Source organism: Telluria antibiotica, assembly GCF_011682055.1.
Classification (GTDB): Bacteria; Pseudomonadota; Gammaproteobacteria; order Burkholderiales; family Burkholderiaceae_D; genus Telluria; species Telluria antibiotica.
In genome coordinates, this window is record NZ_JAAQOM010000010.1 from 53,332 (window position 1) to 109,185 (window position 55,854).

Genomic DNA, 55,854 nt, shown 5'->3' on the forward strand with positions numbered 1-55,854 from the left:
GTTCGGCGCCTGGACCGTCACGTTGAAACTGCAGCCCGTCATCGTCACGTTGCACCTGCTGTTCGGCCTCACGCTGCTGGCGCTGGCCGTCTGGCTCGGCGGCCGCGAAGACAAGTTGATCGCGCCGCCGGCCCCGGCCGCGTCCGTGGAGGCGCTGCGCCGCCTGCGTCCGCTCGCGTGGCTGGCGGGCGCCGTGCTGCTCGTGCAACTGGCGCTGGGCGGGTGGGTGAGTACCAATTACGCGACACTGGCGTGCAGCGATTTCCCGCTTTGTAATGGACAAATTGTCCCAGAGATGGATTGGCAACATGGCTTCACGTTGTGGCGCGAACTGGGCAAGACGGCCGCCGGGCATTACCTGCCATTTGGCGCGCTGACCGCGATCCACTGGGTGCACCGGAACTTCGCGCTCGTCGTCGTGCTCGTGCTGGGCGCGACGGCGTGGCGCGCATGGCGCTTGCCGGGCCTGCACGGCACGGCGCGCAACCTGGCGCTCGTGCTTGCCGCCCAGGCAATGACGGGCATCGCGACGGTGTACCTGCGCTTCCCGTTGCCCATCGCCGTGCTGCACAACGCGGGGGCGGCAGGACTCGTCCTGCTGGTGACCATGTTAAACTACAAGATACAGTATCAACTCGAGCTGGCGCTGCGCAGTCCACGACGTGAGGCGGCGACGTCCGCGAGCCACCCATGATTACGCAAACCGCCATCCACAAACCGCCCAGCCGCGTGGCCCAGTACTGGTCGCTGACCAAGCCGCGCGTCACCCAGCTGGCCGTTTTCTGCGCCGTGATCGGCATGTTCCTCGCCACCGACGGTTTCCCCGGCTGGCACGTGCTCGTCTGGGGCACGATCGGCATCTGGCTGCTGGCCGGCGCCGCATTCGCCGTCAACTGCCTGATCGAGGCGGAAGTCGACGCCCGCATGGCCCGCACGGCACGCCGCGCCACGGCGATGGGCGAGCTGTCGCCCACGCAGGTGCTGATCTTTTCCGCCATCATCGGCGGCGCCGGCATGGGCATCCTGTACACGATGGTCAATCCGCTGACGATGTGGCTCACGTTCGTCACGTTCGTCGGCTATGCCCTCATCTACACCGTGCTGCTGAAGCCGAACACGCCGCAGAACATCGTCATCGGCGGCCTGTCCGGCGCGATGCCGCCCGCCCTCGGCTGGGCCGCCGTCGCGGGCGAGGTGCCGATGCAGGCATGGCTGCTCGTCCTCATCATCTTCGTCTGGACCCCGCCGCATTTCTGGGCCTTGGCCATGTACCGCCGCGACGACTACGTCCGTTCCGGCCTGCCCATGCTGCCCGTCACGCACGGCATGCAGTACACGGGGCAGCAGGTATGGCTGTACTCCGTCGCGCTCGCCGCGTGCACCTTGTTCCCGTACGCCGTCGGCATGAGCGGCGTCGTGTACCTCGCGGCCGCCGTCGTGCTGAACGCGATCTTCCTGCGCTACGGCTGGATGATCCACAAGCACTACAGCGACCAGGTCGCGCGCAAGGCCTTCGCCTGGTCCATCGTGTACCTGTCGCTGCTGTTCGCCGCGCTGCTCGTCGACCACTACGTGAAACACTACCTGCCATTCTGATGATGAAAAAACTGCTGCCCGCGCTCGTCGCCGCCTGCGCATTGACCGTCTCCCTCGCCGCATGCGACAAACTGCCGGGCAAGCAGAAAGAGGCCTTCCAGAACACGGACGTCACGGGCCTCGACTACGCGAAAGGCTTCGCGCTGACCGACCACACGGGCAAGCCGCGCACCCTGGCCGACTTCAAGGGCAAGGTCGTCGTCGTCTTCTTCGGCTACACGCAATGCCCGGACGTGTGCCCGACGACGATGGCGGAAATGGCGTCCGTCATGCAGAAACTGGGGCCGCTCGCCGACCAGGTGCAGGTGCTGTTCATTACCCTCGACCCCGAGCGCGACACACAGCAACTGCTGTCCCAGTACGTGCCCGCATTCGACAAGCGCTTCATCGGCCTGCGCGGCACGCCTGACCAGACGGCGAAGACGGCCAAGGATTTCAAGGTGTTCTACTCGAAGGTGCCGGGCACGGAGCCGGGCAGCTACACGATCGACCACACGGCCGGCAGCTACGTCTTCGACCGCGACGGCCGCCTGCGCCTGTTCATCCGCCACGGCCAGGGCGCTGACCCGATCGTGCACGACCTGCGCCAGCTGCTCTCCTGATGGACACGCGGCCAGGCAGGAATCATGCGCGCGCCGGCGCCGTCATCCTGCTGACCGTCGGCTGCCTGTACGTCCTGCAACCGTTCCTGGCCGCGATCCTGTTCGCGGCGGCCGTCGTCATCTCGTCCTGGCCCTTGTACCAGAAGCTGCTGCGGCGCCTGCGCGGCCGGCGCACGGCCGCCGCGCTGACGATGACCTTGTCGCTCACGCTGCTCGTGATCATCCCGCTGGCGCTCGTCGCCTACAACCTCGCGGACAACGTCGCATCGTCGTTCGACCAGATCCGCGCCGCGCTGGACCAGGGCGAGCTGCTGCCCCCCGCGTGGGTGCGCGACATCCCGCTCGTCGGGGACCAGCTGGACAACTACCTGCGCCAGCTCGTCGCCAGCCGCGAACGCATGATGGAACTGGCGCGGCGCATGGTCGAACCGGCACGCCACGCGCTGCTGTCCGGCGGGATGATGCTGGGCGCCGGCGTCGCGCAGATGAGCCTCGCCGCATTCGTCAGTTTCTTCTTCTACCGCGACGGCGCGGCATTGATGAACGTGATCGCCGCCGCCATGCGCCGCATCATGGGTGACGACGCGCCGGACGTCATGGACATCGTCGGCCAGACCGTGCGCGGCGTGATGTACGGCCTGCTCGGTACGGCGCTGGCGCAGGCGCTCGTCGCGGCCGCCGGTTTCGCCATCGCGCACGTGCCCGCGGTGGCGCTGCTGTCGGTGCTCGTGTTCGTGTCGTCGTTGATTCCCGTCGGCCCGCCCATCGTGTGGGGCGGCGCGGCGCTGTGGCTGTTCGCGCAGGGCGAGACGGGGTGGGGCATCTTCATGCTCGTGTGGGGCTTCTTCCTGATCAGCGGCGTCGACAACGTCGTGCGTCCGATGCTGATCAGCCGCGGCTCCAGCCTGCCGTTCCTGCTCACGCTGCTGGGCGTACTGGGCGGCGTGATCGCATTCGGCTTCGTCGGCATGTTCATCGGGCCCACGTTGCTGGCCGTCGGCTATTCGCTGATGAGTGGCTGGACGCACACGCGCGATCCGATCGTGAAGCAGGGCGCCGACGGCGCCTGATCCGACGCCGGCACGGCGGTCGCACATGGATAGTTTTGAATAGATTCCGTGTGGAAATGCTTTGATGTATTTCATTAATCAGGCTAGTGATTAATGGACTATTAGCACGTGCATCGTCCTTACATAATTGTTTCCGCTCATAAAGTCACTCAGCCCTCGTCCTCGACGACGGGAACAGGCTGGGACCTTCCAAGACTAAAAACGGAGACAACGATGCAATTGAAAAAAACGCTGGCCCTGACCTTGGGCCTGCTGTTCTCGCTGGGCGCGAACGCCGAAACCTATCGCTGGGACAACGTCGCAATGGGCGGCGCTGGTTATGTCATTGGTGTCATCCCAAGCAAGGTCGAGCGCGGCGTGGTCTATGCCCGCACCGACGTGGGCGGTTCCTACCGCTGGGACACCCAGAACAGCCGCTGGATCCCGCTGACGGACTGGATCAGCGAAGCGGATACCGGCCTGATGGGCGTAGAGTCGATCGCGGTCGACCCGCGCAACCCGGGCACCGTCTACATGCTGGCAGGGACCAGCTACTTCAGCAACGGCAAGACCGTGATCATGCGCTCGACCGACTATGGCCAGCATTTCGACCTGGTCGACGTGACGTCCCAGTTCAAGGCCCACGGCAATGGCATGGGCCGCCAGAATGGCGAAAAACTGCAGGTCGACCCGGGTTCGAGCAACGTCCTGTTCGTCGGTACCCGCGACAACGGCCTGTTCAAGAGCGTCGATTCGGGCAAGACGTGGACCCACGTGGCCGGACTGACCGTGGGCTCGACGGCGAACGGCAACGGCATCAGCTTCGTGCTGCTCGATCCGACCAGCGTCAGCGGCGGCACGGCCAAGCGCATCTACGTCGGCGTGTCGCGTTACGGTTCGGCCGGACCGAGCCTGTACATGAGCAAGGACGGCGGCGTCACCTTCGCCCCGGTCGCGGGCGCGCCGACGAGCCTGATGCCGCAGCGCGCGGCAATCACGTCCAAGGGACGCCTGTACCTGACCTATGCCAACGGCGCCGGACCGCACGGCCTGAACGACAGCGAACCGATGACCACGGGCCAGGTCTGGGAATACAACACCATCCTCGGCGTGTGGACGAACGTCACGCCGGCCGGCATGACCAACGCGTTCGCCGGCATCAGCGTGGACCCGAACAATCCGAAACACCTGATCACGTCGACCACCAACATGTACCGGCTGCAGCAACAGCAGCCGGCCACCTACGGCGACCACATCTTCACGTCCTACGACGCGGGCCGCTCCTGGGTCGACCTGATGCAACGCGGCTTCGAGATCGACCCGAACGGCATCGACTGGGTCAAGTACTCGTCGATCCACTGGGCCGGCGACGTCGAGTTCGACCCCTTCGATTCGAAGAGCGCATGGGTGATCTCGGGTAACGGCGTGTTCAAGACGAGCGACATCGATGCATCGCTGAGCACCTGGAAGTTCGACGTGCACGGCATCGAAGAGAGCGTCCCGACCGCCGTCGAGAGCATTCCGGGCGGCCCGCTGGTGTCGACCATCGGCGACTACGACGGCTTCGTCCACACCGATCCGGCCCAGTACGGCATCCGCCATAATCCGGGCGGTGGCACGAACACCGGCCTCGCCGTTGCGGCGCAGGCACCGCAAGTGATGGCGCGGGCCGCCTGGGACAAGATCTACGTCTCGACGAATATGGGCGCGAGCTGGCAAGCGGCGCCGTCCATGAACGGCAACTTCGGCAGGGTGGCCCTGTCGGCCGACGGCTTCGTGCTGCTGCACAGCCCGGCAGGCTCGACCACGACATACCGTTCGACCGACTTCGGCACCAACTGGACGCCGGTGGCCGGCCTGTCCGTGAAGGACGCCTATCCGGTCGCCGACAAGGTCAACCCGGCCAAGTTCTACGTCTACGACCGGGCGAGCGGCCAGATGCTGGTCAGCACCGATGGCGGCGTGTCGTTCACCGCGAAAGCCAGCCTGGCGGTGGGCGGCAACAGCCTGGTGCGCGCCACGCCCGGCATCGAGGGCGACGTGTGGGCCTGCCTGGACTCCAAAGGCCTGTCCCATTCGGTCGACTCGGGCGTCACCTTCACGAGCGTGGGCGGCATCAGCTCCTGCGGCGCCGTCGGCCTGGGCAAGGAAGCGCCCGGCGCAAACTATCCGACCCTCTACATGTGGGGCACGGTGGGGGCGTCGCGTGGCCTGTTGCGGTCGATCGACAAGGGCGCGCACTGGGATCGCGTCAACGACGATGCCCACCAGTACGGCGGCGCGATCCAGGGCTGGGTCAACGGCGACATGAACACCTACGGCACGGTCTACATGAGCACCAACAGCCGCGGCATCGCCTACGGCAAGATCGATGCGAACGGCGACGTGCAAGTGGTGCCGCAAGTGCCGGTCAAGCCGGCGCCCACCGCCCTGTGCACGTACCAACTCTCCGGCAGCTGGTGGGGCGGTGGCATCGCCACTGTCTCGATCACCAACCAGGGTACGGAAACGCTGCATGGCTGGCAGGTCTCCTGGACCTACACCGACGGCACGTATGTGGCGGGCAACGCGTGGAACGGCGTCGTGACGGGCACCGCGCCGACGTTCACCGGTTCGGATGGCGGTGGCTGGAACAAGGACATCGCTCCGGGCGGGACGGCCTCGTTCGGTTTCGTCTTCGGCGGCCAGGACGCGATGAACGTGAATATGCCGCAAGTGACCGGCGACATCTGCAAATAACGCACCCTGACACAGCAAAGGACAACATCATGAAAAAGACTCTGTTCGCCCTGATCGCCAGCGCCAGCCTGATGCTGGCCGGCGCCGCCAACGCCGGTGTCATCGGTTTCGAGGACGTCGTGATAACGGACGGCGACCCCACCAGCCTGAGCGATCTCAATCCGTACGCCGGCCTGACCTTCGGCGACGATTGGTTCGCCGGCGACAACACCGTCGGCTACGGTAACGCCGCCCACGGCGGCACGCATTTCGCCGTGAACGGCTTCAGCGACGACGGCGCCACCATCAGCAGCGCCACGCCGTTCAATTTCGCCGGCGCGTGGTTCGCGGCGCCGGTCGGCCCCGCCGACAAGGCGTCGTGGGTCGCCATTTCCGCCTATGACGCCGGCAATAACCTGATCGGCACGACGGGGCACGTCGCGATCGGCGACGCCTACGTGTGGGCGGCCGCGGCGTTCAACAACGTGTCGTCGCTGACCATCACGCGCGACACCGGCTGGTACGTCATGGACGACTTCACCACCGTCGCTTCCGTGCCGCCCGCCGGCCAGGTGCCCGAACCGGCGAATCCGCTGCTGCTGGGCGCCGGCGCGTTCGCCCTGGTGCTGGGCCGCGCACGCCGCCGCAAGGCGTCCGGCTCGGCGGCATGACGCCGGCCCGTCCGCCACGCTTGCCTTGCCGGGCAAGACGTGGCGGCGGCCGAGGGCGCGCGCCTGACGTCTCAGACCGGCAGCGCGCGCCGGTTCCACAGATGGCCGCTAAGCAGCGCGAGCACGCCGAGCCCCGCCCACGCGAGACTCGATGCGGCCGTCGCAGTGCCGTGGAAGCCGACCACGTCGGCCCACGCGCCGCGGCTCACGTTGGCGCTCACGTACAGGACGAGCAGGAACAGCGCGAGGAACGTGCGCGACGTGCCGCTCGTGCGGCCCAGCATGGTCGCGAACGCGGCCAGCGCGAACACGCCGGACAGCAAGGCGGCCGCGCGCACCGGGTCCGTCACCGCGACGTGCAGTATGGCGACGCCTGTGAACATCAGCCCGAGCACGACGCTCGCGGCGAACTGGCGCCAGTAGCGCCGCGCCGACCCGCCCGGGACGGCCGCACTCATGCCAGCAGGCGGCGGATGCGGCCCGCGTCGCGCACGCCCTTCAGTGCGGCGAAGTGGCGCATGAATTCGAGCGCCGTCACGTTGCGGTAGACGTCGAAGTCCTGCGGCAGGTAGCCCAGGCGGTTGCGCAGCGCATCGGGCCGCGCCACGACGTCGCCGCCGTCGAACAGGATCCGGCCGCCGCTCGGTCGCGTGAGCGTGGCGAGGCGCAGTGACGCGTCGGCGACGGCCGTGACGTTCTTGCCGAAGGTCTTGGTGACGTTGTGCAGCTCCAGCATGGCGGCATCCGGCGAGTGGCGATGCGGCCACTCTAGACCCGCGCGGATCAGCGTGTGCCGGCCGTGCGACGGAATGCGTGTTCGGTGGTACGAGCGGTGGCGTACGTGGCGCTCCAGCGCGCGCGCAGGCGCATGAACGGCGTCTCCACGCAGCGGTAGAGGAGCCAGCCGCCGGCGATGCCCGCGGCCATGACGGCCACGATGGTCACGGGCGCGCCCGTGTCGACGTGCAGACGTTCCAGCTGCGGCCGCAAGACCATGAACACGGGCTTGTGCACGAGGTAGACGGCGTACGACCACAGCGCCAGCGACGCGGCGCCCGGCACGTGGATCCTGTTCAGCACGCAGTGCGGCGCGAGGGATGCGCACACGAGCAGGCTGAAACTCAGCGCCACCAGCGAGAAGCCGAACGTCGAGGTGACCCACGTCGTCGGCCAGTCGAGGTGGATGCACGTGAGGATGCCGATGCTCGCCGCGAGGCCGGCGGCGCACAGCGCGTTCGCGTGGCGCAGCAGGCGCGCGAACGCCTGCGGGTGGAAGTTGCGCAGCAGCGCGATGGCGACGCCGGGCAGCAGTTCGTCGGCGCGGCAGAAGCTCGAATAATAGACCTCGGCCGAGAACGCGTCGTGGCCGTCCAACAGGAACGCCGCGGCGCGCGTGGCCATGCCGCCCGCGATGGCGCCGACCAGCAAGGTCCACGCGAGCCTCAGGGGAAAGCCGCTGCGGGCCAGCGCCAGCACGGCGAGGGGCAGCAGCAGGTAGAACTGCTCCTCGATGCACAGCGACCAGGAATGCGAGAACGTCTGGCCGTAGGCGAGCCCGAAGTTCTGCGTGAACGTCAGGAACCGCCACGCCGCGGGCGCGGTCGGCCCGCCCAGCGCCGGCCCCGGGAACAGCCAGTACACGGCCAGCACGACGTAGTAATTCGGCAGCGTGCGCAGCAGGCGCCGCACGAAGAACGCCTTCAACGACAAGTCTTCGCCGCGCGCCGCGGGCGCCAGCAACTGGTTGCCGATGAGGTAGCCGCTCAGCACGAAGAACAGGTCGACGCCGGCCCAGCCGGCCTGGCCCACGGCGCCGAACGTGGGCGCGCGGTTGACGAAGCCGGCGTAATGCGTCATCAGGACGAGCAGGATGGCGGCAGCGCGCAGCAGGTCAAGGCCGCGCAGGCGTGGAGTGGTGACGGGTTCGGTCATGCGATGTGGGCCGGGTTGCCTGGTTCGGTAGCCGGCACGCCGTTGCGGCGCGCGAGCGCCTCCGTCAGCGCCGGCATGTAGGTGCGGCTCGCGCGCAGCAGCGTGCCGTCGCGCAGGCGCAGCAGCGCGTCGCGGTTGGTCAGCGCGCGCAGTTCGGCGATGCGGTCCAGGCGCACGATGGACGAGCGGTGCACGCGCTGGAACACGCTTGGGTCGAGGCGCAGCGCCAGCGCCTGCAGGCGTTCGCGCACGAGGTAGGTTCGGCTGCCGACGTGCAGGGTGGCGTAGTCGCCGTCGGCCTCGATGCGTTCCACGTCGGTCGCCTCGACGAGCACGGTGCGGGTGCCGACGCGGACGGAGAAGGTGCGCGTCCACGCCGCCGCCGCGGGCCGCGCCGCGTCGGGGCGGCGGTACGGCAAGGCGAGGCGGGCGCGGTCCAGCGCTTCGTCCAGGCGGTCGTCGTCGACGGGTTTCAGCAGGTAGTCGAGCGCGGCCAGGTCGAACGCGCGCACGGCGAAGTTGTCGTGCGCGGTGAGCAGGATTGCGAGCGGCCGCTCGGCGCGGGGCAGGGCGGCCAGCATGTCGAGGCCGTTCCGGCCCGGCATCTCGACGTCGACGAACACGAGGTCCGGACGGACGGCGGCAAGGCCGGCAGCGGCCGTGATGCTGTCGCCGTATTCCGCGACGAGTGCGATGTCCGCATGGCGCGCGAGCCGCGCCTTCACGGCGAGCCGCGCCAGCGGTTCGTCGTCGACGAGCGCGACGCGGATCATGCGGCCTCCCGCAGCGGCAGCACGAGGGCCACGTGGAAGCGGCCGTCGGCGCGCCAGCCCGCGTCGACGCGCTGGGCATCGCCGTACAGGTGGCGCAGGCGCTCCGCCACGTTGGGCAGGCCGATGCCGCGGCCTGGCGCCGCCGGCTGCGCGCCGTCGTTGTGCACGTCGACGCGCAGCGCGGCGCCGTGGCGCGCGATGCGGATGTCGATGCGGCCGGGCGCACCGAGCGGCGCGATGCCGTGGCGGACCGCGTTCTCCACGATCGGCTGCAGCATCAGGTAGGGGACGGCGGCATCGAGCAGGTCGGGGCCCGCGTGCATCGTCAGCTGCAGGCGGTCGCCGAGGCGCGCCTTCTCGATGTCCAGGTACGTTTCCGTGAGCGCCAGTTCCTCGGCCAGCGAGTGCTCGTGGCGACCGTCGTGCGCGAGCGTGGCGCGCAGGAATTCGGATACGCTGGCGAGCATGCGGTTCGCGTCGCGGTTCGCACCGGCCGCGACGAGCGCCGACACGGCGTTCAGCGTGTTGAACAGGAAGTGCGGATTGACTTGCAGCCGCAGCGCGCGCAGCTCGGCGTTGCGCGCGTCCGCGAGCGCCTGCGCGAGGCGCAGCCGGGTGCGCTGCAGCGACACGTAGTACACGGCCACCGCGTGCATGGCGCAGAACGCGATCAGCGCGAGCCAGCAGCTGTCCAGGCCCCGCACCAGGTCGCCCCAGTGGTAGCCCTGCTCCAGCCCGAGCGCGATCGCCAGACGCTGGCCCAGCAAGCTGTTCACGACGGACATCGCATACGTCACGGCCAGCAGCACGAGGGCCATCGCCCACCACGCGCGGCCCTGGCGCCACAGGGCGCGCTGCATCAGCGTCAGCGGCACGGTCCAGACGGCGCAGGCGACGAAGAAGAGGATGCGGAATTCGGTCGCGTGGCCATGGCCGAGTGCCGGCAGGCCGAGGATGACCATGCAGGCGAACACCGGCAGGGCGGCGAACACGGGGATGGCCAGCGGGATGTCGTCTTTCACGGGAGGCTCGTGCGCGAGGAAGCGGTCATTCTAGCCTGCGTCAGTGTCCGATGGAATACAGCATCGCGTTGATTTTCCAGCCGTCGTCCGTACGCACGAGCTGCCACGTCTCGCTGCCGCGGTTCGTGACCTTGCCTTCTTCGAGGAACTCGAAGTCGAACCACACCGACGCGACGGTGCCGTTCGTGTCGATGCGCACGTCGTGGAAGCGTTCCTCGATCGGTTTGGTGGAGCGCTGGACGAAGCCGGCGAAGTCCTGCCACGTCGACGGCATCGTCCGCGGCGCGGCCGGGTTGCGGGATTTCGCGGCGGCGTACGTCGTTTCGTCCAGCGCGGATCGCCAGGCGCCGCCTTCGGGCATGAACAGCGACCCGAGGGTCTTGCCGTCGTGGGCGACGATGGCGGTCTGGAATTGCTGCACGACCTGGCGGATGGCGGCGACGTCGGCGTCGGTGGTGACATTGGCCGCGTGGCCCGGCGTGCCGAAGGAGGCTGCGAGGCAGGCGGCGAGGATGAGCGAGAGAGCAGCGCGCATGATGAATTCCGAAGTGGTGGAGACGCCACGATAGCGGCGCCCGCCACGCCCGGTCGAGCGGGTTGCGCCGGACCGTGCACGCCACGCCGCGAACCGGTGGCGCCAGGTTGCGGCGGCGTCGCTCGGCAGGCCGCCGCCACCCGCATGGCCAGGTGCGCGACACCATGACAACGGCGACGAGTGTCGTCAACCTTGCGCGGCCGCGAGCTGCGCATCCGCTTCCGCGGCCCGGCGCGCGGCCGGACGCGAACTGACGCGGTCGATGTACGCCATGACCTCGGGCAGTTCCGGCACGAGCTTGAACATCGTCATCCAGCCGAGGGCCGTGCCCCACAGGACGTCGGCCGCGGAAAAGCGCTCGCCCAGCAGGTAAGGGCCTGCGCGCAGCTGGCGCGTCAGCGTGGCCAGCATCGTGTCGAAGTCGCCGTAGGGGCACATCATCGGCGGCGCCGGCTCGCGCTTCATCGCGACGTCGTTGATCGCCGGTTCGAACGACGAGCCGTAGAACGCGAGCCAGCGCAGGTAGGGGCCGCGCAGCGGGTCGCCCGGCGCCGGCGCGAGGCCCGCATCGGGAAACAGGTCGGCGAGGTGGATGAAGATCGCGGGCTGTTCGGTGACGAGGGCGTCGTCGTGCACGATGGCGGGCACCTTGCCCATCGGGTTGACGGCCAGGTAGGCCGGCGCGCGCTGCTCGTTCTTCTTGAGGTTCAGCACGTGCAGGTCGTAGGGCGCGCCCAGCTCCTCGAGCAGGATGCGGGTGGCGCCGGAGCGCGAATTCGGGGCGTGGAAGAAGGTCAGGTTCATGGCGTCCTCGTGATGGCGGTGAATTGCCAGCTTAGGCGCCGTCACGACCGCGGTCTTGGAAAAACGCGAATGCTAGAATCGCGGGATTCTCACGACTGCGACGAGATCGATGAGCAATCTGCATACCGTTACGGACCGCGCCAAGGGTGTGGTCGCACCGGCGCTTGCCGGCCGGATGTTCCGCCTCGGCCGCTACCTGCCGCCGCCCGACCTGGCGCCGTTCCTCGACCATTACTGGGTCGTCGAGTGGGACTTGCGGGGCCGTCCCGCGCACACGCAGCGCACCTTGCCTTACCCTTGCGTGCACGTTGTGTTCGACCGCGCCCGCACGGGCATCTGGGGACTCACGACGGGCCCGTTCGATTATGAATTGAAGGATGCGGGCAAGGTATGCGGCCTGCGTTTCCGGCCCGGCGCTTTCCGCGCCTTCCTCGGCCGGCCGCTGCACACGATCACGGACAAGGTGCTGCCGCTGTCCGCCGTCTTCCCGTGGGACGAGATGGCCGCGCAGGACGCCGTGCTGGACACGCCCGACGACACGGCGATGGTCGACGCGGCGAACGCGCTGCTGCGCACCGTCCTGCCGGCGCCCGACCCGCAGGTGGACAAGATCGCCGCCATCCTGCGCGCGGTCGAAGGTACGCCCGGCCTGACGCACGTCGAGGCGCTGGCTGGCGTGGCCGGCATGGGCGTGCGCAGCCTGCAGGCGCTGTTCGGCGAGTACGTGGGCGTGAGCCCGAAATGGGTGATCCGGCGCTTCCGCCTGCACGAGGCGGCGGACCAGTTGGCGACCGGTGCCGACGTCGACCTGGCCACGCTGGCGCAAGGCCTCGGCTATTTCGACCAGGCCCATTTCACATCGGACTTCCGCCGGCTGGTGGGCAAGTCGCCCGGGCGGTATCGCGAGGAAGCGCGGCGCACTGCTGGCGCGTGACGCGCCGCAAGATGATCGACCGACAACGGATGGCGGGCGCAGCGCCTGGCTGCGCTGGCGCAACTGTCAACACTTTGTTGGTTCTGCGCAATTCACGTGACATTTTCCGGTGGGAAAATTATTTCCGGTGGTAAAATCCGGTTACTACGGGAAAATAATTTTTTGTCGGTATTTCTACCATTGACTCGAGATTACAAATTGAAATCTAAATCCAGCCGCGCAGTAATGTTGACCGCCATCCTCGGTACCGTGGGCACGTTGTCCGCCTGCGGCGGAGGCGGCGGCATGGGTGAACCGGTATCGACGACGGCATCCACGACGTCGACCGCATCGTCCATGCCGTCGGTACCCACGGCGACGCCGCCGTCCACGACGCCCACGACGACCGAATCCACGCCGCCTGCGACGGTGACCACGGCGCCCGCACCCGCACCCGTGCCGGCACCTGCACCGACGCCGACGACCGCCGACATCGCGTCCAGCCTTCCTCCGCCCCCGATCGCGGCGACGCTGCTCGGGCAGGAAAGCTATTCGCCGGCAACGCAGTACTCGTCCAACTTTTGCCAGGACGGCCAGTACCCGACGCAATGGAATTGGAACCCGGCGTCGATCGTGACGCAGGCCGCGCCGGCGACGTCCGGCACGCCGAAGATCGTGCAGGTGCGCGACGGTGTGCCCATCGCGACCTATACCGCGCTGGGCGGCGACCCGGCCACGCGTTCCAAGCCCAACAGCGAAAATGGCACCGACACGAGCGTCGGTCCATTCCGCCGGGCGCCTTACCTCCAATGGAAGAGCGGCGACACGTTCCTCGTCTACCCGGCGGTCTATAGCGGCAAGGACATGCAGATCTACATCGGCCCGAACTTCGCCAACGATGCGGACTTCAAAGCCGGCAAATACGTGGTGCCGAGCAACATCACGATCCGCGGCGTTACGGTCGACGGCAAGCGTCCGGTGATCGTCAATCCGCCGACGGGCGCTTCGAACTCGACCTACGGACAGGGCCTCATCTACATCGACGGTGCGTACGATGCGGACAAGAAGGTCACGGCGTGGGCGAGCAACATCACGATCGAAAATCTCGACATCGTCGATTCGCCGACCGGCGGCAGGCTCGGCAAGGCGGCGATCTACGTCAACGCGGCCAAGGACCTGACGTTGCGTAATGTCCGCATCGCCGGCTTCAAGCAGCACAGCGCCAACGGTATTTTCTCGACCGGTAACACGGCGGGCTCGATCGTGTTCGAAAACGTCGAACTCGACAGCAACGGCGGCGGCGGCGGCCCCGAGCACAATGCGTACATCAACGGCAGCACCACCGATCCGACGTTCACCTTCCGCGTGACGGGTTCGTGGAGCCACGATTCGTACTACGGCCACGAGCTGAAATCGCGTGCGCAGCGGACGATCATCGAAGGCTCGTACCTGACCGGCCACCGTGCCGCGACGGGCGAGCTGGGCGAGTCGTACCTGCTCGACGTCCCCGATGGTGGCGAACTGACCGTGCGTAACACGATCTTCGTGAAGAATTTCTCCGGCAATGGCTCGAATGGCGCATCGTTGACGTTCGGCGTGGAGTCGGCCCTGGCCACGCGCAGCTGGGGGCTCACCGTCGAACACAATACGTTCGTGGCGATGTCGCGCTATTACGACGACGCGAAGCACAAGCCGTATCCCTTGTACGTCAGCAGCAAGGCGCTGGGTGACAAGAAGATCGATTCGAATGTGTACGTCGGCTATTGCACGGGCGACGTGACGCGCGATGCGCCCGGCACGAATGCGGTGACCCTGAACTTCAACGACATCGACCTGAGCTATCGTCCGCGCCTGCCGCGCTTGACCGGTGACCTGAGCATCATCGGCACCAAGTCGTACTGGCACACGGCACAATCGGCGACGCGCAAGACCAACGCCGTCGGCGCACGCGACTGATCAAGCCCGGTCAGTCGAGGTCATCCTCGTCGGCCCCGCGTTCCAGCTGTGGAATCACTTTCACGAGCAGGATGCGGGGCCCGTTCGTTTTCTTGACGACGACGTCGAACTGAGGGAATTCGATGCGCTGGCCCTGCTTGGGGATGTCGCCCAGCTTCGCCATCAACAGCCCGCCGACGGACTCCACCTCGTCCAGTCCCATCTCTTCGTTATTGATGTCGATGCCGAGCACGCGCTCCAGCGACACGATGGGCAGGCTCGCCTTGCCGATATAAGTGCCATCGCCCTGCGGCAGCCAGTCGTTCTCGTTGAGGCGGAATTCGTCGCGGATCTCGCCGACGATCGCGCCCAGCAGGTTGTCCAGCGTGATGAAGCCGACGGGGCGCTTGCCCTTTTCGCCGATCAGTGCGAAGTGCGGGGCGCCGCCGCGGAACCGGCGGAACAGTTCGATCGCGGGCGTGCGCGCGGAGATCAGGTCGACGGGGCGCAGGTACTCCGTCAGGTCGTCGACGTCCTTGCCGGACTGCTCGGCGAAGAACAAGTCCTTCAGGTGGATCACGCCCAGCACTTCCTCGCCGTCCTCGTCGAAATACGGGTAGCGCGAGAAGCGGTTGCGGCGCATCGTGTCGAGGTTCTGTTCCAGCGTCCGGCTCGCGTACAGCGCGCTCACCTCGTTAATGGGCCGCATCAGGTCCGACACCGTGTGCTGGGAAAACTCCAGCGACTGCGCGAGGATGTGGCGCTCGTCGTGCGTGAAGCGTTCGCCCGGCGCGCCCGTGTTGGTGCGCAGGATGATCTTCAATTCGTCGTTCGAATAATGCGTCTCGTGGCTGCCCACGCCCGACAGGCCGGCGATGCGCAGCACGAGGTTCGCGCTTTCGTTCAGCACCCAGATCGCCGGGTACATCGCCCAGTAAAAGCCGTAGAGCGGCAAGGCGCTCCACAAGCCGACGGCTTCCGGCACGCGGATCGCGAGCGACTTCGGCGCCAGCTCGCCCACGACGATGTGCAGGAACGAGATCACGCTGAACGCGACGACGAACGACACGCCGTGGATGATTTGCGCGCTCGTGATGCCGAGCAGCGCAAACACGGGCTCCATCAGCTTCGCGAACGCGGGTTCGCCCACCCAGCCCAGGCCCAGCGACGCCAGCGTGATGCCCAGCTGGCAGGCGGAGAGATAGGCGTCCAGCTGGCTGTGGACCTTGAACAGGATGCGTCCGCGCAGGCCGCCCGTCTTGGCGATGGCGCGCACGCGCGTCTTGCGCAGGGTGACGATGCCGAATTCGGCCGCCACGAAGAAGCCGTTCAGCGCCACCAGCAGCAGCGCGAGAACGACGAGCAGTACGTTTTGCATAAATAGTAAATTTGTTCAGAAGGCAAAGCCGGGACCATTGTAACGGTCAGGCCGCGGCGCCGCCTTTTTGCGACCCCGCCAGGATGGCCTCGACCGCCGGATGCATGATCTTGCGGTCGCTCGAAATCATGTAGAACTGTTCGCGCACGGTCGGCACGAGGCCCACCTGCACGGCGCCGAACTGCTCGGCCACGTCGTCCGCCAGCGCGGCCGGCGCGAAGAACAGGCCCAGGCCGCGCCGGCCGAACGTGTTGAGGAGGGCGTTGTCCTCGAACTCCCCGACGACGTCCGGCCGGACGTGATGCTGCACGAACCATTCGTCGATCTTGCCGCGCAGGGCATTATTACGTGCCGGCAGCAGGAACGGCGCGCTGTTCAGATTCTGCGGAAAGCCCGCGCCGGCGCCGCCGTAGCGCTGCGCGAGCGCGGGCGCGCCCACGACGACCATCTCGCTGTCGAACAGCTGGTGGCTGAACACCTTCAACGTCGCGCCGGCGCGCACTTCGCGGTCCGTCAGCACGACGTCCAGCTTGTGCAGCGCCAGGTCGGCCAACAGCGCCTCGAACTGGTCCTCGTAGCACACGATGCGCACGGGCCGCTCCATCCGCGTGGCCGCTTCCAGCATGCGGTAGGCCGACAGCTTCGGCAGCGAATCCGAGATGCCCACGGTGAGGCGCGTGCGGCCGCTGTCGAATTCGTTCAGCGCTTCCTGCATCTGCTCGCCCAGCAGGAAGATCTGGTCGGCATAGCCCAGCGCCAAGCGGCCCGCTTCCGTCAGCACGAGGCGCCGGCCCTGCTGCGCGAACAAGGTCTTGCCCAGCGATTGTTCCAGCAACGTCAGTTGCGAACTGACCGTCTGCACGGCGAGACCGAGACGTTCGGCAGCCCGCGTGATACCCCCTTCGTTGGCCACGACCCAGAAGTAGTACAGGTGACGGAAATTGATGTCGGTTTTCATTATTGAGTGAATAACGCAGGTTTTTCCGAAGTGATTCTCTCGTTATCTTCGCTTTTTCATTCGGATCATCGCCTCTACACTGCGCCTTGTCAACAACATACATCCCAGAAGGGAGATGAGAATGAAACATTTCAGGATGTCGTTCATCGTGACGGCGTTGTGCCTGGTGGGCTCCGCGTGGTGGGGCTACTCGCATGCCGGCCTGGCCGGCGCGCTGACGGCAGTGGGTATCGCCGCGATCCTCGCGGTGATGGAAGTCTCGCTGTCGTTCGACAACGCGGTGGTCAACGCCTCCGTGCTGAAGACCTGGGACCCGTTCTGGAAAAAGCTGTTCCTGGGCGTGGGCATCATCATCGCCGTCTTCGGCATGCGCCTGCTGTTCCCGCTCGTGATCGTCGCGGTGGCGGCCGACCTGGGCCTGATGGACGTGTGGAACATGGCGTTGCAGGACCCGAAGCAGTACTCGATGCACCTGACGAACCACCACGCCGAAGTGGCGGCGTTCGGCGGCATGTTCCTGCTGCTGGTCTTCCTGAACTTCCTGTTCGATGACGAGAAGGAGCACCACTGGCTCGGCCACTTCGAAGAAAAGCTCGGATCGCTCGGCAAGGTGTCGTCGATCTCCGTGATGATCGCGATCGGCGCGCTGATGGGCAGCCTGACGCTGGTGCCGGAAGCGCAGAAGATGGTCGTGCTGATGTCGGGCCTGTGGGGCATCCTGATCTACGTCGGCGTGGACGTGCTGTCGAACATGCTCGAGAAATCGGAAGAGGGCGGCGGCGACGTGGGCGAGATGGTCAAGCGCGGCGGTATCGGCGGCTTCCTGTACCTGGAAGTGCTGGATGCATCGTTCAGCTTCGACGGCGTGATCGGCGCCTTTGCCATCACCAACGACGTCGTGATCATCATGCTGGGCCTCGCGATCGGTGCGATGTTCGTGCGTTCGCTGACGGTGTACCTCGTGGAGAAGGGCACGCTCGACCAGTTCGTGTACCTGGAACACGGTGCTCACTACGCGATCGGTATCCTCGCGCTGATCATGCTGGCCAGTATGAAGTTCCACGTGCCGGAGCTCGTGACGGGCCTCGCGGGTGTCGCCTTCATCGGTGCCTCGGTGTGGTCGTCGATCCGGTATCGCAAGAAGCAGGAAGCGTTGGGTGTGCACACGAAGGAATTGGCGCACGCGGAGTGATGCATGACGGTGGGCACGGGGTGCCCATCCTACGGCAATCGTATAGACGGTGTGGAACGGAACGTAGGGTGGGCTCCCCGAGCCCACCATGCGAACCGATAACGTGAAACTCGGTGGGCACGGGGTGCCCACCCTACATGGAGAACCATCATGGCAATCAGCTTGCAAAAAGGCGGCAACGTCAACCTGTCGAAAGAAGCACCGGGCCTGGCCAAACTGAAACTGGGCCTCGGCTGGGACCTGCGCAGCACGGACGGCGCGGCGTTCGACCTGGACGGTGTCGTGTTCCTGCTGAACCAGGCCGGCAAGGTGCGTTCCGACGCCGACTTCATCTTCTACAACAACCTGCGCTCCGCCGACGGTGCCGTCGTGCACTCGGGCGACAACCGCACGGGCGCCGGTGACGGCGACGACGAGACGGTGACGATCGACCTCGCCAAGGTCCCGGCCGACGTCGACCGCGTCGTGCTCGCGGTGACGATCCACGAGGGCGACACGCGTCGCCAGAATTTCGGCCAGGTGAGCCGCGCGTTCATCCGCTGCATCAACGGCGCGAACGACAGCGAGATCGCCCGCTACGACCTGTCCGAAGACGGTTCGACCGAATCCGCGATGATTTTCGGCGAGGTGTATCGTAACGGCGCCGACTGGAAGTTCCGCGCGGTGGGCCAGGGCTTCAACGGCGGCCTCGGCCCCCTTGCCAAGAATTATGGCGTGAGCGTCTGACCAACGTGCCGTCCTGAAAGGAAGCCAAATGCCAGTGTTTACCGTGACCGGGGACGTCGATCCCTTCCTGCATGTGTCGCTCAAGCGCGGCGAGACCATCTACTGCGAATCGGATGCGATGGTCATGATGGAATCGACGCTCGACCTGAAGGGCAAGATGAAAGGGGGCCTGGGCAGCGCGCTGATGCGCACCTTCGCCAACGGCGAGTCGTTCTTCCAGCAGCACATCGAGGCGGCACGCGGCGATGGCGATTGCCTGCTGTCGCCCACGCTCCCCGGTGCGATGCAGATCGTCGACTGCGGCCCGAACCAGTACATCATCAGCGATGGCGCGTTCGTCGCGGCCGCATCCGGCGTCGACCTGCGCGTGCGCACGCAGAGCCTGGGCAATGCGCTGTTCGCCCAGAGCGGCGGCTTCTTCGTGACGGAGACGGCGGGCAGCGGCCAGGTCGTCGTGTCCGGCTTCGGCTCGATGAGCGTACTGGAAGTGGAACCGGGCAAGGACGCGATCATCGACAACTCGCACGTCGTCGCCTGGGACAGCACCTTGCACTACGAGATCTCGATCACGACCGGCACCAGCGGTGGCTTCCTGGGCAATTTGATCAACAGCCAGACCAGCGGCGAAGGCATCGTCCTGCGCTTCTCCGGTCGCGGCAAGATTTACGTCTGTTCGCGCAACCGCGCCGCGTTCAAAGCGTGGACGCAGGCGCCTGCGCGCTGACGCATGAAAGGAGTCTGAAAAATGGCAGTGAATCTGCAGAAGGGCCAGAAGATCTCGCTTGAGAAGGAAGCCGGCGGCGCCCTGTCGCGCGTAACGATGGGCCTCGGCTGGGACGTGGCGAAGAAGGGCGGCTTCTTCGGCTTCGGCGCGAAGAGCGACGCGATCGACCTCGACGCGTCCGTCGTGATGTTCGACGACACGAACCGTCCCGTCGACGTGGTCTGGTTCCGTCAACTGAAAAGCCGCGACGGCAGCATCACGCACACGGGCGACAACCGCACGGGCGCGGGCGATGGCGACGACGAGCAGATCGTCGTCGACCTGCGCACGGTGCCGCCTAACGTGAGGTCGCTCGTCTTCACCGTCAACAGCTTCACGGGCCAGAATTTCTCGACGGTGCAGAACGCGTTCTGCCGGATCTTCGATACGAACAATGGCAAGGAGATCGCACGCTACGACCTGTCCGTGCAGGGTTCGCACACGGCCCAGATCATGGCCAAGCTGTACCGCCACAATGGCGAGTGGAAGATGCATGCGATCGGCGAGAACGGCACCGGCCGCACGTTCGACGACCTCATGCCGCTGATCGTCCCGCACCTGTAATCGTTGTTTGTTCTCTCCGCGGACCCGTCTCCGTCCGCGGCTTCCCACGTGGGCGGCTTGGCGCCCACGCCTTTTAACGGCTCCCTCGGGAGCCGTCTTTTTTGGTATTGACGACGATCAGCCGGCAGCCGTGGCCACGCGCGTAGATTGTGCTTCCTTCTCATCCATCCATGGAGGACACATGAAGCGCTACCACATCACGCTTGGCGCGAGGACGACTGCAGGAGGCACCGTGATCGGCGCGTCGAGCCTCTCGTCGATCGATGGCGCGCGCATGGCACTGGAGGGCGACAAGGTCAGTTGTCCGCAGTGTCACAGCGACGGCGTGATCGTCTGCGCCGGCCCCCGGCTCCCCGACGACTGGGAGGGCAGGCGGTACGCATTGCAGGATGATCTTTGCGCGTGCAAGTGCGTCCCCGCGCCGCGTCTGGTCGCGACCCAGACATTGAGATGCCAGCATGTAGAAAGTCCTTGACCCTGGCGGTTTTTCGTCCTACTGTATTACTCAATTAATACAGTAGACGCCATGCCAACCCATCCCGCCTCCCTGTTTTCGATCGCGACCGGATCGCCGGAACCGATCTACCGCCAGCTCGTCGAGCAGGTCCGGCGCCTGTCGGCCAGCGGCCAGCTCCGGCCCGGCGACGAGATGCCGTCCGTGCGCGAGATCGCCCAGGCGCTCACGTTGAATCCGATGACCGTGTCGAAGGCCTACGGCCTGCTGGAAATGGAAGGCGTGCTGGCGCGCCGGCGCGGGCTCGGCATGGTGGTGGCCGAGTCGGCTGCGCCGGCCGCGAAAGCCGACATCGTCGGCCTGCTCCGTCCCACGCTCGAGCGCGCGGCCACGGAGGCGCGCCAGCTCGAACTCGATTCGGACACCGTCCTCTCCCTGTTCGCAACCATTCTGAAGGAAACAAAATGAGTGCCCCCATCGTTCGCATGTCTTCGGTCAGCAAGCATTTCGGCAGCCAGCGGGTGCTCGCGGGGCTGGACTGGCAGATCGCGCCCGGCCAGGTGGTCGGCCTGCTGGGCCGCAACGGCGCCGGCAAGTCCACGCTGCTCGAGTGCATGCTCGGGCTGCGCGAGGCCGACGCCGGCGGCGTGTCGCTGTTCGACGAGGACGTGGCCGCGCTGTCGGAGGACGCGCGCGGCCGCATCGGCTACGTCCCGCAGCGGACCGACCTGTTCGACTGGCTGACGCCCGTGCAGATGTTCGACTACTTCCGCGCCATGTATCCGCGCTGGAATGCGGCCAAGGTCGAGGGCCTGCTGTCGCGCTGGGGCTTCGGGCCCGACCTGCGCAACAAGCCGATCAAGCGGCTGTCCGGCGGCGAGCAGCAGAGACTGGCCATCATCCGCGCGCTGGCGCACGATCCGGTCCTGCTGATCCTGGACGAACCCGTGTCCGCACTGGACCCCGTCGGCCGGCGCGAATTCCTGCGCGAGCTGGTCGACCAGGTGATCGAGCGCGGCACGACCGTCGTGTTCTCGACGCACATCCTGTCCGACCTGGAGCGCGTCGCGTTCGACCTCGCGTTCCTGAAGGATGGCCGCATCGCGCTGCAGGGCCAGACGGACGCGCTGCTGGAAGGCGCGCGCCGTATCGTCGTGCCGGCCGCCACCTTGTCGGTCGCACCGCTGGCGGGAGAAGTGCGCCGGCGCCACGAGGGCGCGATGACGAGCGTGATCGTGCAGGCGCCCGGCGACGACGTCGCGCGTCTCGCGCGCGAGCCGGGCGTGCGCGTGGAACCGCTCAGCCTGGAAGACCTGTTCATCGAGGTGACGCAATGAACGCCGCGCTGTACGACTATCGGATGATCTGGCGCGCGGCCGCGGCGCAGCGCGAGCCGGGCGGGGTGCGCGCCGTGTGCGCGATCGCCGGCGTCGTCGTCGCCTGCGGCCTCATCGTGGCCATTCTCGGCGACCTGCAGGCCCTGCAAGCGCTGCGCTTCATCATCGCCGCCGCCTTCATGGCGCTGGCGTTCATCTGGACATTCCTGTTCGTGCCCGGTTCGATCCGCATGAATTCGCCCATCAACGCGTGGCTGCTGCCGCGCCAGCGTCGCCGCCTGCGGCAGATGACGGCAGCGTACTGGTTCGTCGCCACGCTCGGTATCGCGTACGGCCTCGGCAACTGGCACGTGCTGCCGCTCGTCGCGTTCGCCACGCTGGGGATGGCGCTGCTGATGGCGGGGAACAAATACGTGCCTTACCTGATGATGTTGGGCGGGAACGGGCCGTGGCTTGTGCAGGTCATGCTGCCGCCGGCGTGGGCGGCGCCGATGACCGGCAACGCTGCCCTCTGGACACTGGACGTCCTGCTCCTGCCCGCTGCGGTGTGGGGCCTACGCTGGCTGTATCCTGCCGGCGGCGACGCCTATTTCGGACGGCGTGACGATCAGCTCAAGCGCGTGAACCAGTTCGCCTTGCGCACACAGGACAAGCAGCCCACGGCGCAAGGCATGGTCGGGCAAGGCAATCTCTCGTTCTACCGTGTCGCACTGCGCTGCGATCGGCGCCGCGCCGACCCGGCCACCATGCTGATGCATGCGCTGGGCCCGACGGCACACTGGACTGCCTGGATCGGCGCCATCGCCGTCATGCTGCTCATCGCCGTCGGTGCGAATGTCGCGCTGGGCCGGTGGCAAGGCGCCGCCGTGCAAGCGTTCGTCGGCCAGATCGCCATCGTCGCTCCCGGCGCGCTGGCGTTGATCGTCTTGTTCAGCACGGCCCAGTACGGCCAGCAACTGCGCCGCACGCGAGGCGAGCAGGCCTTGCTGCGCCTGACGCCACTGGCCGGCGATGCCGCGTTGCTGAACCAGCGCCTCGCCACACGCATGCTGCGTCAGGCGCTCTCGATCTGGGTCTTGTTGACCGTGGCCATCGCCGCCGTCGTGCTGCCGTTCGCCACCGGCCCGGATGCGCTGCTGCGCCAACTCGTCCTGTGCTGCGTGGCCGGCCAGGCGGCAATGATGGGTCTGCTGAGCGATTATGCGAGCGAACGTGGCGGCTGGAACCCGGCGCTGGCATTGCGTGCTGCCGCCTACGTCGCCGCCCAGGCGCTCGTGGCCATGGGCCTCGCCAACGTGACCGGCACGACGGTGTGGCCATGGCTCATCGCGATCTCGCCTGCCATCTGCGCCGTGCAATTGCGGCTCGACTGGAAGCGCATGCTGGCCGCGCCACCCGCGTTCCCGGCGGGGCGGATGGCGTGATCAGGGCGCGGGTTCAGTGCCCGCGCTTCTGCACGAGCGCCGTGCCGATGCCGTGGCGGTGGCCTTCGCTGACGGCCGTCACGGTGCCGTCCGGGTTGAACACGATGGCGTTGGCGGCGCCGATTTCTTCGGGGTTCGCTTCCCACTTGTGGCCGAACTGTTCCAGCGCCTGGGCTTGCGGGGTGCCCGTAAAACCCGGTTCGACGGCCGTCTCCTTGGCGTTGCGCTGCGACAGCCGCGGCGCGTCGATGGCCTGGTCCATCGGCATGCCGAGATCGACGTAGTTGACGATCGTCTGCAGCACCGTCGTGATGATCGTGGCGCCGCCCGGGCTGCCGATGGTGAACGCGGGCTTGCCGTCCTTGAACGCGATCGTCGGCGCCATGCTACTGCGCGGGCGCTTGCCCGCTTCCGGGATGTTGGGTGCGGGGCCCGTGAAGTCGAAGTCCGTCATCTCGTTATTCAGCAGGAAGCCGTAGCCCGGCACGACGATGCCGCTGCCGCCCCATGATTCGATCGTGAACGTGTAGGCGACGACGTTGCCCCATTTGTCCGACACCGTCAGGTGCGTCGTGTGCGTGCCTTCGCGCATGATCAGGTCCTGCTGCGGGCGCAGCGGGAAGCTGCGGTCGTTCTCGTACAGGAAGGCGTCGCCGGCGGGGACGACGCCGGCCGCGCGGTCGGGGCGGATCAGCGAGCGGCGCTGCGCCGCGAACTGCTTCGACAGCATGCCTTCGATGGGCGCGTCGACATATTCCGGGTCGCCGACATAGGCGTTGCGGTCGGCGAACGCAAGGCGGCTCGCTTCCAGGTACAGGTGCTCCGCGTTCGCGCGCGGCATGGACTTCAGGTCGAAGCCTTCGAGGATGTTCAGCGCCTCGGCCACCGTCACGCCGCCGCTGCTGGGCGGCGGCATGCCGTACACGTCGTAGCCGCGGTACGTGGAGCGGATCGGCTGGCGGATGCGCACCTCGTAGTTCGCGAGGTCGGCGAGGCTCATCGTGCCGGGGCGGACCTGGCTGCCGGCCGTGACGGGCGGCCGGTTGACGGCGGCGACGACGGCCTGCGCCAGCGGGCCTTCGTAAAACGTTTTATATCCTTTCGCCGCGAGCTCGCGGTAGGCCTTGGCGAGGTCCGGGTTCTTGACGATCGTCCCCGTCGGCAGCGCCTTGCCGTTCTTCAGGTACAGGCGGCTCGTCGTCTCGAACATGCCGAACTTCTTTTCGTTCCCGACGATCAGGCCGTGCATCGTCTCGCTGACGGGGAAGCCCTTCGTCGCGACCTGGATCGCGGGCGCCAGCACCTGCTTGAACGACATCGTGCCGTAACGCTCCAGCGCCTCGTGCCAGCCGCGCACGGTGCCCGGCACGCCGACGGACGCGCCGCTGGCGACGGCCGTGTCGAAATCGATCGCCTTGCCGTTGTCCTGGAAGACGGTCGGGCTGAACGACGCGGGGGCCGTCTCGCGGTGGTCGATCGTGATCACGCGCTTGTCCTTCGCGAGATACACGACCATGAAGCCGCCGCCGCCGATGCCGCAGCTGAACGGATCGGTGACGCCCAGCGTGGCCGCCGCCGCGACGGCCGCGTCGACGGCGTTGCCGCCCTTGTCGAGGATGGCGATCGCGGCGGCCGACGCCTTTTCGCTGATCGTGGCGACGGCGCCCCCTGTCCCCGTGGCGACGGGCGTCTTGGCGAGGGCGAGCGGCGGCGCGAGGACGATCGAGAGGATCAGTCCGCAAGTGAGGGCTTTGACGGAAGTGGTCATGGCTGGCGCAGGAAGTGGATGTGGGTGGCGGCGCTCATCGGGGCGGGGCCGTGATCTTGAGCGTGACGGGAATGATGTCGCCCGGCCGCATCGTGCCGGCCGCGCGTGCGGGCGGGATCGCGGACGTGTCGAGGGCGATGCGGGCGCCGTGCAGCGACGGCGGCGTGGCCGTCGGCTGGTCGGGGCCAAGCGTGAATTCCTCGGCGCCGTCCGGGCCGTGGACGACGAAGCGGAAGATCAGCCGTCCGGCCCACACGCAGCGGGTGTTCGCGGGGCAGCGGCTGTCGCTGTAGCTGTCGTACGTGAGGACGAGGCCATGCGCCAGGGCGACGCTCTGCTCAGGGCGGAGCGGATACACGGCGTCCTGCGGCGGCGCGGCGGCACAGCCCGCGAACAGGGAAAACGACGCCGCCACGAGGGTGGCGGCCAGAGCGGCAAGCGGGCGCGGCGGCGTCATGAAGCGTCCTTTGTTTGCGAACAGCCAATCATAACAAAACCGCCCGTCGGGGCCGGTGCGATTCGGCCAGTGCGGCCGTTCAATCGATCGGATAGCGGCGGAAGACGGGCAGCGCTTCCGCGCGCGCGGTCCACGCGGCCAGGCGCGGGAAGGCATCGCCCGCGACGATCTGCGGCACCATCAGCCGGACGAACGACCACGTGACGGCGGCGCTGACGGCGGCCTGGTCGAGGGCGTCGACGTCGAATGCGTCCGCCTCGGCCTCGAGCAACTTCAATGCGGCGAGCAATTGTTCCTGCACGCGGTCGAGCCAGGGCTGGTGTATTTTTTCCGCCGGACGCAGGTTGTGCTCGTAGACGATCTGCGCCGTCTTTTCGCACGCGGCCAGCGCGGGGCCGATCGCGCGCAGCGCACGCGCACGCGCGGCCGGGGCGGCGGGCAGCAGGGAGCGGCCCGTCAGCGCGTCGCCGTATTCGAGCATCAGCGTGGAATCGATGAGGAACGAGCCGTCGTCCAGCACGAGCGTCGGCGCCTTGACCGTCGGGTTGATGGCCGCGAATTCGTCGAAGTTGCGGAAGACCGACAGCGCCTTGTGTTCGAACGGGATGTCCTGCAGGTCGAACGTGATGGCCACGCGGCGGACGAAGGGCGAATCGAGCATGCCGATGAGTTGCATGGAACCTCCTGTGTTGGGTGGTCTTCCATTCTATTGGCTTTCGGGCAACCTTGCCGACCATGCATCAGGACTTGACGACAGCCCGCCTTCGCCGGATAGTTGAAATCGTTTTCATAACGGAGGCGACGATGGGCGAGCCGATGCGTTTCGATGCGGAGATAGGGGCCGGCATGGCGCCGGCGGCAGCGCGGCCGGGCGCGGCCACGGGCGCCCGCGCGCCGCGCGTGGTCGCCATCGACCTGCTGCGCGGCCTGGCCGTGATGGGCATGGTGATGGTCGCGTACGCGGGCGGCTGGGACGACCGGTTCACGTTTCTCACGCATGCGTCGTGGCGCGGGTTCGCCATCGCCGACATGATCTTTCCGGCGTTCCTGTTCTGTGCGGGGGCCGCGCTGCCGTATGCGCTGCGTCGGCGCGAGGGCCAGGGCAGGGCGGCCCTCGCGGGCCACGTGCTGCGCCGTTCCGCGATCCTCGTCGCCCTGGGCGTCTTCCTGAACCTCCTGCCGGGGTTCGACGTTGCCCACGTCCGCCTGCCGGGCATCCTGCAGCGCATCGGCCTGTGTTATGCGATCGCCGGCACGGGATGCGCGCTGGCGCTGCGCCGCGACGGCCTGCGCGTGGGCGGGCTCGTCGCGGCCATCGCCGTGCTGCTGGCGGGCTATGGCGCGCTGCTGCTCGCGTGGGACGCGCCCGGCTGCGGCCGCGCGTGCTTCGATTCCGCGCACGCGCTGCCGGCCGTCGTCGACCGCGCCGTGTTCGGCGTCGCGCACCTGTGGCCGTGGGGGCGGACGGGCGACGTCGTCACCTACGACCCGGAAGGTCTTGTGTCCACATTGGGCGCGCTCGTCAACATGCTGCTGGGCGTCGCCGCATCCGTGCTGCTGATGCGGTCGCACAGGCGCGCCACCTTGACGGCCATCGCCATCGCCGGCGCGGCGTGCCTGCTGGGCGGGCTGCTGCTCGATCCCCTCATGCCGGTCGTGAAAAAACTGTGGACCCCGAGCTTCGCGCTGCTGTCCGGCGGCTTCACGTTGCTGGCGCTGCTCGCGCTGATGCGGCTCGTGCCGCCAGGCCGCGCAGCCCCGGCATGGACGCGGCCCGTGCTTGCCTTCGGCACCAACGCGACCCTGGCCTTCGTCGGCATCACGTTGATCGATACTGTGATGCAGCTGCCGCTGGGCGGTGCGGGCAGCGCGCACGACCGGCTGGCGGCCCTGCTGGCGCGCGCGATTCCCGAGCCGCGCGTCGCGTCGGCCGCGTACTCCGCGCTGCTGCTGCTCGTGCTCGGGGCAGGGCTGTGGCAGCTGTACAAGCGGCGGATCGTCGTCCGGATCTGAAAGGGCGTATGCTGGCGCTCATTTGAACCCGACCGGAGACTGAGATGACGCGTTTGAGCGCAGCGGATTTCGACCCCGAGGTATTAGGCCTGTTCGACGGCTATGTCCACGGCCGCGTGTCGCGCCGCGATTTCCTCGCGCGCGCGGGCCGCTACGCTGCCGGCGGCACGACGGCCGCCACCTTGCTGGCGCAGCTGTCGCCGTCGTTCGCGGCGCCGCTGGTCGCCCCGGCGGACGCGCGCTTGAAGATCAGCCACCTCGACTTTTCCTCGCCTCACGGTTACGGCAAGGTGCATGGCTATCTGGCGCAGCCGGCGAATGCGACGGGCAAGCTGCCCACGGTCCTCGTCGTGCACGAGAACCGCGGCCTGAACTCGCACATCGAGGACATCGCGCGCCGCATCGCGCTCGACGGCTATATCGCCTACGCGCCGGACGCGCTGTACCCGCTGGGCGGCTACCCCGGCGACGAGGACAAGGCGCGCGAGTTGTTCCCCAAGCTGGACCAGGCCAAGACGCGCGCCGACTTCATCGCCGCCGCGCACGGGCTCGCGACGCTGCCGCAGGGGACGGGCAAGGTCGTCGTCGTGGGCTTTTGCTACGGCGGCGGCATCGCCAACTACCTCGCGACACAGCTGCCGGACCTGGCGGCAGTCGTGTCGTTCTACGGCATGCAGCCGCCGGCGGCCGACGTGGCCCGCATCCGCGCGCCGCTGCAGATCCACGACGCCGGCAACGATGAACGCGTACTGGCCGGCTGGCCCGCGTACGAGGCGGCGCTGAAGGCGAACCACGTCGATTACCAGCACTTCGTCTACCCCGGCGTCGAGCACGGCTTCAACAACGACACGACGCCCCGCTACGACGAGGCCGCGGCCAGGCTGGCGTGGTCGCGGACGATGGCGTTCTTCAAGGCGAAGCTGGCGTAGTGGAACGGCTGGCCGCGCTGCAGGCGCTGATCGCGTCCGACCAACGGCGCATGGACGTGCTGCGTGCCGTGCGCGCTCTCGGCCTGCCGGATTGCTGGGTGGCCGCCGGGTTCGTGCGCAACTGCGTGTGGGATCACGTGCACGGGCTTGCGGCGTCGCCGCTTTCGCAAGATATCGACGTGATCTGGTTCTATGCGGAGCAAGGCGACGCGGCCCGGGATGCCTCTCTCGAACGGGCGTTGCGGGACCGGGATGGGACTCTGGACTGGTCCGTCAAGAACCAGGCACGGATGCACGTGCGCAATGGCGATGCGCCATATGCCTCCGCCACGGATGCGATGCGGTACTGGCCGGAGACGGCGACGGCGGTCGGTGTCCGGCTTGGCCAAGACGATACCCTCGAGGTGGCGGCGCCGTTCGGGCTGGACGACCTGTTCGGACTGGTTGTCCAGCCGACCCGGCGTTTCGCCGAGGAGAAACGGGCGGTCTACCTGGCGCGCTTCCGCGCCAAGGACTGGCCGGGCCGCTGGCCTCGGCTGCGAATCGAGATGCCTGCCTGAAATTCGGGGTCAGAGCACTTTTTCTGAAAAATTCAGGGTCAGAGCACATTTTTTCGATGTGCACGAACGGCCCCGTTCACGACCAATGGCGACGCGATCGGGGCGATGGCGTCTTGCCGGAAGGGGATCTGACCCCGAACTTTTAAAATAATGTGCTCTGACCCCGAATTTGGGCAAGAAAAAAGGCACCCGCAGGTGCCTTCGTCGTTGGCTGTGGATGGCTTACATGTAAGCCGCCAGCGAGGTTTTCATCTTTTTCAGCGCGGCCGATTCGATCTGGCGGATGCGCTCGGCCGACACGCCGAATTCCTCGGCCAGCGTGTGCAACGTGGCACCGGAACCGTCGTCGTTGGCCAGCCAGCGGGCTTCCACGATGCGGCGCGAACGCGGGTCCAGCTTGGACAGGGCCGTTTCCAGGCCTTCCGACTGCAGGCGCACCTGCTCTTCGCCTTCCAGCACCTTCGTCGGTTCCTGCTGGTCCGAGGACAGATAGGCGATCGGCGAGAACTTGTCGTCTTCGTCGTCGGTCGGCGCTTCCAGTGCGATGTCGCGGCCGGACAGGCGCGTTTCCATTTCGATCACTTCTTCGCGCTTGACGTCGAGCATCTTGGCCAGATCGTCGACTTGCTGCGGCGACATGGCATCGAGGCCCTGCTTGTTGCTGCGCAGATTGAAGAACAGCTTGCGCTGCGCCTTCGTCGTCGCAACCTTGACCAGGCGCCAGTTCTTCAAGATGTATTCGTGCATCTCGGCCTTGATCCAGTGCATGGCATAGGACACCAGGCGCACGCCCTGGTTCGGGTCGAAGCGCTTGACTGCCTTCATCAGGCCGATATTGCCTTCCTGGATCAGGTCGGCGTGCGGCAGGCCGTAGCCCAGGTAGCCGCGTGCGATCGAGACGACCAGGCGCAGGTGAGACATCACCAGCTTCTGAGCCGCATCGAGATCATTCTTTTCCTGCAGGCGCGTTGCCAGCGACACTTCTTCTTCGTGGGTCAGCATCGGCAGGCGGTTCACTGCCGAGATATAGGCGTCGATATTACCGAGATTGCCACTGAAACCCAGCCCCAGAGCACGACTGCCGGCCGGGACCAATGCGGATTGTGCGGACATAGTCACTCCCTCTGTTAAGCTGCTGCATCGTCTCGCCATCTCCAGGGCCCCGGAGGCACCACTGGCTGGCTTGTGTCGGGATGCTGACGGTGCTATCAAAACCATTTCCCGCGATAGTCTGACGTTATATTAGCACTCTCTTGAGGTGAGTGCTAGGCGGCACCATATTCCTGGAGACGGGTTTAAGTTTCGTTAAAGTATTGTCCACAGGAACCAAAAACCGAGGCCGGTTCAACTGTAGAGCAGGGCATCAGCGATTCAAATGATGTACGTCAAGTGTGACACTCGTAACGTTTGAAAGTCGTAGAAGACAGGTTAGGCGACTCATGCTGCGCCTTCTGTTTGCTGGCGCACGTTGTCGTGTAGGCGAATGCCTCGTGTCCGCTGCCGGATTAGACTGGCCAGCAGCGGATGGGTTCACAGGGCCAGTGCGATCTGCTCGGTCTAAATTGGCTGAACAGCAAACCAGGTTGCCGGCAGGCGATCATGGCCAGCAAGCCATGGCGGCAGCTTTGGATCGAGCCAGCCGATGACTTCCACGCCTTTTGTGTGCAGATCGATCAGGGCGGGCGTTAGCCAAAGCAATTGTTCGTGATGGAAGACACGGTTCCGCAGCTCTCGGATCTGATTGAGCGCAGACGACACGGTATGGCGCTGGCGCTGCGATTTCGGACAGCGGGGGAAGACGAGGCGCAGATCCTTCCACAGTATCGACTGAAAGTGGACGTTAAACAGCGAACTCCAGAAGCCGAAGGCCAGCTCGGCAATGATTTTGTCGGGCGTAAGGGCTTCCGCCCGGCGTTGCAGCTTGACTTTTGCGTTGCCAACCTCGCGGACCTGCCATGCGAACGACGCGTTGTTCGTCCATGCTTCCCACCAATCCGTGCGCAGGTACAGAGTCGTCAGGCGCTGATGAACGCCGTTCTTCAGCGCGATCTCGATGTCGTTCAGCATGGGCATCGTTGCTTCCGCAAGCAGCAGGTTGTTCACATATGCCCTTGCCGCCCTCGACTCGTCGCCATCGCATGCGGCGCGATAACGTCCCAGCCGGGCCGACGAAAAATGCCTTTCGAGATCGCTCCAATCCATCGTGAATCACCTTTGAATGAGGTACTTACGACGGTATACTGCAGGCGCAGCCCTAGGTTTTGTCCTCTCCCAGCCTCCATACTGGTGATGACGCCAGGTCAGTTCTGGTCCCGTTCCGCGGGACCACCCCGGATTCGAAAAACCCGCCTGATGGTGGGTTTTTTTATGGACCAGCGAGGCGGTCAGTTCAACCGCGCCAGATGCCGCTGCACCGACAACATGGCCCCGACGAGCCCGAGCCCCGCGCTGATCGCCAGCAAGCCCGCCATGCCGAGCGGCGGCAGCGGGGCCAGCTGGAATTCGGATGCGTACAGGCGGGCGAACTCGGCGATGGCCGTGTTCAGCGGACGCAGCGCCAGCGTGACGGCGCCCAGCGCCACCGCGCCCGCGCACAGGCCCAGCAGCGCGCCCGTGTAGTAGAACGGACGGTGGATGAAGTTGTCGGTCGCGCCCAGCAGCTTCGACACGGCGATCTCCTCGCGCTGCGTCAGCACCTGCAGGCGGATCGTGTTGAACACGACGGCGATCACGACGACGCCCAGCGTCACGGCGAGCAGCAGCAGTGCCAGGCGCAGCACGCCCAGCAGGGCGGCCAGGCGCTTGACCCAGGCCGAGTCCACCTGCACGGAATCGACACCCGGCAGCGCGCGCATCTGCTCGGCGATGCCGTCCACGCGCGCGGCGTCGGCGCGACTCGTAAAACCTTCGAGCTTCATCACGTAGCTGTCCGGCAGCGGGTTGTCGCCCAGGGTCTCGATCACGTCCGTGAGGCCGCTTTTTTCCTTCAGGCTCGCGAGCGCCTGCTCGCGCGGCACGAACGTGACTTTCGCGTGGGCGCCGTGCAGGATGCGCTGCAATTGCGGCGCGAGCGCCTGCGCCTGGTCGCGCGGCGTGTCGGCCTTGAGGAACAGGCTGAGTTCCGGGTCGACGGACAATTCTTCCGACAGGGGACGCACGTTGTCGAGCAAGGTGACGCCCGCGAACGGCAGTGCCAGCGCGACGGCGACGACGAGCACGTTGAACAGGAAGCTGCCCGGCGCCTTGCGCACGTGCGACAGCGCGGCGCCGAGGGCGAAGCGGTGCTGGCGGAACCAGTTGTTCATGCGGCACCTCCCACCACGTGGCCGTGTTCGAGGCGAATCACGCGTGCCGCCTTGTCCAGGATTTCGTCGTCATGGGACGAGATGACGCAGGTGACGCCCACGGAATGAAACGCGTGCAGCGCGTCGATGACCTTGTCGGCGGCGGCGCGGTCGAGGTTCGCGGTCGGCTCGTCGGCCAGGATGATCTGCGGGCGGTTGACGATGGCGCGGGCGATCGCCACGCGCTGCTGTTCGCCGCCGGACAGCGCCATCGGCAGCGCCAGCGCGCGGTCGAGCAAGCCGACCTTGTCCAGCGCAGCGCGGGCGCGCTGCTCGGCCTGCGCGGCGTGCGCGCCGGTGACGAGCAGCGGCAGCATCACGTTGGCCAGGATGTGGCGGTCGTTGAGCAGGCGCTGGTTCTGGAAGATCAGGCCCAGGTTGCGGCGCAGGAAAGGGATGCCGGCCTTGCGGATGCGGCTCACGTCCTGTCCGTTCACGATCACGCGGCCGGACGTGGGCCGTTCGATCGCGGCGACCATCTTCATCAAGGTGGACTTGCCGGCGCCGGACGGGCCGGCCAGATACACCAGCTCGCCCTTGGCGATGTTCAGGGACACGTCCGCCAGCGCGAGCGTGCTGGCGGAATCCGAGTACTTCTTGGAGACGGACTGGAATTCGATCATCGCGTGTTTATCCCAGCAGCGCCTCGGCGAATTCGTCGGCGCTGAAGGGTTGCAGGTCCTCCAGTTTCTCGCCCACGCCGATGAAGTACACCGGCACGGGACGCGTGCGCGCGATGGCGGCCAGGATGCCCCCCTTGGCCGTCCCGTCCAGCTTCGTGATCACGAGGCCCGTCAGCTGCAGCGCGTCGTCGAACGCCTTCACTTGCGCGAGCGCGTTCTGGCCCGTGTTGCCGTCGATGACGAGCAGGATCTCGTGCGGGGCATCGTCCATGCCCTTGCCGATCACGCGCTTGATCTTCTTGAGCTCTTCCATCAGGTGCAGCTGCGTGGGCAGGCGGCCGGCCGTGTCGACCATGACGACGTCCACGCCGCGCGCCTTGCCCGACTGGACGGCGTCGAACGCGACGGCGGCCGGGTCGCCGGACTGCTGCGAGATGACGGTGACGTTGTTCCTCTGGCCCCAGACCATCAGTTGCTCGCGCGCGGCCGCGCGGAACGTGTCGCCGGCGGCCAGCAGCACGGACTGTTCATGGTGCTGCATGTGCTTGGCCAGCTTGCCGATGGTCGTCGTCTTGCCGGCGCCGTTGACGCCCGCGATCATCATCACGAGCGGTTCGTGGCGGCCCAGTTCAAGCGGCTTTTCGAGAGGGCGCAGCAGGTCGACGAGCAGGCCTTTCAACGCCACCTTGACGGCGGCGGCATCGAGCAATTTGTCTTCCTTGACCTTGCGCCGCAGGTTGTCGAGCAGGTACTGGGTCGCGTCCATGCCGGCGTCCGACATGAGCAGGGCGGACTCGAGTTCCTCGTACAGGTCTTCGTCGATGCGCGCGCCGACGAACAGCAGCGACAGGTTGGTCGACGTCTTCGCCAGGCCGGCCTTCAGGCGCGACATCCAGGAACGCTTGGCTTCCGCTTCGCTGACGGGGCGTTCGGCCGTTTCGGGGAACAGCTGGCCATCGTAGGCGGACGATGCGGTTTCTACCGGAGCGGTGTCGACCGCCGCGGTGTCGACCGCCGCATCGTCGCCACCGCCGAACAGGCGGCGCAGGAAACCCGGCTGCTCGGCCGCCGGCTCGGGCTGCGCGTCGGGGGCAGGCGCTGCGGGTTCGACCGCGGCCGGCGTCTCGGCTTCAGGTTTTTTCTTTTTGAAGAAACTAAACATTGTGTAATTCGGGAGGGCGGCAAGTGCCGAAAGGGTCGCGCGTATTCTACCAGAGCGGGCCCGGTTCCCCTTGTCGGGTAACCGGAAAGCAATCGGGCACGTCAAGACCACGGCAGGCCACGGCACTGGTATCCTGTCATTTCCGAAAGACCACTTGCCGCGCCCGGCGGCGCGGCGCTCGCCATGAAACACCGTCTCTTCCTGTTCGACCTCGACGACACCCTGCTCGACTTCAAGGCGTCCGAACGCCTGTCGTTCGACCGCACGATGCGTGCGCTGGGCCTGCCCGCGCTGCCGGACGGCCTGTTCGTCCGCTACCAGGCGATCAATATGGCACTCTGGAAGCGTTTCGAGACGGGCGCCGTCGCCAAGGACGTGCTGAAAGTCGAACGGTTCCGCCAGACGTTCGACGCGACGGGCCTCGACCTCGACCCGGAAGCGGCCAGCCGCCTGTACCTGGAATCGCTGTCGAACACGGTCGTGCTGATCGACGGCGCACGCGAGCTGTGCGAGACGCTGGCCGCCATCGGCGAAGTGGGCATCATCACGAACGGCGTGGAGCACATCCAGCACCGCCGCATCGCCAGCTCGGGCCTGCGCGACCACGTCTCGTTCGTCGCGACGTCCGAAGCGTGCGGCCACGCCAAGCCCGACGGCCGCTTCTTCGATTACACGGTCAACATGGCGCGCGCGTTCAAGCACGCGGAGACGGTCATCGTCGGCGACCGGCTCGATGCCGACATCCTGGGCGCGAACCGGTTCGGCATCGAAAGCTGCTGGTTCAATCCCGGCGGCCTCGCCAACGACACGGAGGCGCTGCCCACCGTCGAAGTGGCGCGCCTGCACGACGTCGTGCCCGCGCTGCGCGGGCTCGTCGTCGCCTGACGAAGCGTCAGCCGGCCTTTGCCGCCTGCGCGTTGCGGCGGATCGTGTCCAGCGTGGCGCCCGGCGTGATCAGGTTGCCGTCGTAGCGCAGCTCGATCAGCGCCGGCAGGTTTTGCGTGCGCGTGAACTCGATGGCGCGCGCGAGGGCCGGGCCGAAATCGGCCGTCGTCTCGACCGCCTCGCCGTGGCCGCCGTAGGCTTTGGCCAGCGCGGCGAAGTCGGGATTGTGCAGCTGCGTGCCCGACACGCGGCCCGGATAGGTGCGCTCCTGGTGCATGCGGATCGTGCCGAACATGCCGTTGTTGAAGACCAGGAAGATGACGCCCGCGCCGTACTGCACGGCGGTCGCCAGTTCCTGGCCCGTCATCATGAATTCGCCGTCGCCGGCAAAGCACACGACGGTGCGCTCCGGCCGGACGATCTTCGCGGCGACGGCCGACGGCACGCCATAGCCCATTGCGCCGCTCGTCGGCGCGAGTTGCGTGCGCATCGCGCCGTAGCGCCAGAAGCGGTGCGCCCACGTCGCGTAGTTGCCGGCGCCGTTCGTGATGATCGTGTCGCGGGGCAGCGTGGATTGCAGGTCCTGCACCATCTGCCACAGGTCCAGCGGCGCCGTGCCGTCCTTGAAGATGGCGGGGCGTTCCTGCCACGCGCGCAGTTCGGCCTTCGCGTCTTCGACCGTGTGGAGCCACGCCGACGCATCGACGGGTTCCATCGCCGCGAGCATGCTTGCGGCCTGCGGCGCGCCGCTGGCGATCATCAGCTCGGCCTGGTAGACGCTGCCCAATTCTTCCGGATCGGGGTGGATGTGCACGAGGCGCTGGCGCGGCACGGGCGATTCCAGCAGCGAGTAGCCGCTCGTCGTCATCTCGCCCAGCCGGGGGCCGAACGCGATCAGCACGTCGGCTTCTTTGACGCGCGCCGCGAGCTTCGGATTGATGCCGATGCCCACGTCGCCCACGTACTGCGGATGCTCGTTGTCCAGCAGGTCCTGGAAGCGGAACGCGCACGCGACGGGCAGGGCGTTCGCCTCCGCGAACCTCCGCACGTCTGCGCACGCTTGGTCTGTCCACGTGCCGCCGCCCAGCAGCAGCAGCGGTTTTTTCGCCCCCGCCAGCATCGTGCGCAGCTGGTCGATCTGCGCGGCCGATGGCGCGCCCTGAGTCGGCTGGTAGCGGCGCGTGTCCGCGACTTCCGCGCGTGCGACGAGCATGTCTTCCGGCAGCGCGAGGACGACGGGGCCCGGACGGCCGCTGGTCGCGACCTGGAACGCGCGCGCCATGTATTCGGGGATGCGCTCGGCGCGGTCGATCTGCGCGACCCATTTCGCCATCTGGCCGTACATGCGGCGGTAGTCGATTTCCTGGAACGCTTCGCGGTCCATGAAGTCGGTGCCGACCTGGCCGATGAACAGGATCATCGGCGTGGAATCCTGGTACGCCGTGTGCACGCCGATGGAGGCGTTCGTCGCGCCGGGGCCGCGCGTGACGAAGCAGATGCCGGGCTTGCCCGTCAGCTTGCCGTAGGCCTCGGCCATGAACGCGGCGCCGCCTTCCTGGCGGTTGATGACGAAGCGGATGTCCGAATCGTGCAGCGCGTCCAGTACGTCGAGATAGCTTTCGCCGGGCACGCCGAAGGCGGTGTCCACGCCGTGGACCTGGAGCGCATCGACCAGGATCTGGCCGCCGCTGCGGGAAGGGTGCGTCATGGTGAGGTCGTCCTTATCACGATGGAATCCGGGCATTCTATGCAACTCGTCCGGCACTGGCTTTTGAAATAGCGACACGAGCTTTCACAAAAGGCAGCGGCGCATCGGGTACAATGCTTCCCGTGAAGCAGGCCAGACAGCCGCTGGTCCACGCCGCAAGGTCGTGGGCGGGAGGAAGGTCCGGACTCCACAGAGCGGGGTGACGGTTAACGGCCGTCCGCCGAAAGCCTGGCGCAAGCCGGGTATAAGGCGAGGAATAGGGCCACAGAGACGAGCGTATTAAGTTACGGTGAAACGCGGTAACCTCCACCTGGAGCAATTCCAAATAGGCACGCGTTGAGGTTGCTCGCGGAGCGTGCGGGTAGGAAGCTTGAGCGCCGGAGTAATTCGGCGCCTAGAGGAATGGCTGTCATAGCGTCCGCAAGGGCGTTACACAGAATCCGGCCTATCGGCCTGCTTTACACATCATTCACGGCCCGGGGAGTTCGACGACGATGCGTTACATCCTCGCCCTCGACCAGGGCACCACCAGTTCGCGCGCCATCCTGTTCGACCGCCAGGGCCAGCCCGTGCGCATCGCCCAACAGGAATATCCCCAGCATTTTCCGCAGCCCGGCTGGGTCGAGCACGACCCGCTCGACATCTGGCGCAGCCAGCTCGCGTGCGCGCGCCAGGTCCTCGCGGACAGTGGCGTCGCTGCGGCCGACATCGCCGCCATCGGCATCACGAACCAGAGAGAAACGACCGTCGTATGGGACCGCGCGACGGGCGAGCCGCTGTGCCACGCCATCGTCTGGCAGGACCGGCGCACGGCCGAACTCTGCGACGACTTGCGCGCCGCCGGCAAGGCCCCGCTCATCGCGCGCAAGACGGGGCTCGAACTGGACGCCTATTTTTCCGCGACCAAGCTGCAATGGCTGCTCACGCACGTGCCGGGCGCGCGGGCGCGCGCGGAGCGGGGCGAGCTCGCATTCGGCACCGTCGACAGCTGGCTCACCTATAAACTGACGGGGCGCCACGTCACGGACGCGAGCAATGCATCGCGCACCATGCTCTTCAATATCAACAGCCTGCGCTGGGACGCCGAGTTACTGTCGCTGTTCGGCGTGCCGGAATCCATGCTGCCGGAAGTCGTGCCCAGTTCCGGCATCGTCGCGGAGGCCGACCCCGCGTGGTTCGGCCGCGCGATCCCCATTGCCGGCATCGCGGGCGACCAGCAGGCGGCCACGTTCGGCCAGGCCTGCCACCGGCGCGGCATGGTCAAGAATACGTACGGCACCGGCTGTTTCATGCTGATGCACGCGGGCGACACGCCGCCGCAATCGCACAACCGCCTGCTGGCCACCGTGGGCTGGACCATCGCCGGCCACACCGACTACCTGCTGGAAGGCAGCGTGTTCATGGGCGGCGCCACCGTGCAATGGCTGCGCGACGGTCTCGGCATCATCAAGCAGTCGGCCGACGTCGAGGCGCTCGCCTTGTCCGTGCCGGACAGCGGCGGCGTGATGCTCGTGCCGGCCTTCGTCGGCCTCGGCGCGCCGCACTGGGACGCATATGCGCGCGGCACCATCGTCGGCATGTCGCGCGGGACGACGGCCGCCCACGTCGCGCGCGCCGCCGTCGAGGCCATCGCCTACCAGAGCGCGGAACTGCTGGCCGCCATGCAGAAAGACGCCGACTGCGCCGTGCACGAAGTGCGCGCGGACGGCGGCGCCGCGCGCAACGACCTCTTGATGCAATTCCAGGCCGACCTCCTGGGCGTGCCCGTCGTGCGCCCGCAGGTGACGGAGACGACGGCCCTCGGTGCCGCCTCCCTCGCGGGCCTGGCCGTCGGCTTCTGGTCGTCGCGCGACGAGATCGCGGCCCAGTGGAAGAGCGAACGCCGGTTCGAGCCGCAATTGCCGGCCGCCCGGCGCGCCGAGATGATGGCGCGCTGGTCGCGCGCGGTCGCGCACGCGCGCGCGTGGGCCGCGCCCGACCCGCACTGAAGCGTCGCGTGCGGCCGCGCCCGGGCGGATCGGGCACAATCGGCGCGACATCGTCGATTCGTTGCGACCGGAGGCGTCTTGAAATTCCTGAAGATTTTCTTTTCGAGCGCGCATGCGATGCTCGGGTTCCTGTTCGTGCTCGTCTCCGTGCTGATCACGGTGCTGGCCGTGCAGACGGGGTGGCGCGCCATCGGCGCCGATCTTGAAGAGAGCGCCGAGATGGCCATCGAGGCGATCGGCCTTTTGGCCATCGCCGTCGTGTCGCTGCAGATCGCCCAGACCATCACCGAGGAAGAAGTCGTGCGCGACGCTCACATCAGCGCGCCCACGCGCGTGCGGCGCTACCTGTCGCGCTTCATGGTGGTCGTCGTGGTCGCGCTGTCGATCGAGGGCCTCGTCGGCACGTTCAAGGCCCTGCACGAGGAACCGGAGCTGCTGCCGCACGCGGCGTCCGTGCTGATCGCGGCCGGCGTGCTGCTGTCGGGCTGGGGCGTGTTCATCCGCATGAACAAGGCCGCCGAGGAGTTGGAGCCGGAGGCGATGGAAGCCGCGAAGAGTGAGGATTCGAAGGTCGACGAATAGGGTAGTCAGCGTCCCAAGCGCGCAGCCCGGCGCGGGATGTCCGCATCCTACCGCGTATCAAAGCGACGATAGCGAATTGACGTCGTCCCCACGGACGTCGTATCCGTAGCGAGACGGTTGTATCGGAGGGGTGGCATGAGGTTGAGCATGACCTTCGATATAAATATCCTTCGCACTGGGATAATGAAGATGATCTGTATCGCGCATTAAATGGTGTGGTCGCTACTCTTGAGACTGCTGAGTGGAGCATGAAGAAAATCTTCGATGAGCTCTCGTACAAACATTATCGGAAAAAAAATTGGGTCGCAATGTTGCATACAGCTTTAAGGATGAGGGTGGAAGCGAAGCTCTCCTCCGAGATCGCAGATATCTTCGATGCAGATATTTCTTTGGCGAAGGAATTTTTTCGAATCAACAAACAACTCGTCGTAAAATCGTTATGCATGTTGGAACAAAAAATTCCTATTAACATGGATAATATAATATATTTGTGGAACTATGTCTCCGTGGGTAGCGAGAAAATCAGTGAGATTACCCCGGATTTTCTTTTGGACAATTTTGCACGCGATCTGGCTCGGCTATAGTGGTAAGGTCTTGCTAATAATAGGTTTTTGTATTGTTTTGGAATTTCGAGTAATGGTATTACACGACAAGATAAAAAATCGTTTGTTGTGTGATTTGGCGATTAACGTGTAATTTCCCTGGATGATTTTTCATTGCTGTTTGTGCGCTACCAATGTATGCACGTCCGTTGAGCTCTCGCTTAACGGATCCATCTGAAAGTATGTTGCGTAGGTCGCGCGACGATAGTCGTGCTGGTCGCTCTGGCATTGCGTTCCCTCCGCGAGGCGTAAGAACGCGGCCAGGTTCAGGTCGCGTGATGGAAGTCGCAAAGAGCGAGGACGCGAAGGTCGACGAGTAATCACTTGCCGCCGCGCGCCCGCGCGAAACGGCGCAGGGCTGCCATCTGGCCGCGGTCCAGGCAGCGGTACGGGATCGGGATCGCGCCCTGCGCATACATCAGCAGGAAACCGCGCCGATAGCGGCGTACGCCGCGGATGTCGGCCCAGCTGCGCGCCACCGTGCCGGCTCGCGTCGTGCGTTCGATGCCGGTGGCGTCGATGCGGAAGGCGCAGCGCGGCATCCGGCGTTTCTTGTACAGGAACACGGGGGTGCCGATGAGCACGACCCAGGCGCTGACGGCGGCGGGCAGGCACGCGAGTGCCAGGCCGCCGCACGCGAGCGCGGCCGTCCTGGCCCAGCCGGGCCCGATCATCCAGGCGATGGCCAGGGCAATGACGGCGAACGCAACGGGCACGAGCGTCTGCCGCAGGCGCTGCGCGGGCGCCATCCGGCGCACTGTCGACGTCAAGTGGTCGTGCACGAAGCCGAGGTATTCGGGCAGCGTGTAGACGACGTCGAACCGGATCGCCGGCGCCACCGCCGGCGCGGCCGCGTCGCGTCCGTCCGGCGGGTCGACCGTCAGCGCATGGCCGGCCGCCTCTCGCGCGGCGTGCCGGACGACCTGCATGGCCACTTCCTTGCGGTGCAGCGGACGTGGATGGCCGGTGCCGAACATGGCGTCTCCTGATCGTGAACGATGCCGGCCATATGGCGACCGCTGGGCTTATTGCAATAGTCGCAACAGAGTAGGCGCACAAAAATTCCTGGCGTCATCTGCTCAATGTGAAATTGTGAGAGCTTTCCGTTGACTTTCGTCGATATACTGCCGGGTAAGAGTCTTTCCTTTCAATCATCAAGGGTATCCGGCGCGATGCCGTTCCTTTTGCAGATCGCACGGCATTGGCATGCATATGCTAAATCGCCGGGGTTTATCGAGAGTTTTATGTTTGTTGGGCAAATCATCCTCCCCGAAAATGCCGACTTCGACTGCCTGTTGAACCAGGTATTGATGTGGTGGCCGGAAGAACTGGTGGGCGACGACGCTGACGCCGGGGCCCGGCAATCGTCGGTCGCCCATCTGTACGAAGCGAGCATCGCCCCGCGGGCGATCCAGTCAGCCAGCATGCTGCTCGTGCAGCTCGACTGGGTCCTGTACGGCATCGTCATGGAGTTGTCGCGCAAGGTCTCGCGCGTGCGCGTGAAAGACATCCGGCCGCAGCTCATCAAGGACCGATTCCACGCATTGCTGACCCATAGCGCGCTGCCGCAACTGCTCGGTGAACGGGACTGGGACGGCTCGTTCGAGCGTGACGAACTCGTGAATTATTTGCGCACCGAAGACATGGCGATCGTTTGACCATCATATAACTAGCTTTCTATCAATAAATATGTCCATTGTGACAATTAGAGAGTTTGTACATACCCATCCGATGGCATGATGCGCGGTTGCGGGTGGGTCTATATCTGTCCGCGCAGCAAACACCACGATAACGACAACCGCATGCGTCGCAACGACGTCGAGCATGCGCATCGGCCGCCGCGCGGCCACTAGGGAAATGATGAAAAAGACAATGGAATTGACCCTCCTGGGCCGGACTGCGATCGGCCTGGCCTGCCTGGCTCTTACCGCCTGCGGTGGCGGCAGCGATGGCGGCAGCACCGGCAGCAATGGCGGCAGCACTGGCGGCACGCCGCCGCCGCCGCCCGTGGCTGCCGCGCCGGAGGTCAAGCTCCTGTCCGGCGGCGTCACGCGCTACGCCGCCCAGAGCGCCCCGGTGGCGTTCGACGTGCAGATCAAGCCGAGTTTCACGCCGGCGGGCACGCTCGTCGTCACCGCCAGCGACAAGGCGGGCGTGATCGGCCAGCAGGTCGGCGTCACGGCGGGCACGGACGGCAGCTATGTGCTCTCGCTGGCGACTGTCACCGACACGCCCCCTGGTCACTATACCGGCGACATCACGCTGAAGCTGTGCGCCGATCAGGCCTGCGCCACGCCGCAGACGGTGCCTTCGATGACGGTGCCTTATGACGTGACCGTATTGGGATCCGGGACGGCCTGGCCGGGCGACCACCTGACTGCGCTGACGCCCTGGACCGATGTGCCGGACTGGAGCAATTTCCAGGGCAACGCCGCCCATACCGGCTATGTGCCGGTGGAAATCAAGCCGGAACAGCTGCTGCCGCGCTGGAAGATGGGCGCGCTCAGTCAGGCCAGCAATTATTATTCGGCCTACACGGCGACGCTGGTCGCTGCCGACGGCATCTTCTATGCGGCCGGGAACAACCAGCTCAAGGCGCGCAAGGAATATGACGGCAGCACCGTCTGGTCGTACGACGTCAGCACGATGGCGAGCCCGTCGGTCAATCCGCCTGCGGTCGCCAACGGCATCGTCTACATGGGCGCCGGCCAGCAGCCGACGACGGTGTTCGGCTTCGATGCCGCCAGCGGTGCGGTGCGGTTCCGCGCGCCTGTCGGTTCACAGTGGGGTTTCGGTTCCATGACGGCGGTCGCGGTGGACGATGCCGCCTACACGAACGGCACCTATGGCGGGCTGTATGGCATCTCTGCGGCCGGGGAGCCGATGTTCGTCGCGAACGTCAGCCAGAACGCGTTGTCGATCCCGGCCGTGGACGCGAGTGCCGCCTATCTCTTCGATGGCACGCTGCAGGTCATCGACCGCAAGACAGGGAAGCTGCTGAGCTCCGCGCGCGACGGCAGCAATGCCTATACGTTCCAGATGGGCGGTGCGCCCGTGCTGGGCGCCCCGGGCAGCCTGTTCGTTGCGCGTTACGGCAATGCGTCGACGTATGGCGGCACGAACGGCAATGAACTGCTCCGGTTCAACATCGCCAAGAGCTATGTCGACTGGCGCATCCCGGGCAACTATTCGCTCACGCCGGCTTATGCTGCCGGTGTCGTGTACGCGCCGAACACCAATCCGTACCGCGTCGAAGCCCGGGGCGAGACCGATGGCGCGCTGCAATGGTCGTGGACCCCGCCGCAAGCCGCGGAAGTGAGCTGGGTGGCTGAACCGCTCGTCACGAAGAACCTGCTGTTCGTCAGCACCAACGTGGCGACCTACGCGATCGACCTGCGCAGCCACAAGACGGTGTGGAGCTATCCGGCGGCAGGCAAGCTCGCGCTGACGCGCAGCGGCATCCTGTACATCCAGAACGCCGACGCGCTGGTGGCCTTCAACGTCAAGTAAGCATCCAGCGAACGGGGCGGGTCAGAACCCGATCCGCCCCTTGCCCGGCGTCGGCTTGAGCCGGATGTCGTCGACCTTGACGTGCGCCCGCCCGTCCGCGACGGCATAGCCGAGCCCGTCCAACAAGGTCTTGCGCAGGTCGCGCGGCGACACGCCCGCGAGCCTGTCCAGCACGACGTCGTCCAGCCGCGGATCGAACGCGGATAGATTCAGCTCGCGCAGCAGGCCCGCATACATGCGCTGGGCGATCCCGGCGGCCTGTTCCGGCGTCGGCGCCGGCACTTCGTACACGGCCATCCGGTTCAGCAGCGGATGCGGAATGCCTTCGGTGGAGTTCGCCGTCAGCACCCAGAAGATTTGCGACGCGTCGATGTCGACGTCGATGAATTCGTCGCGGAACGCGCTCGCCGTTTCCGGCTCCAGCAACTGATACAGCGCGGCGAGCGGGTCGGATTGCGAGGAGCCCGTCGCCTTTTCCACCTCGTCCAGCACGATCACCGGGTTCGCGAACTGCCCGCGCACGAGGCGCTCGGCCACCTTGCCGCACTTGGCGCCGCGCCAGCTGGCCGAGCTCCCCGTGATGACGAAGCCGGCCGACAGGGCATTCATGCTGATCAGTTCGCAGTCGGTCTGCATGACCTTCGCCAGGCGCTTGGCGAAATGCGTCTTGCCCACGCCCGGGCCGCCCAGCAGCAGGATCGGCATGACGTTGAACCCTTTGTCGCCGGCATGGGCCAGGCGCAGGTAGCGCGCGAGGTCGTCCAGGACGTCGTCGAAATTGGGACATTCCTCGAACAGCGGGTCGAGCGCGTCGATGGAAGAGGGCGTGGTGACGAAACGTTCGGCCCCGGTCTCGAGCATGCGTTCGTAGAACGCTTCGAGTTCGGGAGAACGTCCGCGGCTGCGGTCGAGCGCGCCTTGGACCTCGTTGAGGTCATACACGGCGCGGCTCCGGGCCAGTGTGATGCTCATGGCAATCTCCTGCGCGGTAGTACGGACTCACTTATCATACGGGGCTCCCCGGCCGCCAAGCGAATCGGAAACGGCTGGGTGGTCGCCTTGCGTTTATCCTAACCCGCCCCGCATCGATCCGCAATTTTGACCCATCCGCACCGTCTGTTTTCCGCCGACCGACCGGCGGTTAAAAGTTGTTCTTAATCAAGGGTAAAACACATGTGTGCAGATGAGGTAGCACATGCATTGTTTGACCTAAGTGCCTAATTTTGCTCAACATTTTTACTTGAGGTTCCGTCAAGTAAGTTCGCTAAGTCCTTGGTTTCATTGGCAATTTTCGCGTTTTCTAAACGTGAATTCGCTTGACCACAGTCAACGCTTCCTCTAAAGTGGGAAACAGTGGCAAAAAGTGTAGTTTTGTGGGGGGATCGGTGGGTCTCCCGGCGCCTAAAAACAACCAGACTGATAACTCTCCAAAACTAGGTACAACGTGTTTCAGGGCGCGTCAGCGATTAATCTCGATGCAAAGGGACGGATGTCAATACCGGCCAAGCATCGTGACGCCTTGATGCAGCAATGCGAAGGCCGTATGACGCTCACGAAACACCCGCATGGTTGCCTGTTGTTCTTCCCGCGCCCGGTGTGGGAAGAACATCGCGAACAGATCGCCGCCTGGCCGATGTCGGCACGGGCGTGGCAACGCATTTTCCTGGGGAACGCCTGCGATGTCGAGATGGACAGCGCGGGCCGGGTGCTCATTTCGCCCGAGCTGCGCAATGCGGTGGGATTGGAGAAGGAAGTGATGATGCTCGGGATGGGGACTCATTTCGAGATCTGGGACGCCGCCAAGCTGGCAGCCGACGAGGCCTTGGCCGTCGCGGGTGGCATGCCCGACGTCCTTTCCAATTTCTCCTTCTAAGGCGCCGATGAACGTGACTCAGCCGGTGCCCGGTTTGCAGCATCGTACGGTGCTGCTGGATGAAGCAGTCGACGCGCTTGCCCTGGAAGGTCAGCGCGCCGCAGGGATTTATATCGACGGTACGTTCGGCCGCGGCGGTCACAGCCGGCTGATCCTGTCGAAGCTGGCGCCCGAGGGCCGCCTGATCGGCTTCGACAAGGATCCCCAGGCGATCGCGACGGCCGAACAGATGAACGATCCGCGCTTTTCGATCGTGCACGACAGCTTCGCGACGATGCGCGAAGCGTTGGCGGCGCGGGGCGTGCGCCAGGTCGACGGCATCCTGCTGGACCTGGGCATTTCCTCGCCCCAGGTCGACGACGCGAGCCGCGGGTTCAGCTTCCGCAACGACGGTCCCCTGGACATGCGGATGGATACGACACGGGGCATTTCCGCCGCCGCCTGGCTGGCGGAGGTGCCGGAGAAACAACTGGAAAAGGTGATTCGCGATTATGGGGAAGAACGGTTTGCTTTTCAGATTGCAAAGGCGATTGTTGCTCGCCGGGCAGTCGAGCCAATTTCAACCACACGACAGCTTGCCGCAATCGTGGCAAACGCGGTCAAAACCCGGGAGAAAGGCAAGGATCCGGCAACCCGCACCTTTCAGGCTGTCCGGATTTTCATCAATCAAGAGCTTGAGGACCTTGAAACAGGTCTGAACGCCGCCTTCGAACTGCTGGCGCCCGGCGGGCGCATGTCCGTGATCAGCTTCCACTCGCTGGAAGACCGCATGGTCAAGCAGTTCCTGGCGTCCAAGGCCAAGGTCGAGCAGCCGGATCGCCGGTTGCCGATCCGCGCCGTCGATTTGCCCCAGCCCTTGATGAAGTTGATCAGCAAGACCAAGCCCTCCGGCACCGAAGTCGATGCCAATCCGCGCGCCCGTTCGGCGGTGCTGCGCGTGGCCGAGCGCCTGCCCGGAGGTGCCGCATGAGCGGCAAGCTGAACGTCGTCCTGACCACGTTGCTGGTCGGCTGCGCGCTGTCGGTCGTGAACGCGCGCTACCAGGCGCGCCATTTGTTCATCGACCAGGAAAGGCTGCAACAGCAGCAGCGCCAGCTGGAGATCGACTGGGCCCAGCTCCAGCTCGACCAGTCGACCCTCGGCAAGAACGAACGCATCGAACAGATCGCGCGCTCGCAGCTGGACATGGCGCCGCTGTCGCCGGCGCGCACCCAATACCTGATGGAAGGCGGTAAATGAAGGCCGGCACCAGCGCATCCCGCGTCGCCGCCGCCAAGGGCGTGGCGTTTTCCAAGAGCCCGGTACTGGCCGTGCGCCTGCCGGACTGGCGTTCGCGCGTCGTCCTGTTCGTGCTGTTCTCCGCGTTCCTTGCGCTGGCCGGCCGCGCGCTGTGGCTGCAGGGCGTGTCGAACCGGTTCCTGCAGAAGCAGGGCGCGAGCCGCTACGAGCGCACGCTCGAACTGCCGGCCACGCGCGGCAAGATTTTTGATCGCAACGGCATCGTGCTCGCGTCGTCGCTGCCCGTGAAGGCCGTGTGGGCGATCCCGGACGACGTCAAGGAATCGTCGTCGGCGAAGCTGCGCGAACTGGCGCAGCTGCTCGACATGCCGCAGGCCGAGCTGCTGAAGAAGCTCGATTCCGACCGCACCTTCGTCTACCTGAAGCGCCAGGTCGAGATGGACGTCATCGCCAGGATCGAGAAGCTCGGCATCGACGGCATCGACACGCGCAAGGAATACAAGCGCTATTACCCGCAAGGCGACGTGATGGCGCACATCGTCGGCTTCACGAACGTCGAGGACGTGGGCCAGGAAGGCATCGAACTCGCGCAGCAGAAGAACCTCGTGGGCCAGACGGGCAGCCGGCGCGTCATCAAGGACCGCCTGGGCCGCATCGTCGAGGACGTGGGCCTGTCGCGCGAACCGCACGACGGCAAGGACATCACGCTGTCGGTCGACTCCAAGCTGCAGTACATCGCCTACAACAGCGTCAAGGACGCCGTCGAGAAATTCCACGCGAAGGCCGGCGCCGCCGTCGTGCTGGACGTGCACACGGGCGAGGTGCTGGCGCTGACCAACTGGCCGACGTACAACCCGAACGACCGCTCGCACCTGACCGGCGAGCAGCTGCGCAACCGCGTCATCACCGACACGTTCGAGCCGGGTTCCACGTTGAAGCCGTTCACCGTCGCGCTGGCGCTGGACAAGGGCCTGATCAAGCCGACCACCCTGTTCGACACGGGCAACGGCCGCTACCAGACGGGCGGCCACACGATCCGCGACACGCACCCGCACGGCGTCATCGACGTCAGCACGATCATCCAGAAGTCGTCCAATATCGGCACGACCAAGATCTCCGAGCTGCTGACGGCCCAGGACATGTGGGAGATGTTCACCAAGGTCGGCTTCGGCCAGGCGCCGCGCTACGGCTTCCCCGGCGCAGCGGCCGGCCGCGTGCGTCCGTATAAATCGTGGCCGATCGTCGCCAAGGCCAATATGTCGTTCGGCCAGGGCATCTCGATGTCGCTGCTGCAGCTGGCACACGCCTGGCTGATCTTCGCGCGCGACGGCGACATCATCCCGCTGTCGTTCCAGAAGGTGACGGACAAGCCGGTCGGCCAGCAGATCATCTCGGCGAAGACGGCCGCGCAGATCCGCACGATGGTGGAGTCGGTGGTGAGCCCGCAAGGGACCGCGGCGCAGGCCCAGGTGGCCGGCTACCGCGTCGGCGGCAAGACCGGTACGGCACAGAAGGTCATCAACGGCCGCTACTCGCAGACGCACTATGTCGGCTCCTTTGCAGGCATCGCGCCGATGAGCAATCCGCGCTTCATCATCGCCGTGATGATCGACGATCCGTCCGGACCGTTCCACACGGGCGGGGCGGTGGCCGCGCCCACATTCGCAGCGCTCGCGGCGAATGCATTGCGGGCGGCTAACGTACCGCCCGACTCCACGGTCACAGATATCATCATCCCGGAACATCCTCTCGAGGAGAGCAATTGATGGCCGAGACGCCGAACATCACTGGTTGGATCCAGGCCGCCGCACCAGGCGGCCGTCTCGTTTCCGACTCTCGCCGCGTACGTCGCGGCGACGTGTTCTTCGCCTATCCCGGCGAGGCGGCCGACGGCCGCCGCTTCATCGCTTCCGCCATCGAGAACGGCGCCGCCGCCGTCGTGTACGACGACCGCGATTTCGCGTTCGACGAAGCCCTCGGCGTGCCGCACCTGGCCGTGCCGGACCTGAAGCGCAACGCCGGCCCGATCGCGCATGCGGTCTACGGCGCGCCGGATGCGGCCATGTTCACCGTTGGCGTGACCGGCACGAACGGCAAGACGTCGTGCGCGCTGTGGACGGCGCAGGCGCTCGCGCACCTCGACGAGACGGCGGCCGTCATCGGCACGCTGGGCGTGGGCCTCGTGCGCGGCCACGCGGAGCCTGAATTCGACGCGACCGGCTACACGACGCCGGACGCCGTGCTGCTGGCGACGGAACTCGCGCGCCTGCGCGACGCGGGCGCGACGGCGCTCGCGATCGAGGTGTCGTCGATCGGCCTCGTCGAGCACCGCACGGCGGGCATGCATTTTGACGTGGCCGTGTTCACGAACCTCACGCGCGACCATCTCGACTACCACGGCGACATGGCGTCGTACGAAGTGGCGAAGCGCCAGCTGTTCGACTGGCCGGGCCTGAAGACGGCCGTCGTGAACCTGGACGATGAAGCCGGCGTGCGCATCGCGCAGCACCTGCGCAGTGAGCGTCCGGACGTCGCCGTCATCGGCTATACCTTGCGCGCCGTGCACGAACAACCCGTGCTGGACGGCGTGGCGGTGCTGCGCGCATCGAACCTGCGCAGCCGCCCGCACGGCAGCGAATTCCACCTCGAGTCGCCGTTCGGCAGCGCCACCGCGCGCACGCACATGGTCGGCCACTTCAACGCCAGCAACGTGCTGGCCGTGCTCGGCGCGCTGCTGGCGAAAGGCGTTGAACTGCGCGCCGCGCTCGACGCCGTCGAGACGCTCGTGCCGGCGCCGGGCCGCATGCAGCGGATCGGCGGCCAGGACGCGCCGATGGTCGTGATCGACTACGCGCACACGCCGGATGCGCTGGAAAAGACTTTGGTCGCGCTGCGCCAGGTCGCGCAGGAGCGCGGCGGGCAGCTGTGGTGCGTGTTCGGCTGCGGCGGCGACCGCGATCCGGGCAAGCGCCCGCAGATGGGCCGCATCGCGCAGATGGCCGAGCACGTGCTCGTCACGAGCGACAACCCGAGGAGCGAGGAACCGCGCGCCATCATCGACCAGATCGTGGCCGGCATGGACCCGCACCACCCGACGTCGACTTACCAGGCCATCGAGGACCGCGCCGCGGCGATCCTCTCGGCCGTCAAGCATGCCGCCAAGCCGGACGTGATCCTGCTGGCGGGGAAGGGGCATGAGCCCTACCAGGAAATCAAAGGCCGGAAAATGCCGTTTTCCGATGCCGACCACGCCGCGCTCGCGCTGACCGCGCGGCTCACGATGATGAGGACTGTCTGATGATTCGCGGCTCGCTGGAACAACTCGTGGGATCGATCGAAGGCGCGCACGTCACGCGCGACGCTTATTTCCAGGGCGTGTCGACCGACAGCCGGCAGGTGATGCCGGGGTCGTTGTTCGTCGCGCTGCGCGGCGAACGCTTCGATGCCCACGACTTCCTCGGCCAGCTGGTCGGCAACCCGGTGGCGGCCGTCGTCGTCGAGCGCCTGCCCGACAACTATCCGCTGCCGGCAGTCGTCGTGCCCGATACGCTCGCCGCGCTGGGCCGCATCGGCAACTTCTGGCGCCGCCGCTTCGCCATCCCCGTCATCGGCGTCACCGGCAGCAACGGCAAGACGACGGTCAAGGAAATGATCTCCGCGATCCTCGTCGCCGCGTTCGGCGCGGAAGGCCGCCTGGCCACGCAGGGTAACCTGAACAACGAGATCGGCGTGCCGCTGACCGTGACGCGCCTGACGACCGCCCACCAGGCCGCCGTCGTGGAACTCGGCATGAACCACCCCGGCGAGATCGCGCGCCTGGCCGCCATCGCCGAGCCCACCGTCGCCCTCGTCAACAATGCCCAGCGCGAGCACCAGGAATTCATGCACACGGTGGAAGCCGTGGCGCGCGAGAACGGCGCCGTGCTGCAGGCGCTGCCGGCGGACGGCGTCGCGGTGTTCCCCGGCGACGACGAGTACACGGCGCTGTGGCGCGAACTGGCCGGCGACCGCAAGGTCATGACGTTCGGCCTGGACGACCGGTGCGACGTGCGCGCGACGTACACGGCGACCGGTTTCGGTAGCGAACTCGCCGTGCAAGCCGGTGTCGAACGCTTCACGATTAATCTCTCCGCCGCAGGCGTCCACAACGTGCGCAATGCGCTCGCCGCCATCGCCTGCGCGCTCGCCGCCGGCGTTCCCGTCGACGCCATCGTGCGCGGCCTGGAAGCGTTCGCCCCCGTCAGCGGCCGGCTGCAGCGCAAGCAGGCGACGTGCGGCGCCACCGTCATCGACGACAGCTACAACGCCAACCCCGACTCCGTGCGCGCCGCCATCGACGTGCTCGCGCAGTACCCGGCGCCGCGCATCCTCGTGCTGGGCGACATGGGCGAGGTGGGCACGCAAGGACCCGAGTTTCACCAGGAAATCGGTGCGTATGCCGCAAGCCGCGGCATCGACACCGTGCTCGCGACCGGCGACCTGGCTCGCCACATGACCGGATCGGGAGCGCAACACTACGAGCAGTTCGACGAATTATTGGCAGCACTGGATCAACGACTGGGCAGCAAATCTGACGCAACTGTGTTGGTGAAGGGCTCGCGCTTCATGAAGATGGAACGCGTGGTCCAACACCTGATCGCATCAACCAACACCGGCAAGGAAGCCCACTAGACTTATGCTGCTCTGGCTCGCACAATATTTTCGGGACTACATCGGTCCGCTGCGCGTTTTCAACTACATCACGTTCCGCGCCGTGTTCGCGACGATCACCGCCATCAGCATCGGCATGCTGTGCGGTCCCGCCGTGATCCGCAAGCTGACGGCGCTGAAGGTCGGCCAGGCCGTGCGCACGTACGGCCCGCAGACGCACCTGACCAAGCACGGCACCCCGACCATGGGCGGCGTGCTCGTGCTGATCGCGATCGGCGTGTCCACCTTGCTGTGGTGCGACCTGTCGAACCGCCTGATCTGGCCCGTGCTCGTCGTCACGCTGGGTTTCGGCGCCATCGGCTGGGTCGACGACTACCGCAAGGTCGTCTACAAAGACCCGGAAGGCATGCGCTCGGGCGAAAAGTATTTCTGGATGTCGCTGATCGGCATCACGTCGTCGCTGTACCTCGCGTTCTCCGTCTCGGCCGCGACGCCGTGGGAAGTGTGGCAGCTGTTCTTCGCGTGGGTGCAGTCCGGCTTCTCGATGGACCTGCCGCCGAAGGCCGACCTGATCGTCCCGTTCTTCAAGACCATCAGCTATCCGCTGGGCGTGTGGGGCTTCATCGCGCTCACGTATTGCGTGATCGTGGGCGCCTCGAACGCCGTCAACTTCACCGATGGCCTCGACGGCCTCGCCATCATGCCGACCGTGATGGTGGGCGGCGCGCTGGGCCTGTTCGCGTACCTGACCGGTAACGCGACGTATTCGAAATACCTGTTCATCCCGCACATCCCGGGCGCAGGCGAACTGCTGATCTTCTGCGGCGCGATGGCCGGCGCGGGCCTCGCGTTCCTCTGGTATAACGCGCACCCCGCGCAGATGTTCATGGGCGACGTGGGCGCGCTGGCGCTGGGCGGCGCGCTCGGCACCGTCGCCGTCATCGTGCGCCAGGAAATCGTCCTGTTCATCATGGGCGGCGTGTTCGTCGCCGAGACGCTGTCCGTCATCATCCAGGTCAGCTGGTTCAAGTACACGAAGAAAAAATATGGCCAGGGACGCCGCGTGTTCCTGATGGCGCCGCTGCACCACCATTTCGAACAGAAGGGCTGGAAGGAGACGAAGGTCGTCGTGCGTTTCTGGATCGTGACGATGATCCTCGTCCTGATCGGCATCTCCACCCTCAAACTGCGCTGATGGGCGAACGATGAACTACGAAGGCAAGACCGCACTGGTACTGGGGCTCGGCGAATCGGGCCTGGCGATGGCGCTGTGGCTCGCGCGCCGCGGTGCCCGCGTGCGCGTGGCCGACACGCGTGCCGAGCCGGCACGCCTGCCCGCATTGCGTGCGGCCGTGGCGGACGCGGACTTCGTCGCCGGCCCGTTCGCGGCGAGCCTGCTGGACGGCGTCGACTTCGTCGCGGTCAGTCCCGGCCTCGCGCCGGACCGCGAACTGGCGGAGATCGCGCCGGCTGCCGCCGCGCGCCACGTGCCGCTGTGGGGCGAGATCGAGCTGTTCGCGCAAGCCTTGTCGGCGCTGAATGCGGAGCAGGGCTATGCGCCGAAAGTCATCGCCATCACGGGCACGAACGGCAAGACGACGGTCACGAGCCTCACGGGCCTGCTGTGCCGCCGCGCGGGCTTGACGACGAAGGTCGCGGGCAACATCAGCCCCGCGGCGCTGGACGTGCTGCGCGAAGTGATCGATGCCGGTGAACTCCCGCAAGCCTGGGTGCTGGAACTCTCGAGCTTCCAGCTGCACACGACGTACAGCCTGAACCCGGACGCGGCGACCGTCCTGAACATCACGCAGGACCACCTCGACTGGCACGGCAGCATGGCCGCATACGCCGCCGACAAGGCTCGCATCTTCGGCGCGGATACCGTGCGCGTGCTGAACCGCGACGACGCCGTCGTGATGGCCATGACGGCACCTGGCGCCGCCGTGACGACGTTCGGCACGGGTGAGCCCGACGCGCCGGGCAGCTTCGGCCTCGTGAGCGAGCGCGGCGTGCTGTGGCTCGCGAACGCGAATCCGGCCGACGAACCCGAAAAGAAGAAAAAGAAGAACGAACCGGCGGAGCCCATCGAGATCACGGTCAACCGCCTGATGCCGGCCGATGCGCTGCACATCCGCGGCCTGCACAATGCCTCGAACGCGTTGGCGGCACTCGCGCTTTGCAGGTCCGTCGGCCTGCCGCTCGCGCCGCTGCTGCACGGCCTGCGCGAATACCAGGGCGAGCCGCACCGCGTGGAACTCGTCACGAGCATCGACAACGTCGAGTACTACGACGACTCGAAAGGCACCAACGTGGGCGCCACCGTCGCCGCGCTGGAAGGCCTGGGCAAGACGTTCGGCGAGACGGACCGCCAGATCCTCCTCATCGCGGGCGGCGATGGCAAAGGGCAGGACTTCGGCCCGCTCGCGGGCCCGTGCTCGCGCTACGTGCGCGCCGTGCTCCTGATCGGCCGCGACGGTCCCGCGATCCGCGCCGCGCTCGAACCGTCCGGCGTGCCGTGCTTCGACTTGCCGGGCTTGCCGGAAGCCGTGCGCCGCGCCAGCGGTCTCGCGAAGTCCGGCGACGTCGTGCTGCTGTCGCCCGCGTGCGCGAGCCTGGACATGTTCACGAACTACGCGCACCGCGCGCAGGTGTTCGTCGACGCCGTGCGCGACATCGCACTCGAGAAGGGACAGGAGATCTGATGGCGTTCCAGATTCCCTTCAAGTTCGGCGGCAGCGCCGCCGACGCGACGATCGCGACGCGCGCGCGGCCGTCGCGCATGATGGAATACGACCAGCCGCTCGTGTGGGTCGTGATCCTGATGATGCTGTTCGGGATGGTGATGGTCTACTCGGCCTCGATTGCGCTGCCGGATTCCCCGAAGTTCGCCTACCTGGCCGGCAAGAACAATTATTTCCTCGTGCGCCAGGCCATGTTCATCGTGATCTCGATGGTGGCAGGCCTGTTCGTATTCCGCATTCCCGTCGCGACGTGGCAGAAGCTCGCACCGCTGATGTTCGTCGCCACGCTCGTGCTGCTGGCGCTCGTACTGGTGCCGGGTGTGGGCACGTCCGTCAACGGCGCGCGGCGCTGGCTGTCGCTGAAGGTGTTCAACCTGCAGCCGTCCGAGATCATGAAGGTGGTGTCCGTGCTGTACGCGGCCGACTTCACGGTGCGCAAGCAGCAGTTCATGCACAAGCTGACAAAGGGTTTCATGCCGATGGCCGCCGCGATGGGGCTCGTCGGCGCCTTGCTGATGCTTGAGCCCGACCTTGGCGCGTTCGGCGTCGTCGTCTGCATCTCGATGGGCATCCTGTTCCTGGGCGGCTTCAACATGATCTGGTTCGGCGGCATCGGCGCCGTCCTCGTGCTCGTGTTCTCGACCATCATCGCGTTCTCGCCGTTCCGCCGCGCGCGCATGTTCGCGTACATGAACCCGTGGGAAGAGGGCAATGCGCTGGACAAGGCGTACCAGTTGACGCACTCGCTGATCGCGTTCGGCCGCGGCGAGATCTTCGGCGTGGGCCTGGGCGGGAGCATCGAGAAACTGCACTACCTGCCGGAAGCGCACACGGACTTCATCATGGCGGTCATCGGCGAGGAACTGGGCCTGGCCGGCGTGCTCGTCGTGATCGGCCTGTTCTACTGGCTCGTCAAGCGCGCGTTCGACATCGGCCGCCAAGCGATCGCGCTGGAACAGCATTTCGCCGGCCTTGCCGCGAAAGGCATCGGCATCTGGGTCGGCGTGCAGGTGTTCATCAACATGGGCGTGAACCTGGGCCTGCTGCCCACGAAGGGCCTCACGTTGCCCTTGATGAGCTATGGCGGTTCCGGCGTGCTGTTCAACTGCGTCGGCCTCGCGATCCTGCTGCGCATCGATTACGAAAACCGGGTACGGATGCGGGGAGGCCGCCAATGAGCAAACGCCTGATGATCATGGCGGCCGGCACCGGCGGCCACATCTTCCCCGGCATCGCCATCGCGCAGACGATGCGCGAGCGCGGCTGGGACGTGTCGTGGCTGGGCACGATGCACGGCATGGAAAAGGACATCGTGCCGAAGCACGGCATCGCGCTGGATTCGATCGACTTCGCCGGCATGCGCGGCAAGGGCCTCGCGCACACCGTGTCCGGCGCGTTCAAGCTCGTCGCCAGCTTTGCCTCGGTCCGCAAATACCTGGCACTGCGCCGCCCGGACGTCGTGCTGGGCATGGGCGGCTACGTGACGGTGCCGGGCGGGATGATGGCGCGGTCGCGCGGCATTCCGCTGGCGCTCGTGAATGCCGATGCCGCGTTGCTGTTGTCGAACAAGACCCTGACCCCGCTCGCGCAGCGCGTGCTGTTCGGCTTCCCCGCGGATTTCGGCAAGGCTGCGGGCAAGGCCATCGTCACCGGCAATCCGGTGCGCAAGGAAATCCTCGAGATGCCGTCGTCGGGCCACCGCTTCGCCAATCGCAGCGGCCCGTTGAACATCCTCGTCGTCGGCGGCAGCCTCGGCGCAAAAGTCCTGAACGACAGCGTGCCCGCGGCACTCGCGCTGATTCCCGCAGGACTGCGGCCGACGGTGACCCACCAGTCGGGCAAGAAGAACATCGACGCATTGCGCGCCGCGTACG

55 protein-coding genes and 1 other RNA gene (2 of these 56 cut by a window edge) are annotated in these 55,854 nt (G+C 66.3%); 36 read left to right on the forward strand and 20 right to left on the reverse strand.

Features of this window, described 5'->3' with window-relative positions; genetic code table 11:
* The 6 genes from HAV22_RS16960 to HAV22_RS16985 all read left to right on the forward strand — a co-directional run.
* Positions 1-694, forward strand: partial view of a COX15/CtaA family protein gene (locus tag HAV22_RS16960; protein WP_166860580.1) — the 3' portion only. It extends 467 nt beyond the left edge of the window; the window shows 694 of its 1,161 coding nt (coding positions 468-1,161); its start codon lies off the left edge, out of view; the stop codon is at positions 692-694.
* A complete protein-coding gene (gene cyoE, locus HAV22_RS16965; protein WP_166860581.1) occupies positions 691-1,596 on the forward strand; it encodes a heme o synthase in 906 nt (301 codons plus the stop codon). The genes HAV22_RS16960 and cyoE overlap by 4 nt, the downstream gene beginning before the upstream one ends.
* Positions 1,597-1,598: 2 nt before the next feature.
* A complete protein-coding gene (locus tag HAV22_RS16970) occupies positions 1,599-2,198 on the forward strand; it encodes an SCO family protein (protein WP_166860896.1) in 600 nt (199 codons plus the stop codon).
* Positions 2,198-3,268, forward strand: a complete 1,071-nt coding sequence (locus HAV22_RS16975) for an AI-2E family transporter (protein ID WP_166860583.1) — start codon at positions 2,198-2,200, stop codon at positions 3,266-3,268. Before HAV22_RS16970 ends, HAV22_RS16975 begins: the two co-directional genes overlap by 1 nt.
* Before the next feature lie 213 nt (positions 3,269-3,481).
* The gene (locus HAV22_RS16980) at positions 3,482-5,986 is read left to right on the forward strand and encodes a cellulose binding domain-containing protein (protein ID WP_166860585.1); all 2,505 of its coding nucleotides are present in this window, start codon (positions 3,482-3,484) and stop codon (positions 5,984-5,986) included.
* 29 nt (positions 5,987-6,015) lie between these two features.
* Positions 6,016-6,636, forward strand: a complete 621-nt coding sequence (locus HAV22_RS16985; RefSeq protein WP_166860587.1) for a PEP-CTERM sorting domain-containing protein — start codon at positions 6,016-6,018, stop codon at positions 6,634-6,636.
* 71 nt (positions 6,637-6,707) lie between these two features.
* Here the strand turns inward: HAV22_RS16985 and HAV22_RS16990 are convergent, their stop codons facing one another.
* From HAV22_RS16990 to HAV22_RS17020, 7 genes are all read right to left on the reverse strand, one after another.
* On the reverse strand, positions 6,708-7,094 hold the full coding sequence (locus tag HAV22_RS16990) for a hypothetical protein (protein WP_166860589.1): 387 nt from the start codon (positions 7,092-7,094) through the stop codon (positions 6,708-6,710).
* Positions 7,091-7,372 carry a P-loop NTPase family protein gene (locus HAV22_RS16995; RefSeq protein WP_208296239.1) on the reverse strand — a complete coding sequence of 94 codons (282 nt, stop codon included), beginning with the start codon at positions 7,370-7,372 and terminating at the stop codon, positions 7,091-7,093. Before HAV22_RS16995 ends, HAV22_RS16990 begins: the two co-directional genes overlap by 4 nt.
* Positions 7,373-7,419: 47 nt before the next feature.
* On the reverse strand, positions 7,420-8,568 hold the full coding sequence (locus HAV22_RS17000; protein WP_166860591.1) for an acyltransferase family protein: 1,149 nt from the start codon (positions 8,566-8,568) through the stop codon (positions 7,420-7,422).
* Positions 8,565-9,341: a LytR/AlgR family response regulator transcription factor gene (locus HAV22_RS17005; RefSeq protein ID WP_166860593.1), complete on the reverse strand. Its 777-nt coding sequence runs from the start codon at positions 9,339-9,341 to the stop codon at positions 8,565-8,567. The genes HAV22_RS17000 and HAV22_RS17005 overlap by 4 nt, the downstream gene beginning before the upstream one ends.
* Complete coding sequence (locus HAV22_RS17010) at positions 9,338-10,363, reverse strand: sensor histidine kinase (protein ID WP_371869671.1); 1,026 nt, start codon at positions 10,361-10,363, stop codon at positions 9,338-9,340. Before HAV22_RS17010 ends, HAV22_RS17005 begins: the two co-directional genes overlap by 4 nt.
* 40 nt (positions 10,364-10,403) lie before the next feature.
* A complete protein-coding gene (locus HAV22_RS17015) occupies positions 10,404-10,898 on the reverse strand; it encodes a nuclear transport factor 2 family protein (protein ID WP_166860595.1) in 495 nt (164 codons plus the stop codon).
* Between the two features lie 186 nt (positions 10,899-11,084).
* Positions 11,085-11,702, reverse strand: a complete 618-nt coding sequence (locus HAV22_RS17020) for a glutathione S-transferase family protein (protein WP_166860597.1) — start codon at positions 11,700-11,702, stop codon at positions 11,085-11,087.
* A 109-nt stretch (positions 11,703-11,811) separates the two neighbouring features.
* On the opposite strand from HAV22_RS17020, the gene HAV22_RS17025 reads away from it, so the two are divergent.
* Both HAV22_RS17025 and HAV22_RS17030 read left to right on the forward strand, forming a co-directional pair.
* Positions 11,812-12,636 (forward strand): helix-turn-helix domain-containing protein, encoded by an 825-nt coding sequence (locus HAV22_RS17025; RefSeq protein ID WP_166860599.1) that lies wholly within the window; start codon positions 11,812-11,814, stop codon positions 12,634-12,636.
* A gap of 225 nt (positions 12,637-12,861) precedes the next feature.
* Positions 12,862-14,571: a pectinesterase gene (locus HAV22_RS17030; protein ID WP_166860601.1), complete on the forward strand. Its 1,710-nt coding sequence runs from the start codon at positions 12,862-12,864 to the stop codon at positions 14,569-14,571.
* A 10-nt stretch (positions 14,572-14,581) separates the two neighbouring features.
* Here HAV22_RS17030 and HAV22_RS17035 read toward each other — a convergent pair whose 3' ends face one another.
* Entirely contained in the window at positions 14,582-15,928 is a 1,347-nt protein-coding gene (locus tag HAV22_RS17035) for a hemolysin family protein (RefSeq protein WP_166860602.1), read from the reverse strand.
* Positions 15,929-15,974: 46 nt separating this feature from the next.
* A complete protein-coding gene (locus HAV22_RS17040) occupies positions 15,975-16,886 on the reverse strand; it encodes a LysR family transcriptional regulator (protein ID WP_166860604.1) in 912 nt (303 codons plus the stop codon).
* 121 nt (positions 16,887-17,007) lie between these two features.
* On the opposite strand from HAV22_RS17040, the gene HAV22_RS17045 reads away from it, so the two are divergent.
* The 8 genes from HAV22_RS17045 to HAV22_RS17080 all read left to right on the forward strand — a co-directional run bounded on the left by HAV22_RS17045 (position 17,008) and on the right by HAV22_RS17080 (position 23,346).
* A complete protein-coding gene (locus tag HAV22_RS17045; protein WP_166860606.1) occupies positions 17,008-18,078 on the forward strand; it encodes a DUF475 domain-containing protein in 1,071 nt (356 codons plus the stop codon).
* Between the two features lie 150 nt (positions 18,079-18,228).
* Positions 18,229-18,804, forward strand: a complete 576-nt coding sequence (locus tag HAV22_RS17050) for a TerD family protein (RefSeq protein WP_166860608.1) — start codon at positions 18,229-18,231, stop codon at positions 18,802-18,804.
* 28 nt (positions 18,805-18,832) lie between these two features.
* The gene (locus HAV22_RS17055; protein ID WP_166860610.1) at positions 18,833-19,528 is read left to right on the forward strand and encodes a TIGR00266 family protein; all 696 of its coding nucleotides are present in this window, start codon (positions 18,833-18,835) and stop codon (positions 19,526-19,528) included.
* A gap of 21 nt (positions 19,529-19,549) precedes the next feature.
* Complete coding sequence (locus HAV22_RS17060) at positions 19,550-20,131, forward strand: TerD family protein (protein WP_166860612.1); 582 nt, start codon at positions 19,550-19,552, stop codon at positions 20,129-20,131.
* Positions 20,132-20,312: 181 nt separating this feature from the next.
* Positions 20,313-20,606, forward strand: a complete 294-nt coding sequence (locus tag HAV22_RS17065; protein ID WP_166860614.1) for a PAAR domain-containing protein — start codon at positions 20,313-20,315, stop codon at positions 20,604-20,606.
* Positions 20,607-20,657: 51 nt separating this feature from the next.
* Positions 20,658-21,053 carry a GntR family transcriptional regulator gene (locus HAV22_RS17070; RefSeq protein WP_166860616.1) on the forward strand — a complete coding sequence of 132 codons (396 nt, stop codon included), beginning with the start codon at positions 20,658-20,660 and terminating at the stop codon, positions 21,051-21,053.
* Positions 21,050-21,922: an ABC transporter ATP-binding protein gene (locus HAV22_RS17075; protein ID WP_166860618.1), complete on the forward strand. Its 873-nt coding sequence runs from the start codon at positions 21,050-21,052 to the stop codon at positions 21,920-21,922. The genes HAV22_RS17070 and HAV22_RS17075 overlap by 4 nt, the downstream gene beginning before the upstream one ends.
* Positions 21,919-23,346 (forward strand): hypothetical protein, encoded by a 1,428-nt coding sequence (locus tag HAV22_RS17080; RefSeq protein WP_166860620.1) that lies wholly within the window; start codon positions 21,919-21,921, stop codon positions 23,344-23,346. Before HAV22_RS17075 ends, HAV22_RS17080 begins: the two co-directional genes overlap by 4 nt.
* 13 nt (positions 23,347-23,359) lie before the next feature.
* Here the strand turns inward: HAV22_RS17080 and ggt are convergent, their stop codons facing one another.
* The 3 genes from ggt to HAV22_RS17095 form a co-directional block, all read right to left on the reverse strand.
* On the reverse strand, positions 23,360-25,114 hold the full coding sequence (ggt, locus tag HAV22_RS17085; RefSeq protein WP_166860622.1) for a gamma-glutamyltransferase: 1,755 nt from the start codon (positions 25,112-25,114) through the stop codon (positions 23,360-23,362).
* A gap of 34 nt (positions 25,115-25,148) precedes the next feature.
* On the reverse strand, positions 25,149-25,571 hold the full coding sequence (locus HAV22_RS17090) for a hypothetical protein (RefSeq protein ID WP_166860624.1): 423 nt from the start codon (positions 25,569-25,571) through the stop codon (positions 25,149-25,151).
* A 79-nt stretch (positions 25,572-25,650) separates the two neighbouring features.
* On the reverse strand, positions 25,651-26,247 hold the full coding sequence (locus HAV22_RS17095; RefSeq protein ID WP_166860625.1) for a glutathione S-transferase: 597 nt from the start codon (positions 26,245-26,247) through the stop codon (positions 25,651-25,653).
* Positions 26,248-26,375: 128 nt separating this feature from the next.
* Between HAV22_RS17095 and HAV22_RS17100 the strand changes: the two genes are divergently transcribed.
* From HAV22_RS17100 to HAV22_RS17110, 3 genes are read left to right on the forward strand one after another with little or no spacing between them, the layout of a single operon-like run.
* A complete protein-coding gene (locus tag HAV22_RS17100; protein ID WP_166860626.1) occupies positions 26,376-27,584 on the forward strand; it encodes an acyltransferase family protein in 1,209 nt (402 codons plus the stop codon).
* 44 nt (positions 27,585-27,628) lie between these two features.
* The gene (locus HAV22_RS17105) at positions 27,629-28,513 is read left to right on the forward strand and encodes a dienelactone hydrolase family protein (protein WP_166860627.1); all 885 of its coding nucleotides are present in this window, start codon (positions 27,629-27,631) and stop codon (positions 28,511-28,513) included.
* Complete coding sequence (locus HAV22_RS17110; RefSeq protein ID WP_166860629.1) at positions 28,513-29,073, forward strand: nucleotidyltransferase family protein; 561 nt, start codon at positions 28,513-28,515, stop codon at positions 29,071-29,073. The genes HAV22_RS17105 and HAV22_RS17110 overlap by 1 nt, the downstream gene beginning before the upstream one ends.
* A gap of 222 nt (positions 29,074-29,295) precedes the next feature.
* Here HAV22_RS17110 and rpoH read toward each other — a convergent pair whose 3' ends face one another.
* The 5 genes from rpoH to ftsY all read right to left on the reverse strand — a co-directional run bounded on the left by rpoH (position 29,296) and on the right by ftsY (position 34,202).
* Positions 29,296-30,186: an RNA polymerase sigma factor RpoH gene (rpoH, locus tag HAV22_RS17115; protein WP_166860630.1), complete on the reverse strand. Its 891-nt coding sequence runs from the start codon at positions 30,184-30,186 to the stop codon at positions 29,296-29,298.
* 444 nt (positions 30,187-30,630) lie between these two features.
* Positions 30,631-31,275: a hypothetical protein gene (locus tag HAV22_RS17120; RefSeq protein ID WP_166860632.1), complete on the reverse strand. Its 645-nt coding sequence runs from the start codon at positions 31,273-31,275 to the stop codon at positions 30,631-30,633.
* Positions 31,276-31,457: 182 nt separating this feature from the next.
* Positions 31,458-32,378 carry a permease-like cell division protein FtsX gene (gene ftsX, locus HAV22_RS17125; RefSeq protein WP_166860633.1) on the reverse strand — a complete coding sequence of 307 codons (921 nt, stop codon included), beginning with the start codon at positions 32,376-32,378 and terminating at the stop codon, positions 31,458-31,460.
* Positions 32,375-33,040, reverse strand: a complete 666-nt coding sequence (locus tag HAV22_RS17130) for a cell division ATP-binding protein FtsE (protein WP_166860635.1) — start codon at positions 33,038-33,040, stop codon at positions 32,375-32,377. The genes ftsX and HAV22_RS17130 overlap by 4 nt, the downstream gene beginning before the upstream one ends.
* A gap of 7 nt (positions 33,041-33,047) precedes the next feature.
* Positions 33,048-34,202: a signal recognition particle-docking protein FtsY gene (ftsY, locus tag HAV22_RS17135; RefSeq protein WP_166860636.1), complete on the reverse strand. Its 1,155-nt coding sequence runs from the start codon at positions 34,200-34,202 to the stop codon at positions 33,048-33,050.
* Positions 34,203-34,385: 183 nt separating this feature from the next.
* On the opposite strand from ftsY, the gene HAV22_RS17140 reads away from it, so the two are divergent.
* On the forward strand, positions 34,386-35,087 hold the full coding sequence (locus HAV22_RS17140) for a YjjG family noncanonical pyrimidine nucleotidase (protein ID WP_166860638.1): 702 nt from the start codon (positions 34,386-34,388) through the stop codon (positions 35,085-35,087).
* Positions 35,088-35,094: 7 nt separating this feature from the next.
* Here the strand turns inward: HAV22_RS17140 and HAV22_RS17145 are convergent, their stop codons facing one another.
* Positions 35,095-36,795: a thiamine pyrophosphate-binding protein gene (locus HAV22_RS17145; RefSeq protein WP_166860639.1), complete on the reverse strand. Its 1,701-nt coding sequence runs from the start codon at positions 36,793-36,795 to the stop codon at positions 35,095-35,097.
* Positions 36,796-36,919: 124 nt separating this feature from the next.
* Here HAV22_RS17145 and rnpB point away from each other — a divergent pair.
* The 4 genes from rnpB to HAV22_RS17165 all read left to right on the forward strand — a co-directional run bounded on the left by rnpB (position 36,920) and on the right by HAV22_RS17165 (position 39,949).
* Positions 36,920-37,259: RNase P RNA component class A (rnpB, locus tag HAV22_RS17150), an RNA gene on the forward strand.
* A gap of 30 nt (positions 37,260-37,289) precedes the next feature.
* Positions 37,290-38,783, forward strand: coding sequence for a glycerol kinase GlpK (glpK, locus tag HAV22_RS17155; RefSeq protein WP_166860640.1), 1,494 nt, complete (start codon positions 37,290-37,292; stop codon positions 38,781-38,783).
* Positions 38,784-38,861: 78 nt separating this feature from the next.
* Entirely contained in the window at positions 38,862-39,365 is a 504-nt protein-coding gene (locus tag HAV22_RS17160; protein ID WP_166860642.1) for a hypothetical protein, read from the forward strand.
* Positions 39,366-39,613: 248 nt separating this feature from the next.
* Positions 39,614-39,949, forward strand: a complete 336-nt coding sequence (locus HAV22_RS17165; RefSeq protein ID WP_166860643.1) for a hypothetical protein — start codon at positions 39,614-39,616, stop codon at positions 39,947-39,949.
* A gap of 338 nt (positions 39,950-40,287) precedes the next feature.
* Here HAV22_RS17165 and HAV22_RS17170 read toward each other — a convergent pair whose 3' ends face one another.
* Positions 40,288-40,944 (reverse strand): YcxB family protein, encoded by a 657-nt coding sequence (locus HAV22_RS17170; RefSeq protein WP_166860645.1) that lies wholly within the window; start codon positions 40,942-40,944, stop codon positions 40,288-40,290.
* Positions 40,945-41,211: 267 nt separating this feature from the next.
* Here HAV22_RS17170 and HAV22_RS17175 point away from each other — a divergent pair, with 267 nt between their 5' ends.
* Together HAV22_RS17175 and HAV22_RS17180 are read left to right on the forward strand one after the other, a co-directional pair.
* Positions 41,212-41,625, forward strand: coding sequence for a hypothetical protein (locus tag HAV22_RS17175; protein WP_166860646.1), 414 nt, complete (start codon positions 41,212-41,214; stop codon positions 41,623-41,625).
* Positions 41,626-41,839: 214 nt separating this feature from the next.
* Positions 41,840-43,477, forward strand: a complete 1,638-nt coding sequence (locus HAV22_RS17180; protein WP_166860648.1) for an outer membrane protein assembly factor BamB family protein — start codon at positions 41,840-41,842, stop codon at positions 43,475-43,477.
* 21 nt (positions 43,478-43,498) lie between these two features.
* On the opposite strand, the gene HAV22_RS17185 is transcribed toward HAV22_RS17180, so the two are convergent.
* The gene (locus HAV22_RS17185) at positions 43,499-44,449 is read right to left on the reverse strand and encodes an AAA family ATPase (RefSeq protein ID WP_166860649.1); all 951 of its coding nucleotides are present in this window, start codon (positions 44,447-44,449) and stop codon (positions 43,499-43,501) included.
* A gap of 472 nt (positions 44,450-44,921) precedes the next feature.
* Between HAV22_RS17185 and mraZ the strand changes: the two genes are divergently transcribed.
* The 10 genes in view from mraZ to murG are tightly spaced (at most 10 nt apart) and all read left to right on the forward strand, a layout consistent with a single transcriptional unit that may run on beyond the window.
* Positions 44,922-45,350 carry a division/cell wall cluster transcriptional repressor MraZ gene (gene mraZ, locus HAV22_RS17190; RefSeq protein WP_166860651.1) on the forward strand — a complete coding sequence of 143 codons (429 nt, stop codon included), beginning with the start codon at positions 44,922-44,924 and terminating at the stop codon, positions 45,348-45,350.
* Entirely contained in the window at positions 45,337-46,320 is a 984-nt protein-coding gene (gene rsmH / locus HAV22_RS17195; protein WP_166860898.1) for a 16S rRNA (cytosine(1402)-N(4))-methyltransferase RsmH, read from the forward strand. The genes mraZ and rsmH overlap by 14 nt, the downstream gene beginning before the upstream one ends.
* Positions 46,317-46,589, forward strand: coding sequence for a cell division protein FtsL (gene ftsL / locus HAV22_RS17200; protein WP_166860652.1), 273 nt, complete (start codon positions 46,317-46,319; stop codon positions 46,587-46,589). Before rsmH ends, ftsL begins: the two co-directional genes overlap by 4 nt.
* Positions 46,586-48,355: a peptidoglycan D,D-transpeptidase FtsI family protein gene (locus HAV22_RS17205; RefSeq protein WP_166860654.1), complete on the forward strand. Its 1,770-nt coding sequence runs from the start codon at positions 46,586-46,588 to the stop codon at positions 48,353-48,355. Before ftsL ends, HAV22_RS17205 begins: the two co-directional genes overlap by 4 nt.
* Positions 48,355-49,887, forward strand: a complete 1,533-nt coding sequence (locus HAV22_RS17210; RefSeq protein WP_166860655.1) for a UDP-N-acetylmuramoyl-L-alanyl-D-glutamate--2,6-diaminopimelate ligase — start codon at positions 48,355-48,357, stop codon at positions 49,885-49,887. Before HAV22_RS17205 ends, HAV22_RS17210 begins: the two co-directional genes overlap by 1 nt.
* A 2-nt stretch (positions 49,888-49,889) precedes the next feature.
* Entirely contained in the window at positions 49,890-51,260 is a 1,371-nt protein-coding gene (locus tag HAV22_RS17215; RefSeq protein WP_166860900.1) for a UDP-N-acetylmuramoyl-tripeptide--D-alanyl-D-alanine ligase, read from the forward strand.
* Positions 51,261-51,264: 4 nt separating this feature from the next.
* The gene (gene mraY / locus HAV22_RS17220) at positions 51,265-52,434 is read left to right on the forward strand and encodes a phospho-N-acetylmuramoyl-pentapeptide-transferase (protein ID WP_166860657.1); all 1,170 of its coding nucleotides are present in this window, start codon (positions 51,265-51,267) and stop codon (positions 52,432-52,434) included.
* Positions 52,435-52,444: 10 nt separating this feature from the next.
* Positions 52,445-53,941 carry a UDP-N-acetylmuramoyl-L-alanine--D-glutamate ligase gene (murD, locus tag HAV22_RS17225; protein WP_166860659.1) on the forward strand — a complete coding sequence of 499 codons (1,497 nt, stop codon included), beginning with the start codon at positions 52,445-52,447 and terminating at the stop codon, positions 53,939-53,941.
* Complete coding sequence (gene ftsW / locus HAV22_RS17230) at positions 53,941-55,158, forward strand: putative lipid II flippase FtsW (protein ID WP_166860662.1); 1,218 nt, start codon at positions 53,941-53,943, stop codon at positions 55,156-55,158. Before murD ends, ftsW begins: the two co-directional genes overlap by 1 nt.
* A protein-coding gene (murG, locus tag HAV22_RS17235) for an undecaprenyldiphospho-muramoylpentapeptide beta-N-acetylglucosaminyltransferase (RefSeq protein ID WP_229421285.1) crosses the window boundary here: on the forward strand, positions 55,155-55,854 show its 5' portion. Its footprint extends 383 nt past the window's final position; 700 of the gene's 1,083 nt are visible here — the first part of the coding sequence; the start codon lies at positions 55,155-55,157; the stop codon falls past the right edge of the window. The genes ftsW and murG overlap by 4 nt, the downstream gene beginning before the upstream one ends.

What these genes read in the sequence shown, in the direction of transcription:
- HAV22_RS17090 (WP_166860624.1), bottom strand. Translation starts at nt 25,571, where the DNA reads ATGACGCCGCCGCGCCCGCTTGCCGCTCTGGCCGCCACCCTCGTGGCG.
- HAV22_RS16985 (WP_166860587.1), top strand. Translation starts at nt 6,016, where the DNA reads ATGAAAAAGACTCTGTTCGCCCTGATCGCCAGCGCCAGCCTGATGCTG.
- HAV22_RS17015 (WP_166860595.1), bottom strand. Translation starts at nt 10,898, where the DNA reads ATGCGCGCTGCTCTCTCGCTCATCCTCGCCGCCTGCCTCGCAGCCTCC.
- HAV22_RS17105 (WP_166860627.1), top strand. Translation starts at nt 27,629, where the DNA reads ATGACGCGTTTGAGCGCAGCGGATTTCGACCCCGAGGTATTAGGCCTG.
- HAV22_RS17095 (WP_166860625.1), bottom strand. Translation starts at nt 26,247, where the DNA reads ATGCAACTCATCGGCATGCTCGATTCGCCCTTCGTCCGCCGCGTGGCC.
- HAV22_RS17120 (WP_166860632.1), bottom strand. Translation starts at nt 31,275, where the DNA reads ATGGATTGGAGCGATCTCGAAAGGCATTTTTCGTCGGCCCGGCTGGGA.
- HAV22_RS17045 (WP_166860606.1), top strand. Translation starts at nt 17,008, where the DNA reads ATGAAACATTTCAGGATGTCGTTCATCGTGACGGCGTTGTGCCTGGTG.
- glpK (WP_166860640.1), top strand. Translation starts at nt 37,290, where the DNA reads ATGCGTTACATCCTCGCCCTCGACCAGGGCACCACCAGTTCGCGCGCC.
- HAV22_RS16990 (WP_166860589.1), bottom strand. Translation starts at nt 7,094, where the DNA reads ATGAGTGCGGCCGTCCCGGGCGGGTCGGCGCGGCGCTACTGGCGCCAG.
- HAV22_RS17000 (WP_166860591.1), bottom strand. Translation starts at nt 8,568, where the DNA reads ATGACCGAACCCGTCACCACTCCACGCCTGCGCGGCCTTGACCTGCTG.
- HAV22_RS17055 (WP_166860610.1), top strand. Translation starts at nt 18,833, where the DNA reads ATGCCAGTGTTTACCGTGACCGGGGACGTCGATCCCTTCCTGCATGTG.
- HAV22_RS17040 (WP_166860604.1), bottom strand. Translation starts at nt 16,886, where the DNA reads ATGAAAACCGACATCAATTTCCGTCACCTGTACTACTTCTGGGTCGTG.
- HAV22_RS16970 (WP_166860896.1), top strand. Translation starts at nt 1,599, where the DNA reads ATGAAAAAACTGCTGCCCGCGCTCGTCGCCGCCTGCGCATTGACCGTC.
- ggt (WP_166860622.1), bottom strand. Translation starts at nt 25,114, where the DNA reads ATGACCACTTCCGTCAAAGCCCTCACTTGCGGACTGATCCTCTCGATC.
- HAV22_RS17165 (WP_166860643.1), top strand. Translation starts at nt 39,614, where the DNA reads ATGAAGAAAATCTTCGATGAGCTCTCGTACAAACATTATCGGAAAAAA.
- cyoE (WP_166860581.1), top strand. Translation starts at nt 691, where the DNA reads ATGATTACGCAAACCGCCATCCACAAACCGCCCAGCCGCGTGGCCCAG.
- ftsY (WP_166860636.1), bottom strand. Translation starts at nt 34,202, where the DNA reads ATGTTTAGTTTCTTCAAAAAGAAAAAACCTGAAGCCGAGACGCCGGCC.
- HAV22_RS17005 (WP_166860593.1), bottom strand. Translation starts at nt 9,341, where the DNA reads ATGATCCGCGTCGCGCTCGTCGACGACGAACCGCTGGCGCGGCTCGCC.
- HAV22_RS17060 (WP_166860612.1), top strand. Translation starts at nt 19,550, where the DNA reads ATGGCAGTGAATCTGCAGAAGGGCCAGAAGATCTCGCTTGAGAAGGAA.
- HAV22_RS17185 (WP_166860649.1), bottom strand. Translation starts at nt 44,449, where the DNA reads ATGAGCATCACACTGGCCCGGAGCCGCGCCGTGTATGACCTCAACGAG.
- HAV22_RS17210 (WP_166860655.1), top strand. Translation starts at nt 48,355, where the DNA reads ATGGCCGAGACGCCGAACATCACTGGTTGGATCCAGGCCGCCGCACCA.
- HAV22_RS17030 (WP_166860601.1), top strand. Translation starts at nt 12,862, where the DNA reads ATGTTGACCGCCATCCTCGGTACCGTGGGCACGTTGTCCGCCTGCGGC.
- HAV22_RS17170 (WP_166860645.1), bottom strand. Translation starts at nt 40,944, where the DNA reads ATGTTCGGCACCGGCCATCCACGTCCGCTGCACCGCAAGGAAGTGGCC.
- rpoH (WP_166860630.1), bottom strand. Translation starts at nt 30,186, where the DNA reads ATGTCCGCACAATCCGCATTGGTCCCGGCCGGCAGTCGTGCTCTGGGG.
- HAV22_RS17025 (WP_166860599.1), top strand. Translation starts at nt 11,812, where the DNA reads ATGAGCAATCTGCATACCGTTACGGACCGCGCCAAGGGTGTGGTCGCA.
- HAV22_RS17175 (WP_166860646.1), top strand. Translation starts at nt 41,212, where the DNA reads ATGTTTGTTGGGCAAATCATCCTCCCCGAAAATGCCGACTTCGACTGC.
- HAV22_RS17020 (WP_166860597.1), bottom strand. Translation starts at nt 11,702, where the DNA reads ATGAACCTGACCTTCTTCCACGCCCCGAATTCGCGCTCCGGCGCCACC.
- HAV22_RS17145 (WP_166860639.1), bottom strand. Translation starts at nt 36,795, where the DNA reads ATGACGCACCCTTCCCGCAGCGGCGGCCAGATCCTGGTCGATGCGCTC.
- ftsL (WP_166860652.1), top strand. Translation starts at nt 46,317, where the DNA reads ATGAGCGGCAAGCTGAACGTCGTCCTGACCACGTTGCTGGTCGGCTGC.
- HAV22_RS17050 (WP_166860608.1), top strand. Translation starts at nt 18,229, where the DNA reads ATGGCAATCAGCTTGCAAAAAGGCGGCAACGTCAACCTGTCGAAAGAA.
- HAV22_RS17205 (WP_166860654.1), top strand. Translation starts at nt 46,586, where the DNA reads ATGAAGGCCGGCACCAGCGCATCCCGCGTCGCCGCCGCCAAGGGCGTG.
- HAV22_RS17180 (WP_166860648.1), top strand. Translation starts at nt 41,840, where the DNA reads ATGGAATTGACCCTCCTGGGCCGGACTGCGATCGGCCTGGCCTGCCTG.
- HAV22_RS17035 (WP_166860602.1), bottom strand. Translation starts at nt 15,928, where the DNA reads ATGCAAAACGTACTGCTCGTCGTTCTCGCGCTGCTGCTGGTGGCGCTG.
- HAV22_RS17130 (WP_166860635.1), bottom strand. Translation starts at nt 33,040, where the DNA reads ATGATCGAATTCCAGTCCGTCTCCAAGAAGTACTCGGATTCCGCCAGC.
- HAV22_RS17080 (WP_166860620.1), top strand. Translation starts at nt 21,919, where the DNA reads ATGAACGCCGCGCTGTACGACTATCGGATGATCTGGCGCGCGGCCGCG.
- HAV22_RS17100 (WP_166860626.1), top strand. Translation starts at nt 26,376, where the DNA reads ATGGGCGAGCCGATGCGTTTCGATGCGGAGATAGGGGCCGGCATGGCG.
- HAV22_RS17065 (WP_166860614.1), top strand. Translation starts at nt 20,313, where the DNA reads ATGAAGCGCTACCACATCACGCTTGGCGCGAGGACGACTGCAGGAGGC.
- ftsX (WP_166860633.1), bottom strand. Translation starts at nt 32,378, where the DNA reads ATGAACAACTGGTTCCGCCAGCACCGCTTCGCCCTCGGCGCCGCGCTG.
- mraY (WP_166860657.1), top strand. Translation starts at nt 51,265, where the DNA reads ATGCTGCTCTGGCTCGCACAATATTTTCGGGACTACATCGGTCCGCTG.
- HAV22_RS16995 (WP_208296239.1), bottom strand. Translation starts at nt 7,372, where the DNA reads ATGCTGGAGCTGCACAACGTCACCAAGACCTTCGGCAAGAACGTCACG.
- HAV22_RS17140 (WP_166860638.1), top strand. Translation starts at nt 34,386, where the DNA reads ATGAAACACCGTCTCTTCCTGTTCGACCTCGACGACACCCTGCTCGAC.
- HAV22_RS16975 (WP_166860583.1), top strand. Translation starts at nt 2,198, where the DNA reads ATGGACACGCGGCCAGGCAGGAATCATGCGCGCGCCGGCGCCGTCATC.
- HAV22_RS17070 (WP_166860616.1), top strand. Translation starts at nt 20,658, where the DNA reads ATGCCAACCCATCCCGCCTCCCTGTTTTCGATCGCGACCGGATCGCCG.
- ftsW (WP_166860662.1), top strand. Translation starts at nt 53,941, where the DNA reads ATGGCGTTCCAGATTCCCTTCAAGTTCGGCGGCAGCGCCGCCGACGCG.
- HAV22_RS16980 (WP_166860585.1), top strand. Translation starts at nt 3,482, where the DNA reads ATGCAATTGAAAAAAACGCTGGCCCTGACCTTGGGCCTGCTGTTCTCG.
- murD (WP_166860659.1), top strand. Translation starts at nt 52,445, where the DNA reads ATGAACTACGAAGGCAAGACCGCACTGGTACTGGGGCTCGGCGAATCG.
- HAV22_RS17075 (WP_166860618.1), top strand. Translation starts at nt 21,050, where the DNA reads ATGAGTGCCCCCATCGTTCGCATGTCTTCGGTCAGCAAGCATTTCGGC.